Source organism: Binatus sp. (SeqCode) (assembly GCF_050013435.1).
GTDB lineage: Bacteria > Desulfobacterota > Binatia > Binatales > Binataceae > Binatus.
The window spans coordinates 1-49019 of sequence record NZ_JBEKFG010000016.1; the positions used below are offsets into that span (position 1 = coordinate 1).

The 49019-nt window shown below is 62.1% G+C and carries 50 protein-coding genes and 1 other RNA gene; 29 read left to right on the forward strand and 22 right to left on the reverse strand.

Annotated features, from left to right (window positions below):
• Positions 1 to 780, forward strand: a 780-nt coding sequence (locus tag ABSB13_RS05010; protein WP_428106025.1) for a Gfo/Idh/MocA family protein, incomplete at its 5' end; no start/stop codon positions are given.
• 79 nt (positions 781 to 859) lie between these two features.
• Positions 860 to 1204 (forward strand): hypothetical protein, encoded by a 345-nt coding sequence (locus ABSB13_RS05015; protein ID WP_428106028.1) that lies wholly within the window; start codon positions 860 to 862, stop codon positions 1202 to 1204.
• A gap of 98 nt (positions 1205 to 1302) precedes the next feature.
• Here the strand turns inward: ABSB13_RS05015 and ABSB13_RS05020 are convergent, their stop codons facing one another.
• Positions 1303 to 1800, reverse strand: coding sequence for a hypothetical protein (locus tag ABSB13_RS05020; protein WP_428106029.1), 498 nt, complete (start codon positions 1798 to 1800; stop codon positions 1303 to 1305).
• A gap of 315 nt (positions 1801 to 2115) precedes the next feature.
• Here ABSB13_RS05020 and ABSB13_RS05025 point away from each other — a divergent pair, with 315 nt between their 5' ends.
• From ABSB13_RS05025 to ABSB13_RS05035, 3 genes are all read left to right on the forward strand, one after another.
• On the forward strand, positions 2116 to 2967 hold the full coding sequence (locus tag ABSB13_RS05025; protein ID WP_428106031.1) for an NHL repeat-containing protein: 852 nt from the start codon (positions 2116 to 2118) through the stop codon (positions 2965 to 2967).
• A gap of 264 nt (positions 2968 to 3231) precedes the next feature.
• Positions 3232 to 4254, forward strand: coding sequence for an NHL repeat-containing protein (locus ABSB13_RS05030; RefSeq protein WP_428106033.1), 1023 nt, complete (start codon positions 3232 to 3234; stop codon positions 4252 to 4254).
• 168 nt (positions 4255 to 4422) lie between these two features.
• Positions 4423 to 5034: a TetR/AcrR family transcriptional regulator gene (locus ABSB13_RS05035; RefSeq protein WP_428106035.1), complete on the forward strand. Its 612-nt coding sequence runs from the start codon at positions 4423 to 4425 to the stop codon at positions 5032 to 5034.
• 27 nt (positions 5035 to 5061) lie between these two features.
• On the opposite strand, the gene ABSB13_RS05040 is transcribed toward ABSB13_RS05035, so the two are convergent.
• From ABSB13_RS05040 to ABSB13_RS05070, 7 genes are all read right to left on the reverse strand, one after another.
• Positions 5062 to 5679, reverse strand: a complete 618-nt coding sequence (locus ABSB13_RS05040; protein ID WP_428106038.1) for a hypothetical protein — start codon at positions 5677 to 5679, stop codon at positions 5062 to 5064.
• Positions 5666 to 5812 carry a hypothetical protein gene (locus tag ABSB13_RS05045; protein ID WP_428106039.1) on the reverse strand — a complete coding sequence of 49 codons (147 nt, stop codon included), beginning with the start codon at positions 5810 to 5812 and terminating at the stop codon, positions 5666 to 5668. The genes ABSB13_RS05040 and ABSB13_RS05045 overlap by 14 nt, the downstream gene beginning before the upstream one ends.
• Positions 5813 to 5819: 7 nt before the next feature.
• Positions 5820 to 7064, reverse strand: coding sequence for a glycosyltransferase family 87 protein (locus ABSB13_RS05050; RefSeq protein WP_428106040.1), 1245 nt, complete (start codon positions 7062 to 7064; stop codon positions 5820 to 5822).
• A 129-nt stretch (positions 7065 to 7193) separates the two neighbouring features.
• Complete coding sequence (locus ABSB13_RS05055) at positions 7194 to 8918, reverse strand: DUF4097 family beta strand repeat-containing protein (RefSeq protein WP_428106041.1); 1725 nt, start codon at positions 8916 to 8918, stop codon at positions 7194 to 7196.
• 47 nt (positions 8919 to 8965) lie between these two features.
• Positions 8966 to 9367, reverse strand: a complete 402-nt coding sequence (locus ABSB13_RS05060; RefSeq protein ID WP_428106043.1) for a DUF2089 domain-containing protein — start codon at positions 9365 to 9367, stop codon at positions 8966 to 8968.
• Between the two features lie 414 nt (positions 9368 to 9781).
• On the reverse strand, positions 9782 to 10882 hold the full coding sequence (locus ABSB13_RS05065; protein ID WP_428106045.1) for an agmatine deiminase family protein: 1101 nt from the start codon (positions 10880 to 10882) through the stop codon (positions 9782 to 9784).
• 2 nt (positions 10883 to 10884) lie between these two features.
• On the reverse strand, positions 10885 to 11760 hold the full coding sequence (locus tag ABSB13_RS05070) for a carbon-nitrogen hydrolase (protein ID WP_428106047.1): 876 nt from the start codon (positions 11758 to 11760) through the stop codon (positions 10885 to 10887).
• 214 nt (positions 11761 to 11974) lie between these two features.
• On the opposite strand from ABSB13_RS05070, the gene ffs reads away from it, so the two are divergent.
• The 8 genes from ffs to ABSB13_RS05110 all read left to right on the forward strand — a co-directional run bounded on the left by ffs (position 11975) and on the right by ABSB13_RS05110 (position 19029).
• Positions 11975 to 12073: signal recognition particle sRNA small type (ffs, locus tag ABSB13_RS05075), an RNA gene on the forward strand.
• Positions 12074 to 12109: 36 nt separating this feature from the next.
• Complete coding sequence (dnaX, locus tag ABSB13_RS05080) at positions 12110 to 14020, forward strand: DNA polymerase III subunit gamma/tau (protein WP_428106050.1); 1911 nt, start codon at positions 12110 to 12112, stop codon at positions 14018 to 14020.
• A 39-nt stretch (positions 14021 to 14059) separates the two neighbouring features.
• Positions 14060 to 14389, forward strand: coding sequence for a YbaB/EbfC family nucleoid-associated protein (locus ABSB13_RS05085; RefSeq protein ID WP_428106052.1), 330 nt, complete (start codon positions 14060 to 14062; stop codon positions 14387 to 14389).
• Between the two features lie 11 nt (positions 14390 to 14400).
• Positions 14401 to 15024 (forward strand): recombination mediator RecR, encoded by a 624-nt coding sequence (gene recR / locus ABSB13_RS05090; protein WP_428106053.1) that lies wholly within the window; start codon positions 14401 to 14403, stop codon positions 15022 to 15024.
• Between the two features lie 89 nt (positions 15025 to 15113).
• A complete protein-coding gene (locus ABSB13_RS05095) occupies positions 15114 to 15512 on the forward strand; it encodes a c-type cytochrome (protein ID WP_428106056.1) in 399 nt (132 codons plus the stop codon).
• 130 nt (positions 15513 to 15642) lie between these two features.
• Positions 15643 to 16224, forward strand: a complete 582-nt coding sequence (locus tag ABSB13_RS05100; RefSeq protein ID WP_428106058.1) for a superoxide dismutase — start codon at positions 15643 to 15645, stop codon at positions 16222 to 16224.
• A gap of 811 nt (positions 16225 to 17035) precedes the next feature.
• On the forward strand, positions 17036 to 18637 hold the full coding sequence (locus ABSB13_RS05105; RefSeq protein WP_428106061.1) for a wax ester/triacylglycerol synthase family O-acyltransferase: 1602 nt from the start codon (positions 17036 to 17038) through the stop codon (positions 18635 to 18637).
• Between the two features lie 101 nt (positions 18638 to 18738).
• Entirely contained in the window at positions 18739 to 19029 is a 291-nt protein-coding gene (locus ABSB13_RS05110; RefSeq protein ID WP_428106063.1) for a hypothetical protein, read from the forward strand.
• Positions 19030 to 19132: 103 nt separating this feature from the next.
• On the opposite strand, the gene ABSB13_RS05115 is transcribed toward ABSB13_RS05110, so the two are convergent.
• Entirely contained in the window at positions 19133 to 19957 is an 825-nt protein-coding gene (locus ABSB13_RS05115; protein WP_428106066.1) for an esterase/lipase family protein, read from the reverse strand.
• Between the two features lie 440 nt (positions 19958 to 20397).
• On the opposite strand from ABSB13_RS05115, the gene ABSB13_RS05120 reads away from it, so the two are divergent.
• The gene (locus tag ABSB13_RS05120) at positions 20398 to 21384 is read left to right on the forward strand and encodes an LLM class flavin-dependent oxidoreductase (RefSeq protein ID WP_428106067.1); all 987 of its coding nucleotides are present in this window, start codon (positions 20398 to 20400) and stop codon (positions 21382 to 21384) included.
• Between the two features lie 52 nt (positions 21385 to 21436).
• Positions 21437 to 23347, forward strand: coding sequence for a hypothetical protein (locus ABSB13_RS05125; protein WP_428106069.1), 1911 nt, complete (start codon positions 21437 to 21439; stop codon positions 23345 to 23347).
• A 60-nt stretch (positions 23348 to 23407) separates the two neighbouring features.
• Here ABSB13_RS05125 and ABSB13_RS05130 read toward each other — a convergent pair whose 3' ends face one another.
• Entirely contained in the window at positions 23408 to 23860 is a 453-nt protein-coding gene (locus ABSB13_RS05130; protein ID WP_428106072.1) for a hypothetical protein, read from the reverse strand.
• A 19-nt stretch (positions 23861 to 23879) separates the two neighbouring features.
• Positions 23880 to 24314, reverse strand: a complete 435-nt coding sequence (locus ABSB13_RS05135; protein ID WP_428106074.1) for an RrF2 family transcriptional regulator — start codon at positions 24312 to 24314, stop codon at positions 23880 to 23882.
• A 165-nt stretch (positions 24315 to 24479) separates the two neighbouring features.
• Here ABSB13_RS05135 and ABSB13_RS05140 point away from each other — a divergent pair, with 165 nt between their 5' ends.
• From ABSB13_RS05140 to ABSB13_RS05150, 3 genes are all read left to right on the forward strand, one after another.
• The gene (locus ABSB13_RS05140; RefSeq protein WP_428106129.1) at positions 24480 to 26072 is read left to right on the forward strand and encodes a nitrite/sulfite reductase; all 1593 of its coding nucleotides are present in this window, start codon (positions 24480 to 24482) and stop codon (positions 26070 to 26072) included.
• 85 nt (positions 26073 to 26157) lie between these two features.
• Positions 26158 to 26934 (forward strand): phosphoadenylyl-sulfate reductase, encoded by a 777-nt coding sequence (locus tag ABSB13_RS05145; RefSeq protein ID WP_428106076.1) that lies wholly within the window; start codon positions 26158 to 26160, stop codon positions 26932 to 26934.
• A gap of 6 nt (positions 26935 to 26940) precedes the next feature.
• Positions 26941 to 27435 carry a hypothetical protein gene (locus tag ABSB13_RS05150; RefSeq protein ID WP_428106078.1) on the forward strand — a complete coding sequence of 165 codons (495 nt, stop codon included), beginning with the start codon at positions 26941 to 26943 and terminating at the stop codon, positions 27433 to 27435.
• 226 nt (positions 27436 to 27661) lie between these two features.
• Here ABSB13_RS05150 and ABSB13_RS05155 read toward each other — a convergent pair whose 3' ends face one another.
• From ABSB13_RS05155 to asnS, 3 genes are all read right to left on the reverse strand, one after another.
• Complete coding sequence (locus ABSB13_RS05155; protein ID WP_428106080.1) at positions 27662 to 27973, reverse strand: type II toxin-antitoxin system RelE/ParE family toxin; 312 nt, start codon at positions 27971 to 27973, stop codon at positions 27662 to 27664.
• A gap of 3 nt (positions 27974 to 27976) precedes the next feature.
• Positions 27977 to 28210: an addiction module protein gene (locus ABSB13_RS05160; RefSeq protein WP_428106082.1), complete on the reverse strand. Its 234-nt coding sequence runs from the start codon at positions 28208 to 28210 to the stop codon at positions 27977 to 27979.
• Between the two features lie 92 nt (positions 28211 to 28302).
• Positions 28303 to 29601, reverse strand: a complete 1299-nt coding sequence (asnS, locus tag ABSB13_RS05165) for an asparagine--tRNA ligase (protein WP_428106085.1) — start codon at positions 29599 to 29601, stop codon at positions 28303 to 28305.
• Between the two features lie 97 nt (positions 29602 to 29698).
• Between asnS and ABSB13_RS05170 the strand changes: the two genes are divergently transcribed.
• Complete coding sequence (locus tag ABSB13_RS05170; RefSeq protein WP_428106086.1) at positions 29699 to 30295, forward strand: CvpA family protein; 597 nt, start codon at positions 29699 to 29701, stop codon at positions 30293 to 30295.
• Positions 30296 to 30324: 29 nt separating this feature from the next.
• On the opposite strand, the gene trxA is transcribed toward ABSB13_RS05170, so the two are convergent.
• Positions 30325 to 30657 carry a thioredoxin gene (trxA, locus tag ABSB13_RS05175; RefSeq protein WP_424673441.1) on the reverse strand — a complete coding sequence of 111 codons (333 nt, stop codon included), beginning with the start codon at positions 30655 to 30657 and terminating at the stop codon, positions 30325 to 30327.
• A gap of 190 nt (positions 30658 to 30847) precedes the next feature.
• On the opposite strand from trxA, the gene ABSB13_RS05180 reads away from it, so the two are divergent.
• Positions 30848 to 31168, forward strand: a complete 321-nt coding sequence (locus ABSB13_RS05180) for a hypothetical protein (protein ID WP_428106089.1) — start codon at positions 30848 to 30850, stop codon at positions 31166 to 31168.
• Positions 31169 to 31192: 24 nt separating this feature from the next.
• Here ABSB13_RS05180 and ABSB13_RS05185 read toward each other — a convergent pair whose 3' ends face one another.
• Positions 31193 to 32026: an alpha/beta hydrolase gene (locus ABSB13_RS05185; RefSeq protein ID WP_428106090.1), complete on the reverse strand. Its 834-nt coding sequence runs from the start codon at positions 32024 to 32026 to the stop codon at positions 31193 to 31195.
• A 32-nt stretch (positions 32027 to 32058) separates the two neighbouring features.
• Complete coding sequence (locus ABSB13_RS05190) at positions 32059 to 33975, reverse strand: SurA N-terminal domain-containing protein (RefSeq protein ID WP_428106093.1); 1917 nt, start codon at positions 33973 to 33975, stop codon at positions 32059 to 32061.
• A gap of 224 nt (positions 33976 to 34199) precedes the next feature.
• Here ABSB13_RS05190 and ABSB13_RS05195 point away from each other — a divergent pair, with 224 nt between their 5' ends.
• The 6 genes from ABSB13_RS05195 to ABSB13_RS05220 are packed head-to-tail and all read left to right on the forward strand — an operon-like array spanning position 34200 to position 39957.
• Complete coding sequence (locus ABSB13_RS05195) at positions 34200 to 35240, forward strand: rod shape-determining protein (RefSeq protein ID WP_428106095.1); 1041 nt, start codon at positions 34200 to 34202, stop codon at positions 35238 to 35240.
• Positions 35241 to 35294: 54 nt separating this feature from the next.
• A complete protein-coding gene (gene mreC, locus ABSB13_RS05200) occupies positions 35295 to 36143 on the forward strand; it encodes a rod shape-determining protein MreC (RefSeq protein ID WP_428106098.1) in 849 nt (282 codons plus the stop codon).
• A 5-nt stretch (positions 36144 to 36148) separates the two neighbouring features.
• Positions 36149 to 36655: a rod shape-determining protein MreD gene (gene mreD, locus ABSB13_RS05205; protein ID WP_428106101.1), complete on the forward strand. Its 507-nt coding sequence runs from the start codon at positions 36149 to 36151 to the stop codon at positions 36653 to 36655.
• A 23-nt stretch (positions 36656 to 36678) separates the two neighbouring features.
• Positions 36679 to 38565, forward strand: coding sequence for a penicillin-binding protein 2 (gene mrdA / locus ABSB13_RS05210; protein ID WP_428106103.1), 1887 nt, complete (start codon positions 36679 to 36681; stop codon positions 38563 to 38565).
• Between the two features lie 16 nt (positions 38566 to 38581).
• Complete coding sequence (rodA, locus tag ABSB13_RS05215; RefSeq protein ID WP_428106105.1) at positions 38582 to 39688, forward strand: rod shape-determining protein RodA; 1107 nt, start codon at positions 38582 to 38584, stop codon at positions 39686 to 39688.
• Between the two features lie 23 nt (positions 39689 to 39711).
• Positions 39712 to 39957: a hypothetical protein gene (locus ABSB13_RS05220; protein ID WP_428106107.1), complete on the forward strand. Its 246-nt coding sequence runs from the start codon at positions 39712 to 39714 to the stop codon at positions 39955 to 39957.
• 9 nt (positions 39958 to 39966) lie between these two features.
• Here the strand turns inward: ABSB13_RS05220 and ABSB13_RS05225 are convergent, their stop codons facing one another.
• A complete protein-coding gene (locus ABSB13_RS05225) occupies positions 39967 to 41307 on the reverse strand; it encodes an ammonium transporter (RefSeq protein ID WP_428106109.1) in 1341 nt (446 codons plus the stop codon).
• Between the two features lie 107 nt (positions 41308 to 41414).
• Here ABSB13_RS05225 and ABSB13_RS05230 point away from each other — a divergent pair, with 107 nt between their 5' ends.
• Both ABSB13_RS05230 and ABSB13_RS05235 read left to right on the forward strand, forming a co-directional pair.
• Complete coding sequence (locus ABSB13_RS05230) at positions 41415 to 41744, forward strand: DUF433 domain-containing protein (protein WP_428106112.1); 330 nt, start codon at positions 41415 to 41417, stop codon at positions 41742 to 41744.
• Entirely contained in the window at positions 41741 to 42133 is a 393-nt protein-coding gene (locus tag ABSB13_RS05235; RefSeq protein WP_428106113.1) for a DUF5615 family PIN-like protein, read from the forward strand. The genes ABSB13_RS05230 and ABSB13_RS05235 overlap by 4 nt, the downstream gene beginning before the upstream one ends.
• Before the next feature lie 327 nt (positions 42134 to 42460).
• Here ABSB13_RS05235 and ABSB13_RS05240 read toward each other — a convergent pair whose 3' ends face one another.
• From ABSB13_RS05240 to ABSB13_RS05255, 4 genes are all read right to left on the reverse strand, one after another.
• Positions 42461 to 43648, reverse strand: a complete 1188-nt coding sequence (locus tag ABSB13_RS05240) for an acyl-CoA dehydrogenase family protein (protein WP_428106116.1) — start codon at positions 43646 to 43648, stop codon at positions 42461 to 42463.
• A gap of 176 nt (positions 43649 to 43824) precedes the next feature.
• Entirely contained in the window at positions 43825 to 44625 is an 801-nt protein-coding gene (locus tag ABSB13_RS05245; RefSeq protein WP_428106119.1) for a nucleotidyltransferase family protein, read from the reverse strand.
• A 15-nt stretch (positions 44626 to 44640) separates the two neighbouring features.
• Positions 44641 to 45720 (reverse strand): phosphotransferase, encoded by a 1080-nt coding sequence (locus ABSB13_RS05250; RefSeq protein ID WP_428106121.1) that lies wholly within the window; start codon positions 45718 to 45720, stop codon positions 44641 to 44643.
• Between the two features lie 158 nt (positions 45721 to 45878).
• Positions 45879 to 47201: a DUF1329 domain-containing protein gene (locus ABSB13_RS05255; RefSeq protein WP_428106124.1), complete on the reverse strand. Its 1323-nt coding sequence runs from the start codon at positions 47199 to 47201 to the stop codon at positions 45879 to 45881.
• A gap of 554 nt (positions 47202 to 47755) precedes the next feature.
• On the opposite strand from ABSB13_RS05255, the gene bamA reads away from it, so the two are divergent.
• Positions 47756 to 49019: outer membrane protein assembly factor BamA (bamA, locus tag ABSB13_RS05260; RefSeq protein ID WP_428106126.1), on the forward strand; the 1264-nt coding region annotated here is incomplete at its 3' end.

Sequence of the window (49019 nt, forward strand, 5' to 3'; positions counted from 1 at the left end):
GTGAATGAAGCGGCGAAAGCTGCGGGACGCCGGCTGCGGGTCTTCGAGAACTTCATGTACTATCCGCCGCACGTCAAGGCGCGCGCGCTGGTCAAGGAAGGCGCAATCGGTGAGCCCATCTCGGTGCGTATCAAGACGGCGGCCGGACGTTTCGATGACGGCTGGCGGGTGCCGGCCACGTCGCTGGCCTGGCGCATGAATCCGGAAACCTGCGGTGGCGGCCCGACCTGCTTCGACCACGGCTACCATTGCTACAACATGGCGCGCTTCTTCATCACCGAGCCGGTCGAACGCGTGCACGCGTGGATTCACGTCAACCGGTTTGGGTCCGACGCCTTCTACGACGGGCCGGCTTTGATCAGTTGGAAGTACGCCGGGGTACCCAAGTTCGGTAGCTGGGAAGTCATCGCGTCGGTGGGCATGCGGGTACGCTCGAAGTACTACGCCAGTGACGACCGCATCGAAATCCACGGGACCGAGGGCATCATCTGGATCAACCGCTGTTCCGGTTCGCTTCTCGACGAGCCTGCGCTGGTCCTGTATCGGGACGGCGAGACGCGCGCCTGGCACGACATCCCAACCGACTGGTCGGAAAGTTTTCGACTCGGCGTGCACGATTTCATCGACGCGTTGATTGAAGGCCGCCAACCTCCACAGGATGCCGACGATGCAGCGGCAACGCTCCGCTTCGCCATAGCAGCCCACGTCTCGGCCTGCGAGCACCGCGAAGTGCGTCTCGACGAGATCGGGCCGGACACCAGAGCACGACTCCCGATCTGACTTGGCTCTCCGTCCCGAGAACTCGTGAAGGTGCGCTGCGCCATTTTTCACTAGGGTGAAAGTTTGCTAAATCACGGGTATGAATCTGCGCCATACCGTCGCGATTGCGCTTGTGGGCTGGTATCTGATGGTGCCGCCGAACCTTGCGAAAACCTCCTGCAGCTGTGCTGGAGGTTTTGAGGGCCGGATATTCGACGCATGGATTGGATCCAACAAGCGTATGGATAACTGCAACAAGTGGGGCAAGGTCGCCGACTTCGACACGCCGTTTTCACAGTGGTCGGGGATTGGCGTTTTCGATACCTATCCTGAGTGTGAAGCTCAGCGCGGCAAAAATCTTTTACAGGAAGATAACCCTATATTCCCCGGTCCGCCGTCGATGCAGCAACGATGCGTCGCGGCCGCCGATCTCAAGGTGAATTAGGCGATACGCAAGACGCGCGGAAGCGGCGATGCGACGGCTCCGGCGTGCCAGGGCGTGCTGCGAGGCGCGCGAGGCAGGGTTAGTCAGAGAAATTCCGGCTAATCTTCCTCGAACTCCCGACCTTTAACGAAGATTGCCGACTGGTCGCCAAAGTAGCCCAGCCGCTCCTCCTGCCAGAAGCGAAACTCGAAGCGCAGCACAACCCGCTTCGGCCCTTCGCGGACCTTGGTCTCTTTGGAATGGAGCCGCAGCGGCGGTCCAATGGTTACCAGACTTCGGAAATCAGCACGATGGATGCGGTTGCCGAACCCGACCCATCCCTCCTCCCATCGACAGCCGTGCAGGAAGTAGGCGTGAAGGCATCCGAGGTTGCCGGTCAGCAGTATAAGGTCGGGCCCCGATACGTGGCGAGGATGGACGGCTGGATCGCCCACTTGATACCGCCCGACGGGCAGCGGGCGCGTAGTGTCCATACGCGCTTCGATCTCTCGATCCGCGGGGTCGACAGACATTACCTCGTCGACCAGGAATGCCTCGCTCGAATATGGAAACGTCGAGACGAAGCGCTCGAGCTCAAGCTTTGAAGGTGCGCTCACGGCGGCAGATCATCCCAAGCGTGATGAGAAATGACAAGCGGCGGACCAGTCTGAATACTGAGTGCAGGGGTCACCCCCTAGCCGTTGGCACGGCTGGCCAGTACTATGACGCGTTGCCACCGGAGGCCCGAGAGGGGAATCGTCCAAATGCAATACTCGAGAAAATCTGAATCGGTAAGGGCGCGCGCGCTTCGGCGCGCGTTAGGGGCGCTGCTGATCTGTTCGGCGCTGGTGTGCGTCGCCGCGCCCGCAGCACGGGCCGGGTCCGACGCTTTATGGATCGGAGCCTCGGGCGACTCCCGGGTTGACGAGTACTTGCCCAGTCAGCTTAAGAGCAGCGGCACGCCAACCCCGCTCACTATTTCAGTTGGCACATACGCTTATGGGGCTTGCTTCGACAAGTCGAAAAATCTCTGGGTCACGGATGACGATGAAGAGATTCTCGAATTTACCGCCTCGGAGCTTAAGAAGCTCCCAACCGTTCCCAGTCCCGCCGTAACGATCAGCAGCTCGTCGTTCGCGGTCGTAACTAGCTGCGCCTTTGACAAGCACGGCAATCTCTGGGTGGGAGACTACGATAATAACAGTCTGGATGAGATCTCTGCGGCGCAACTGAAAGCCGGCAGCGGCCCGATCACTCCGGCCGTCATAATTACGGGCTCTTTCGCGGAGCCGGCCTTCGTCACGTTCGACAAATCCGGAAATCTCTGGACCGACGGAGAAGCTAACGACGAACTCTTCGAATTCTCGGCTTCTCAGCTCACCTCCGGCGGCAGCAAGACCGCGAAAGTCGTCCTGGAGGGCGGCGGGAGTTTGAGCGATCCGGGTCAGATCGGATTCGACGGCAAGGGCAATCTCTGGGTGACAAATTACGGGAGTGGTACTGGTGATACTGTCGTGAGGTTCTCGAAGAGCCAGCTCATCAGCTCGAACGACGACCCGCCGACTGTCACGATCAGCAGCTCAAGCCTGGTTGGACCATGGGGCCTCGCTTTTGATTCCGGCGACTTGTGGGTGTTGAACTATGGCGATTATGACGCTTTAGAGTTTTCGCCTGGTCAGCTGAAAAGCAGTGGCACGGTCACTCCGAAAGTTGTCCTGACGGGTGCCACTACCCGGTTTAATTGGCAAATCACCTTCGGTCCCGCGTTCGGGAAGCTGCCCTAGCGAACCCGGTTGATTCTTCGGGTGGAGCGACGCGGGCGGCCTTAGCATTGGGTGCAGGGGTCACCCCCTGCCGCCGATTTGACGCTCGAGCGGCTATCGGGTAAAACGGCGTGTCTGCAAAATCAAAAGCGGAAATTCCGGCTTAGGCCCTTTTGCGTCTGTCACCCGATCGGTGGGCGCGCGCCTGAGCCGCGTGAGGTTAACCCAAAGATAGTTTGCCCGAACCAAATTACGGCTGGAAGGCCCGAGAGGGGAATCGTTCAAATGCAATACTCGAGAAAATCTGAATCGGTAAGGGCGCGCGCGCCTCGGCGCGCGTTAGGGGCGCTGCTGATCTGCTCGGCACTGGTCTGTGTCGCCGCGCCGGCCGCACGGGCTGCGTCAGGCGCTCTATGGATCGTCGACGAGGACAATGACCGGGTTGACGAGTACTTGCCCAGTCAGCTTAAGAGCAGCCACACGCCAACTCCACTCACGATTTCGATTGGCGCTGCGCCTTATGGGGCGTGCTTCGACAAATCGAAGAATCTCTGGGTCACGGATGACGATGAAGAGATCCTCGGCTTTACCGCCTCGGAGCTTAAGAAACTCCCAACCGCTCCCAGCGCCGCAGTAACGATCACCAGTTCGTCGTTCTCCGGCATCGAGGGCTGCACCTTTGACAAGCACGGCAATCTCTGGCTGATGGACCGCGGCAATGACAGTCTGGATGAAATCTCTGCGGCGCAACTGAAAGCCGGCAGCGGCCCGATCACTCCGGCCGTCATAATTACGGATTCTACGCAGATGTCGTCGGCTGCTCCGGGCTTCGTTACGTTCGACAAATCGGGAAATCTGTGGACGGACGGCCGAGAAGTCGATGAGCTCTTCGAATTCTCAGCTTCTCAGCTCACCACCACCGGCGACAAGACCGCGGCAGTCGTCCTGGGGGGCGGCGGGAGTTTGAACGATCCGGGTCAGATCGGATTCGACGGCCATGGCAATCTCTGGGTGGGGAGTTACAGCGATGATACCGTCGTGGAATTCCCGAAGGGCCAACTCAGCACCTCGAACAACGACGCGCCGGCTGTAACGATTAGCAGCTCAAGTCTGGACGGACCATGGGGCCTCGCTTTTCACGGCAGCGACTTGTGGGTGATGGACTACGCTGATGTCAACGCACAGGAGTTTACTCCCGGTCAGATTAAGGCGACTGGGTCGCCTGCTCCGAAGGTTCTCTTGACCGGTGCTGCAGCCAAATATTCGTGGGGAATTACGTTCGGTCCCGCGTTCGGCAAGCTGCCCTAGCGAACCCGGTTGATTCTTCGGGTGGAGCGACGCGGGCGAACTCACGCAGATGGACCTGGCAAAATCGCGGGCGGACAGGTTTTGCCGGGTAAACATCTTGACGATTCGGTTCGATTCGGACCGAGCTTCCTTGATCGCGATTGCGGGTCTGCTACGATTGTCGCCGCGATGGGCGCCTCATCACCAACCGGAAGCAGTTTCAGGCCGCGACTGACGCAGGACGAGAAAACCGCGGAAACGCGGCGCCGCCTGCTCGACGCGGCGATTGTGTGCCTGATCGATCGCGGCTACGCGAACACGACGACTTCCGAAATTGCCGAGCGCGCCGGCCTTTCCCGCGGCGCGCAACTCTACCATTATCCCAAGAAAGAGGAATTGCTCACCAGCGCGATCGAGCACCTGTTCGAGTTGATGTTCGGCGAGATGAAGGAGAAGGTCAGCCGGCTGACCAATGAGAACGATCGGCGGGCCATGGCGATCGATTTGCTGTGGGAGATTGCCAACGGCCGGCTGGCGACCGCGTGGCTCGAACTGGTGGTCGCGAGCCGCACCGATTCGTACCTGCGCGAGTCGGTGAGCGCGGTGAACAATCGGATGTCGGAATTTATCGGTCAATCCTTCAAGGAACTCTTCCCGCGTCCCGACGCGGCCGGCGCGGACTACGAGCTGATCCCGCAAATCGTGTGCCTGATCCTCGAAGCGATGACGCTCAAGGGTCAGACGATGAGCCCGAAGCTGACGGCAAGAATCCTGGACGCGCTCAAAACTGTGAAGCTGTAGCCGCGCCGCCCGGGCGCCGGAACTCCCTTACCCGGGAAGCGCCGGGCTTGCGCCGGCGCCGAGGTCACCGGCTCGCGCCAGGTAGCGCGCGGGGAACCGGCTGTTGAAGACGAACCCGGAAATCAGCAATGCCGTCGGCAGCGCAAATCCCAGTCCCAGCTTGCCCAGGTTGCCGCCGATGATGACGCCGGTCTCAGCCAGGCCGGCGTTGACGGTCATCAGTCCGCACCAGACAAGAGTCATCACCAGGTTAAGCCGGATGAAGACCGGATGATCCCAGAGCTCCCGCGGCGCGTTTTCCCGCCCGTAGGCAGTGGTGAACGGATGGCCAATCGCGATCGAACCCCACGCCGCGGCCGCGAAGCATGACCAGATTACGACCGTGCTGTAGGTCGGGAATACGGCCGATTGCAGGCCGATCGTGAGGATCGAAGCGATCGCGAAGAAGGCGAGCCCGGTCCAGTCCATCAGTCTGATCGCGACGCCGCGGCGCGACCGCGCGGCCATAAATACCAGACAGAGGATTAACCCGCCGCCGGCCGCCACGCGCCAGTAATTGGCGCCGGAAGCGAAGCCGTACAGGACCCATGGCCCGAACGTCAGCAGGCCGATTGCAACGCCCGAAAGTTTTTTATCCTCCGCCACGCACGCGCCCTCCTTCACTGGCAATCGCGCCAATCAGCGCCCAGCCGATGATCGGAATCCCGGCAGGATTAAGGATAGAGGAACGGCGCTTCGCCGCCAAAGGACCTTGATGACCCGCGATGTCCAGGCTCAACGACACTCTACCCCCGGGCGGGGGCGGGCAGCTGCGCGCGCCGTGCGATGTCGGCCATCAGCAACAGCATCGCGAGCGGTGCGATTGGAATCATCGCTCGACCGGCCAGTGAGCGCGCGAACAGCGGCAGCAGCCATACGAATGCGAGCAGCGATTTTTCCCACGGGAGGAAACCCGAGCGCCGCCCTTCCATCGCAACCCATGCGATGGGCAACGCAAGCACGACCAGGTCGTAGTCCATCATGTAGGGCGTCGCCAGCAATATGCCGGTTGCGAGCGCGGCGGCGCGAAGCTCAAATTTGGCGGTTCGCCGGCATATCCAGATGAGAGCGGACACGGTTACCAAGCTTACCGCGAATTGGAATGAGTAAGCGGTCGCGACGCTGAATCCCCACAGGCGCGCGGCCGCAAACGCGCTCTGCAGTTTCTCGAATCCACTGCCGCCCTGCTCGAGCACGACATGGCGGGTGAAGCTGACGCTGGTAAAAAAAGCCCGCCAGCTTTGCTCGCCGAATATCGCCAGCGACAGAGCCGCGAACAATACCACCGTGACCGATGCCGATCCGATCGCGCGCCAGCGGCCGTGGTCGATGGTCCTGGGCGGAGATTCAAGCGAGGCAGAGGTGGAGATTAAAAATATCGGCACGAGCACGCCGTACTGCGGCTTGTAACTCATCAGCCCGAACATCACGCCGGCGAGAATCGGGCGGCGCTCAAGCGTCAGCAGGGCGGCTCCGAGCAAGCCGAGAGTGATAAATCCATTCTGCCCGTTGGTCAGATTGACCATCGCGCCGGGAAAAGCGATCGCCAGCCAAAGCGCATCGCGCTCGGGATCGATCTTCCACATGACCCCGAGATAAACGGCGAAGGTTGCCGCGGTCCATGCGAGCAAAGACCAGACGTACGGCGCAAGTGCGAGTGGCAAGATTGCCAGCAGATACATCGGCGGGTAGTGGAAGCCGGCGAAGCCAACCGCCGGGTCGGCGACCGCCCAGCGTTCTACGGACCACAGGCGTGCGACGTCGTAAACGGCGGCCGGAGCGCCGTGGAGCGTCAGCCAGGAGGCAGACCACGGGTCGATAAAGTCGGCGCCGATGGGATGCCCGGCGGGATCGACGAGACCCTTGCTCGACATCAGCCAGGCGATGGCGCTTACGAGGTAAACCGCGAGGAACAGTTTCGGATATACGATGAGGCGCCGGCGCGTGAGCCACGGCGCTCGTCTGAAGAAGTCGAGTATCGAACTACCCACTAAGCTGCGCGCGAGTCTCTCCCACAACTGCAATCGACGGGGATCGGCTCCGCTGCGGGCAATCTAGCGCAAGACGCATCCCTTCCAAAGCGCCACGAGGGGAGCCTGCACCGGCGCGGCTGGAGCAAGTCAGCGGCGGGCGTCGGCGTCGCGCGAAACCTCCATCCAGGCGTTGATGAGATCGTCGGCCTCGTCGGGCTCGAGGCGGCCATCTTTCACGGCGGCGAGGATTTCAAGGATCGCGTCGTCGCGACTGAGTTTTTCAGTTGCGCCCGGCGTGAACCGCGACGACTGACTATCAGGGGCCGGCTTTTCAGCGGTGGACTGAGTAGTTGATTGAGTAGTGGACTGAGTAGCGCCGCCGGATCGATCATGCGAACGGTTGCGCACGTTGCGCGCGGCTTCGCGGATCTTGTCGCGCATCTCGCGCGCGGCCTGGCGCACCCGCTCGCGCATCTCATGGCGCGCCTCGCGCGAACCGCCGCGCACGGCGTCGGCGACCAGGTCGCCGACCTCCTTGCCAAGCTTCGAGAGCCGCTCGCCGACATCGCCGGGAACCGACTCCTGGATTTCGGAGACCGCACGCTCGACTTCGCGGAGTCCTTCGCTGACGCTGCGTTTCACGTCGCGGGTAACTCCGCGCACGATGGTGCTGGACATCCCGCCGCTCTCGGCAACGAACTGGCCGGCGGCGTCGAGTACGCTGCGCACAAAGGCGGGAATCTCGCCGCCAAGCTCGTCGGCGAGATCCTCGAACGGGGCGGAGAATCCGCCGCCCATGCGCGAGCGGTAGCCGCGGCCGGAGAAATCGCGCTCGCGCGCGTCGGCGCTGGCGACGATCACGTCGGCGCCGCGCGTCTCGACGGCAAGTTTCAGGCGCGCGCCCAAGGCCGGGTCGGGACCGATCGGACCGCGAACGTGATTGCGGCCGAGGCGCTCAAGCCCCGCGGCGTCGACGCCGTAGGTGCGGATTCGGCCCCATCCCGCGGCGGCGTCGAGCTCGAGCGAAGCGTTGGCGTCCACCTCGACGTTGACCCGTCCACGGCTTCTAACGCTCCAGGTTTTATCGGCCGGAAACGGACCGGCGAGATAGACCGCGCCGCCCACATCCTCAAGATTGAGCGCGCCGCCGAGGCGGGCGATACGCACGCTGCCGTCGACAAAGCCCACTGCGATTTCGCCGGCGACGCTGTCGGCCGCGAGTTTGCCGCCTATTTTGCCGATCCGGACTGCGCCGGACAGGTTCGCGGCGCGCACTTTGCCGCCGACGACGCCGGCTTCGACGTGGGCGGCGTCTTCGATTTCGAGATGTCCACCGACGACGCGGGCGATGAACGGCGCGTGCAGGCCACGCAGCCGCGCACCGCCGGCGATTTTTTCGATCGCGACTTCGCCATCGATGGCGCGGCAATCGAATTCGCCGGCGACCAGGCTGAAGGTGATCGCGCGGGCGGATTCGACCGAGAGCGCGCCGCGGACTTTGAGGCCTTCAACCGAACCGGCTTCCTTGATGGAGACGTTGCCGCTGACGGTGTCGCCAATGGAGATGGCGCCGAGGCGGCGCGCGTGGAGATTGCCGCGGACGCGCTTGACGACGAAGGGGGTGGCGAGATCGGAGACGTCGAGGTTGCCGGCGAGATCTTCGATTTCGACCGCGACGCCGGCGGGGACCGTGACGGCGGCGTTGTCGCGCAGTGTCACTTCGGCGACGCCGGCGTCGCGAGTTATTTCGGGCGCGATGCCCGTATCGATTTCAACTAACGAAGGTTGGAGACCGGCGCCAGAAACTTTCAGATTTCCGGCTGCGCGCAGGATGCGGATTGATTCAACTCCTTCAAGCGTCGAGATAGCCATGGCGGATTTCCTCCGTTTTTTTCAGTTTTTTCAGTTGCCTGATTGTTCTAATCGTCTTTGGTGCGGGGTCCGTTGAGCGCGGCGAGCGCTTCCTCGGGGCTGAGCTTGCCGCCCTTCAGATCGGCCAGGACCGAGCGGCGCCGCGAGCCGTCGTCGCCGGAAGGCGCGGCCTCGGGAGCGGATTTGACGGAGTAGCCGAGCGCGGTGATGACTTCGTCGAGTCGGGCGCGCACGGTCGGGTAGGAGACGCCGAGTTCGCGCTCGACTTCGCGGATTACGCCGCGGTTCTTGATGAAGACCTCGACGAAATCGATTTGCGCACCGCTGAGCTTGAGCAGGGCGGGCGGGGCGAATTCGCCGTCGATGGAGATCGAGCAATCAGGGCATCGCAGGCGCGCGACTGTCAGATTTCCATCGCATGATGGGCATTTAAGAATTATTGGCCGCATGGGGGAGAATATTGACCTAAATATTGATTTTGTCAAGTTCAGATTAAGATTCTTAATTTTTCAGCGAAACCACAGATAGCAAGTGGGCTTGCATGAATCGCAGGCAACAGACATCCGATGCGCGCCGTAAGTCGCCTTTTTCACATATTGATTTCAAGGTAAAACGAGCAATTCATACCACCCCTTGTGGTTCTTGGACGGCCAGGCTCTATCGGTAGTTTCGTTCCGTCAAAATTAATTTTCACTGGACACCGGGGTCGTGGCGAACGGACGGGTGGTCCGCTTTGGGGCGAGGCGTGGGGTATCGTGACTTCGTGCATACCGTACGCGTAGCACACTAAATCCGCCGGGGGCAGGCTGAACAGATCATCCCTAGACGCGGAACTCCTACTCCCCTGACGTTTTCCCGATTCTCTAAGCAGCAGGCGCGGGGTGCTGCTGGCTCAGGCAATGAACGGAGCCGAGGCCCCAGACCAGGTCCGCCGACGGGACGCCGACGACGCGGCGGCCGGGGATGAGTCGGGAGAGCGTCGAGGCCGCGACGGAATCGGTGGCGGCGTCGAAGGTCGGCATCAGGACTGCGCGGTTGGCTATATAGAAGTTCGCGTAGGAGGCGGGCAGGCGCGTGCCGTCGTAGATGACGGCCGGGGGCATCGGTAGAGTTTCGATTTTGAAGGGACGGCCGTCCTGATCGCGCATCGCGCGCAGTCGCTCGAGGTTGTCGCGCAGGACCGGGTAGTTCACGTCGGCGGGATCGTCCTCGAGGACGGTGACGATAGTGTCGCGGGCGACGAAGCGCGCGAGGTCGTCGATATGGCCGTCGGTGTCGTCGCCGGCGATCCCATCGCCGAGCCATAGCACGTTGGTCCCGCCGAGATACGTGCGCAGGTAATCCTCGATGCCGGCGCGGTTGAGGGCGGGATTTCGATTGGGGTTGAGCAGGCATGACTCGGTGGTGAGGACCGAGCCGGCGCCGTTGACGTCGATCGAGCCGCCCTCGAGCACGATGCCCGGCTCGATCACATCGAAGCCGTAGCGGCGCCCAAGTTTTTGCGGGACGACGTCGTCGAGATCGAAGGCGCCGTACTTCTGGCCCCACGAGTTGAAGCGCCAGTCGAGCGCGATCTGATTTGGGCCGGCGGACGAATCGGTTGCGAGGCGGTTGACGAAAACCGGGCCGTGGTCGCGCACCCATGCGTCGTTGGTGGGCAGATAAAATATATCGACAGCCCGATTCGCGGCGTCATCGCTATCGCCCCGGCGGCGGGCGGCGTCGCGAATCATCGCACGCACTTCATCGATCTGCGTTTCGTTGTTGACCATCAGTCGGACGGGCTCGAATCGCGCGATGGCCGCGACCATCTCCGCATAGATCGGCGGGATGACGTCGAACTTGCCGGGCCAGGTGTCGAGATTGTGCGGCCATGCGAGGTAACAGGCGAGATGCGGCGCCCATTCGGGGGGCATCCGGTAGGCCGAGAGCAGGCGGCGATGCTCAGGTGAAATGGGATTCACGACTACGATCGAAAGCGGCGCGTCAGGTCCGTGTAGGCGTCGATTCGGCGATCGCGCAGGAAGGGCCAGTTGCGGCGGACTTCCTCGATGCTGGCGAGGTCGCATTCGACGACCAGGGTTTCCTCGGCGCTGGTGCTGGCGCGCGCGATTACTTCGCCAAACGGATCGGCGACAAAAGAATCGCCCCAGAACTCGAGTTCACCCTCGACGCCGACGCGATTGACGGCCGCGACGAAGACGCCGTTGGCGATGGCGTGGCTGCGCTGGATCGTCTCCCAGGCGTTTTGCTGTTTGGGGCGGACTTTTTCCGGCTCGCCATGCCACCATCCGATCGCGGTGGGATAGAACAGGATCTGCGCGCCAGCCATCGCAGTGAGCCGTGCGGCTTCGGGGAACCATTGATCCCAGCACACGAGCACGCCGAGCGGGCCGCGCGAGGTGGGGTGGGCGACGAAATCGAGATCGCCGGGGGTGAAATAATATTTTTCGTAATAGCGGGGATCGTCGGGGATATGCATCTTGCGGTAGCGGCCGACGATTTTCCCGGCCTCGTCGATGACGGCGGCAGCGTTGTAATAGACGCCCGCCGCGCGACGCTCGAAGATCGACGCGACGATGATAATTTTCCGCGCCTTCGCCACGGCGCCGAGCGCGTCGGTGGTGGGGCCGGGAATCGGCTCGGCGAGATCGAAAAATTTCGGGTCCTCGGTCTGGCACGGGTAGTGCGCGCCGAACAGCTCCTGGGTGCAGACGATTTGCGCGCCGCGCAGTGCGGCCTCCTCGATTTTGGCGATTGCCTTGTCGAGATTGAGGCGTGGCTCGGGCGCGCAGCTCATCTGGATGAGGCCAATGGCGACCTTGTCGGCTTGCGATCCCATGACGATATTGTGATAGCAACCGGGCGCGGCGCGCGCCATCACCCTTAGCCTCTTGCGACACACGGAGACTCGCGTCGTTGCAGTGCAATCGAGTTACATGGGGCACGAAACATTTTCTTAATCAGCAGTTGCATGAGCAGCGCCGTGATATTCTAATAGAGCGCGCAATAGGAACGCGCGCTGGAGCAATATATCGGGACTGCCCGCCGCTGATAGCCGGGTCCTGCGCAAGGGAAGGCCGCGAACCCCGCCAGGTCCGGAAGGAAGCAACGGTACCGGCTGCCACCCTGTGCCGCAGGGGTGCCTGGCTATCATTCGACGGGCAGTTCCGTTGCGAAAAGATATCGCGATGGCCGAATCCCAGACGACACATCTCGTACTTGCGCGCAAATGGCGCCCGGAGCGCTTCTCGGAGCTGGTGGGCCAGGAGCACGTGACGCGCACGCTCGGCGAAGCGCTGAAGCGGGGCCGAATAGCGCACGCGTTTCTGTTCACCGGGATTCGCGGCGTCGGCAAGACCACGGCGGCGAGAATTCTCGCGCGATGCCTCAATTGCGAGCAAGGACCGACCGCGGAGCCGTGCGGCGAATGCGCGGCGTGCGTGGAGATTCGCGGCGGCCGCTCGCTCGACGTCAGCGAGATCGACGGCGCCACCTACCGCAAGATCGAGGACGCGCGCGCGATCATCGAAAATCTGAGCTACCGCCCGGCGCGCGACCGTTTCAAGATTTACATTATCGACGAGGCGCATCAGCTGACCGATTCGGCCTTCAACGCGCTGCTCAAGACGCTCGAGGAGCCGCCGCCGCACGTCAAGTTTATCCTCGCGACGACCGAGCCGCAGAAGATGCCGGAGACGATCCTGTCGCGCCTGCAGCGCTACGACTTTCGGCGCATCCCGTACCTGACGATTCTCGAACGGCTGAAGGATCTTGCACGGCGCGAAGGGCTCGAGGCCGAGGAGGGCGCGCTGCGGCTGCTCGCGCGCGAGGCCGGCGGCAGCATGCGCGATGCGGAGCGGATGCTCGAGACCGCGATGGCAACGACGTCGGACAAGGTGACGGAGGCCGCGGTGGCGTCGTCGCTCGGGGTCGCGAGCCGGACTACGGTTTTGAAACTGGCCGGCGCGATTTTGGAGAAGAACGCAGCCGCAGCACTGGCGCACGTGCGCGAGCTCAAGAGCCGCGGCGCAAACCTTGAATCGCTGGGGCGCGATTTGCTCGAAACGTTCAGAAATCTCGCGGTCGCGAAACTTCCCGCCAGCGACGCGGATAGCCCGCTCGACGATATTCCCGATCACGAAGTGACGGAGCTCAAGCGGCTGGCCGCGGGCGCGAGCTCACGCGACATCATGCGGCTGTTTCGTCTGATGGCCGATTCGCAGGAACAGATTTTGCGCTCGCCGTACCCGGACCTGCTGCTCGAAATGGCGGTGGTGCGGATGGCGTCGCTGGCGGCGGTGATCGACGCCGACGAATTGCTGCGTGCGATCGGCTCGGACAAGACTGTGGCGCCGCCAGCCTCGGGGACTCCACCCGCGCCGTCCGGCGGCGGCGCGAGCAGCCGGGGCGCGGCGAAGCCGGAGGCCTCATCGAAGGAACAACCCAGCGGTGCGCGGCGGCTGCGCGTCGAGGGCGAGGTCAAGGCCGATGCGCCGCTGCGCCATGAGGTTCAAGGCGACAGCCCGCGCGAACTTCCCGAACTGCGCGATTTCATCCGGGGCCGGCGCGCCGCGCTGGCCGGTTTCATGGAGCAGGGCGCGGGACTTGCGCTCGACGGCGACCTGCTGACGGTCACGGCGCGAAACGATATTTACGTCCGCTATCTGAACGACAACAAGCTGGTGATTGCGGAGCTTGCGAGCGAGCATCTTGGCCGCGCGATTCGAGTCGAGCTTGCGGCCAACGGAGCGGCGAAGCTTGCCGATGCCGGCCGCGTTACGATCCCGCTCGGCGGCAATGGCCGGACGCGGGAATTGCCGTCTGCGGCGGCGGACACAACTAATAAGGCAGCCATCGAGAGCGCGCAAAAGGCGATGGCGCCATCGAAGCCGGTTGAATCAACCAGAGAAACCGCGCCGACACCGCCGGCGATGAATGCTGCGTTGCGCGCAGCGACACCCGAGGAACGGCAAGCGGTGCTTGCGGATCCCGCGGTCCGAAGAGTGTTCGATACGCTGGACGCGCGGCTGGTGGAACTCAGGATACCGAATCTCGCGCCGGCTTCGACGAAGGAAGGCGGCGGCCCGGAACCGAAGTAGTACGCTGCGCAGGGGAGCCAGCGGCAAGGAGCAATCAGAGTGGCAGAAATAGATTTGTCGGCATTGATGCAACAGGCGCAAGAGCTGCAGTTGCGAATGAAGGAGATGCAGGAAACGGCGTCGGCCAGAACCGTTGAGGCTCAATCGGGCGGCGGGATGGTGCGGGTGGTCGTGGACGGCTCGCTGCGCGTGCGCAAAATAGAAATCGACGCCGCGATCGTCGCGGCCAACGACAAGTCGATGCTCGAAGACCTGATCCTGGTCGCCGTCAACGACGGTCTGGCTCGCGCGCAGAGGATGCTCGCCGACGAGATGGGCAAGCTCGGTCCGCTCCAGGGTCTGCAGATTCCCGGCTTTGGCGCCGAATGACGGAGCGCGGAATGCCGGAAAACCTGAAGCGTCAGGACGGACTGCCGCCTGCGATGACGCGGCTTGTCAAAGAACTGTCGCGGCTGCCCGGAATCGGCGAGAAGACCGCGTCGCGGCTGGTGTTCAATCTGCTCAATCGGCCGCGCGACCAGGTAATCGCGCTGGCCGAAGCGCTGCTCGAAATGAAAGAGCGTGTCGGTCTGTGCTCGGGATGCTTCGGGCTGTCGGACCATCCACGCTGTGAGATTTGCGACGACGAGAGGCGGGAACGCGACGTGATTTGCGTAGTGGAGGGGCCGGCGGACTTGATGGCCATCGAGCGGGCGCGTATTTTTAGCGGCGTGTATCACGTACTTAATGGGGCGCTGGCGCCGCTGGATGGTATCGGCCCTGACGACATCAAGATGAAGGAACTAATTACGCGCGTGAGTCCGCCCGCGGTCGTTCGCGAGGTGATAATCGCCACCAATGCGACGGTCGAGGGCGAGGCGACCGCGCTTTACATCGCGCGCGCACTGAAACCGCTCGGCGTGAAGACGACGCGGCTGGCGCGCGGACTGCCGGCTGGCGGCGACCTCGAATACAGCGATTCCGCGACTCTGACCAGTGCGCTTAGCGGCCGCCGCGAACTCTAGCTCAAGTGCAAACCATCTTTGGCCGCTCCATCAGCTCAGGAACCGCGGCGCGGGCACGACGGCGCTCGTGGCTCGGCGCAGGTGCGACGATGTTCGCGATAGCAGTGTCGGCGTGCGGTCCGTCGAAGCCGTTGACGCCGGTACAGAGGGGGCGAATCGCGTACGTGACCACCTGCATGGCTTGCCATAATCGCGATCCCAACCTGGCCGGCAGCAAGGGACCGCCGATCGCGGGTTCGTCGCGCGAGTTGGTTGAGGATCGCATTCTGTATCTCAAGTATCCGGCCGGGTACAAACCCAAGCGCACGACGCATAACATGCGTGCGCAGCCTCAGCTTAAGAGTAAGATCGACGACCTGGTGGCTTTTCTGGCCGAGGCGGCGAAGACGACTGAGGCGGCGAAGAACCAGCCGGTGAAGACCGAGGCAGCGAAGACCGAGGCGGCAAAGAGCGACGCAGCGAAGACCGAGGCGGCGAAGAAGAAGTGAAGCAGCCACGGTTGGCGCTAATTCCGAATTCTGCGTAAGATTATTAATCCAATCTCGGGATCGATCTTTCACCCGCAACCGGGCGGCGGCGCATCGCATTTCGCGTCCGCACCCGAAAGGATATTTCGCCATGGCTTTTGAACTTCCAAACCTCCCGTACAGTTTGGACGCGCTGAAACCCCATATCTCCGCCGAGACGCTCGAGTATCACCACGGCAAGCATCACAAGGCCTACGTCACCAAGCTCAACGAACTGATCGTGGGCAGCAAATTCGCGAGCGCTTCGCTCGAAGAGATTGTGAAGACGGCAGAACCGGGGCCGCTGTTCAACAGCGCGGGGCAACATTGGAATCATTCCTTTTACTGGAAATCCTTGAGTCCGAAGGGCGGCGGCGAAGCGAAGGGACCAGTCGCCGACGCGATCAAGAAAGACTTCGGCAGTTTTGATGCGTTCAAGAAAAAATTCAGCGAGCTTGCCGCCGGTCACTTCGGCAGCGGATGGGCGTGGCTGGTGCGCGCGAAGGACGGCGCGTTGCAAGTGATCGCGACCCATGACGCGGGATGTCCGATACGCGAGGGCCAGACGCCGATACTCACCTGCGACGTTTGGGAGCATGCGTACTACATTGACTATCGCAACGCGCGCCCCAAATACGTCGAAGCGTGGTGGGAGCTGGCCAACTGGGATTTCGCGAACGCCAATTTCAAGTAGTCAGCAGCCGCGTACCGCAACGCCCAAGGCGAAGCGCGAAAATTGGGCCAAGCTGGCGGATATCGCCGAACGATCGCTTATCTCTGCCGGGACGATTGCCGCGTCACGCCGGGCTGGGTCCAGCTAAGGCGCAAGGAATGCGAAGCCGCGAGTCGACCTAATCTTTGCGCGCGAACAGGATCTCGTTCCTTAATCTCGATAGTTCGCGTGATCCCGACCGTGCGTGGAACCAACGTTAGAATGGTGCCGCGTAGAACTGTCTGATTCCGATGGCGTCACTGTCACCAAATTGATTGGCGCAACCGGACACACCCTTAACTCGCTGCTGCGAGGAGGGCGATTTATCTTCGGCAGCCGCTCGCGAATTTCGTGCGGTGTCGGGAGGTTCGTCGCATTAGCAGTGGCTCGATCTATGCGTGTCAATCATTAGAAAGACGAATGAATAAAGGCGTCGCACCGGCTGCGACGCGCCGTGAGTGAGGGATTCACTGATATGTCGACTCCCTTTACCACTTCTGTCCGAGCGATCGCTCCTCCGTGCCCCTCCATCGCCCTGGCCGTCGAGGTTTACACCCGGTTTCGTGAACCAAAGCAGGTGACTTGCCCAGAAACAGGCGAGCCTGCGGCGGTTCAGGTGGACGCCAAGATGGCCGCGGCAGCCGCTGCAGTCGGAGTGCCCGCGCTTCGAATCATTCGCTGCACGCAGTGGCCTTGCGCCTGTGGGCGAGGCTGCCTGGGCGAACTGAGCAATCACGGCCCCGCGCGGCGATCGGCCAAGTAACTTTGCGAGCGCTTTGGAGGCGTGAGAGCAATGCCTGAAAAATCTATTCCAACTAAAAAGCTGAGCCATCGGCTCACTGGTCAGGACTCCTCATTTATTTACGGCGAGTCGCGCAACGGGCCGCTGCACATCGGCTCGCTCTCGTTCTTCGAGGACCAGATCACGTATCCGGAGTTGATTCGGCATTTCGAGAGCAAGCTGCATCTGCTTCCGCGTTACCGTCAGCGCCTGGTCCAGGTACCTTTCAATTTTAATCACGCGACGTTCGAGGACGACCCCGATTTCAGGATCGAGAATCACATCAAGCTTCATCAATTGGCGGCGGATACTTCCGAAGCACAGCTAATCGACGCAGCCATGGCGGTCTTCCGCAAACCGCTGGATCTCAACCGGCCACTGTGGGAGGCGCACCTGTTCAACGGCTTCAAAGGCAATCGCTCCGTCATCATGTGGCCGGTTCACCATTGCCTGGTCGATGGCGTGTCAGGAATGGAGCTGTTGAACGTGGTCCTGGATTTCCGGCCGAACCCACCGGCGACAGAATCGAAGCTTGAGCCATGGTCTCCAAAACCTCTTCCGGGGCCGCTGCGACAGGTGATCGATGCCACGCTCGACCGCGCCCAGGCGCAGTTGGACTCGATGCGCCGGTTGAGTCAAATGGCTTTGAACTTTCGATCGTCAGTCAAGGATCTCGGTTCGGATGCCGGCACGCTCGCCAGGTTGGCCCGCCAGCTGATGCGACCGATCGCGGCTGCGCCATGGAACGCCGGCCTGGTAAGCCAGGAGCGGACGATGGCCTGGCTGCGCACGTCGTTTGCAGATGTCCGGGCAATTCGCGCCGCCTTCGGCGGTACCATCAACGATGTCGTGCTGACGATGCTCAGCGAGGGAGCCGCCCGCTACCTCCGCTATCATGGCGGGCAGCCCGGCGCGCCGCTGCGAATCGGATGCCCGGTCAATGTGAGACGTGACGACGAAAGCGGGTCGCTGGGGAATCGGGTTTCGATGATGCTCCCCGAACTGCCAGCAGAACCGATGGATCCGGTGGCCAGGCTGAAACTCGTCGCTGCGGAGACCCAAAGGATCAAAGAAGCCGGGGAGCCGCAGGCGCTCGAAAGATTGATGAGTAATGGCGATGGCGTCTCGCCGGCACTTGTCGCGATGCTCGCCGGAATTGTGACCGCGGCCATGGACACCGCAGTGTCGCTGCAGCGAATCTTCCCATCATGGGCCAAACGCGCGGCACAGCCACTGGGAATAAGCTTTGTCGCCACCAATGTTCCCGGCTCACAGGTGCCGCTCTATCTCGCTGGCCATCGGATGGCCGACTACGTCGGCCTGCTTCCGCTGGGCGGTAATCTCGGATTCGGCGTGACGATTGTCAGCTATAACCAGGATCTCTATTTCACGGTGATGGCTGCGCCCAATCTGATGCCCGATCCCGATCGCATGAAGTCACTGGTCGAGGAGGTCTTCAAGGAACTCAAGCAGGCCGCCGTTGCCAAGAGCGTGCCTGCCGCAGTGCAGCCATCTCGTGTGCAGATACCGATATACACCGGCATGCAGCCCGCGGGCGCAATTGAACCTCCACATCCAGCACATCCAGGGGTCGCAGCATTGAGGGCTCACTGATCGGTGCCGCGTTTGCCGGAGGTCGGGGATTGCTCGAAGCAATGACAGGGAGTCGCGTTAAAGTATCAAGCGCCAGAGTTGGAGACTGTTAGGAGCCAGCCATGAAGCAGTTCACTGTCGGTCATCGCTGCAACTTTTGTGGGCAGGAGATAGTGTCTCTGTTGCCCGACTCGCCCACAGAGGGGTTCGGCGTGCTTTTTCAGGACCGCACCTTTCTTGAGCTGCGCTCGGCCGAGATTCGCGATCCGTCGCGGCAGGTCGCGGAGTACTGGTACTGCTCCGATTATTGCGCGCGTGACGATCTCGACGTACGCATCAGTCAGCGAGAGGAACAAATGCAGCAGAGTTGTAACGCCGATAAGTTACGTTTCGGAGTTCGTTTCGTGGCCTGATCCGGAAAAAACGCGTCTGGTAATCAACCGGCGCATATCGCCCAAGCCTGGGCACGAAAATTGACTTCCGGTTTACGGACGCGCGTGAGCGCTCGCGCCGGATTCAACTCCGCGCGGCCTGCGCGGCTGCGGCGTGCGAATCCACCAAATGGAGCCGCGATCTATGCGGCATCGCCAGCCGATCCGCGATCACGCGATACACGTCGGCGTTCAATCCCATCCCGACGTGACTGCCCGTCACCTCGACGTTTTCCACCGTCGGCGCGCCGCTCAAATCGATACAGCTTTGCCAGTGCACGACACCGTCGGTACGCGAGTACACGTGGGTGGCCGGAACGTGCGCGGGCGATTCGTCGCTCAATATAAGTCCGCACTTGCACGACTCGCTGAGGCATCCGTCAGCCTTGCCGCGAAGTGCGGCGATCGATCGCGCAACCGCCTGCACGGCAAGGTTGGCCGCGTGGCGTGGTTGTCTCAGCGGCGATCCAAGCGAGATCACGCGCTCGACCATTTCGGGCTGCTCGCGGGCAATCTCGCGCGCGTAAACGCCGCCGAGACTCTGGCCGATCACAACGATCGGCTGGTCGAATTTCTCATGGGTGAGCGCAATCCGTGCGTTCAATTTCTGCATCGTTTCGCGCGGGCACTCGGAGTTCGACCAGATTCCCGCGTGGACTGCGCGATGGCCGAGCCATCGGCAAAAATTCGCCAACGGCGCAAGCGTGACGTCGCCAGCCATGAAGCCCGGAATAAGCATGACGACTTTGCTGTTGAGCGGTTGTACGTGTGGCCAGGGATGGGTGAGTGCGCCGAGCCAATAAATGGAGGCCTCGAGCGGAACTCGGAACTCGCCAAGGGAGTCGAGCAGCGAGGGCCGTTGTGGTTGTGGGGCGATTCGCGAAGAAATCTGCGCGCTACCTGGAGTCATTTGTCTCCTTTTTTGGCAGTTCGCGCAGGCAGCGTCTCAAATGGCAGGCGCATGCATGGCGAAACCGCAACCTCGTCATCCCATTCATCCTGTGATGCAACATAACAATATTAAACCGGCTCCGCAATCATTTCTAATGCAAATTTTGATGATTTCGTAATCATCGGCAGCTTTTGACACCCAACGGCTTGCATACTCATGCAGCAAGCGTCCGCGAAGAGGTAAAAAGCCAACAAAACTCGCGAAAGCGCTGTTCTAAATTCCGGCAGCGCCGACGTGCGGCCTCGCCGTGCACGAGAGCATGTGCCGCGATTTTCACCAGGGAAACGTTGCGTCGTGCGTTGGAGAGAGCTCAACGCTTCGGGCCCAATTGGATGTTCTTTGGGCAGGCCGGTTTGCTAACCTAGCCGACTCCAATCCCGGTATTTTGCGAGGTACAAATGGAGTTTGGAATTCAGCTTGGCAACATGGAGCCGGCCCAGTATCGGGCCAACGCGCAAGCCGCGGAGGCGCTCGGCTACGACCTGATCGTCTTTCCCGACCATCTGGTTAACGAAGGTCCGGAGCGGCAATACGATCCGAAGTCGCTGGCGTATGACCATATCGTGATGGCTGCCGCAGTTATCGAAGCCACCAAAAAGATCCGCGTCGGCCATCTCGTGCTGTGCAATTTGTTTCGTCATCCTGCAATCACGGCGCAGAGCCTGATGACGCTGGACCGGCTGAGCGGTGGCCGGCTGGTGGCGGGACTCGGCACCGGATGGACCGAGACGGAATTCAAGATGAGCGGGATTGCGTTCCCGCCAATCACCGAGCGTCTGCGGATGCTCGACGAAGCGATGACCTGCATCCTGTCGCTGTGGAAGAACGAACGCACGACTTTCGACGGTGAGTTCTACCATTTCAAAGATGCGATCATGTGGCCCAAGCCGATACAGCAGCCGCATCCGCCGATAATCCTTGGTGGCGGTGGGAAGGGTCTGCTGCGGCTGGCGGCCAAGTACGCGGACTACATCAACATCATTCCGGATGCGGGCAAGCGCGGCCACATCTCGATGGAGGTCGTGAAGCGCACCACCGACGACTCGTTCCGCGAGAAGGTGCGCTTCGTCCGCGAGGAAGCCAAGCGGCTGGGCCGCAAACCCGACGCCATCCGCGTCAGCAACTTCATTTTCTCGACGATTATTTCGGACTCGCGCGAAGCTACCCGCAAGACCGCCGAGATGATGGCGCCGATGTTCGGCCAGACCGCCGATGATCTGCTGGCGTCGCCGATGATGCTGATCGGAACGGCGCAGGAATTGATCGTCGAGTTGAAGCGGCGCGCGAAGGACTGGGGCACGTCGCAGGTTATCTTTACCGGCGACGTCGCGCAGAACGAAAAGCTGATGCGCAAGCTGCACGAAGAGGTCCTCGCGCACGTGTGAGCGATCGCGCATGTGTCGATAGCCTTGCGCGCTCGGCTCAAGGGGAAGCCGCGTGAATGCGGTCGAAGCAAAGACGCGATGGTATCGCATGTTGCGCCGGTGGCCGCCGCAGGCGGTCCTGCTGGTCACATTCGCGAGCTTCTATTTTGCGATCGGACCCGGCAACTACTTCGCGGTCGACGAGGCGATGGAGCAGGAGACCGCGCAGGCGCTGATCCTCAGACGCACGATTGACATCCCGGTTATGCCCGATGCACGGTTCGGCCGCGGGCAAACCTTCTACACGGTAAAGGGACCGGGTCTTCCGTTGGTCTCACTTCCGTTCGTATATCTCGGGCTGAAACTCGACGACGCGATTGGCTCGATGAACGGTGGTCAGCTTGCGGGGCCTCCGATCGGGGTGGCGGAGCATCCGCTACGCTGGGGCGGACGGCTGGCAATCTCGGCTTCACTGATTGTCAACGCGCTGGTCGGCGGCGCGATTGTCGCCGTCCTGTTCATGGTCGGGACGCAACTCTCGCCCAAGCCGCGGGCCGTACTGTTGATGGCAATAGCGGCCGGGCTTGCGACCCTGGTCATGTCGGAGGCGACCCACTTCTATCAGCACGCGCTGGACGCGCTGATGGTAATCCTGGCGTTTTGGTTCTTTTCAGTGAAAAACCCCGGTGAGCTCTCGAGCAGCGCTATTTTCGGGGGCTTGAGCCTTGGGGTGGCTATCCTGGCGCGTCCGGACGCCGTCCCCGCCGCGGTCGTCTTATGGCTGTACGGCGCGGCGGTGGCATGGAAGCTGGTTCGGACTTTGGATGATCGATGGTCGCGAATGATACGCCGCGCGGGGCTCGCGACGATCGGCCCGGTGGGCGCAGTGGCCGGCTCCATGTATTTCAACTACCTGAGATTTGGGAGCGCGATTCAGTTCGGATATACCGAGGACCGAGCGCGTTTCGTGCTCGACGTGGGCCAGATTGCAAAGGCGATCGGCGGTTACCTTGTCAGCCCCGCGCTAAGCATCTTTGTGTTCGCTCCACCGCTGATTCTTGCACTCGCGCTAGGCCGTCGCGCCTACCGCCGATGGCCGCTGGAGACCGTGGCCCTCCTGTCGGCGGCGACGGCGCATCTATTGATGATTTCGTCCAACAAGACCTGGGGCGGCGATTTGTCGTACGGACCCAGGTACATGCTGGAGGCGATCGTGTTGCTGATGCCGCTGACGCTGCCTGCCTTCGAGATGGCCGCCGATTTCGCATCGCGCCGAGCGGCAATCGCGGTAGCCGCAGTGGTGTTCCTGGGATTCGTGGTGCAACTAATCGGCGTCGCCGTGTACGTTACCGTCAACGAGTGGGATCGTACCGCCGCAGGAATCGTGGCCAACAACGCATGGGTCTTTGTTCCGAGCGCCTCGCCGATTGTTTACGATCTTAGAGAACTCGTCGCCGGCAGGAATCTGAGTCCCTGGGCAATCCGGGCGTTGTCACTTCCCGATGCGGCGCTGTTTCTATTGATAATCCTGGTTGTGATTGTGTGGCTCGGCAGTCGGCGGATACTCCAGTACTGGCGGGCGCCGGAAGCGCAACTTGCCAGCCGCAGCTCGCGCGCACTTCCAATCGCAATCGTGTCGGCCACCGTGATGCCGATTTTGCTCGGGTTCGCGATGGCCCGCCCGGTCATCGAAGCTCCCGGCATCCACGCGTCCAAATTGCTCAATGCCGGGCTCGCGGAGCAGCGGGCGGGACACGCGGTGGCTGCGGAGGAATCTTATGCCCTGGTGCTCTCGCTCTATCCGTCGAATGAATTTGCCCGCTATGACCTCGGCGTCCTGGACCAGGAGGCGGGTCGCACGAACGAAGCGATGGCGCTCTATGCGGGAGTGCTGCGGCAGGATCCAAACTTCACACCCGCCAAGCAGAACATGGAATATCTCCTGCAGGCGCGCTTTGGATTTACAAATCTGCATCGGCGTTGAGGACTTCGATCGCGACAGCGCATCGCGCCCGACCGAACACGATATTTTTATTCGCGAACGTCAAAGCGCCGCGCTTAGCTGGAGGCCGAGCACAACGGCAATGGCCGCGAGGCAGTAGAGATGATCCCGATAGATCGCACGGGCGAGACGGGTTTGCATGTGGAGTGATTCCGCTGCCGCTCCCAGCCGCACGGCGTTTGGAAGGGTGCGCGCCCGGGCCAGTCCGATCGCGCTTGCGGCAGCGGCCAGCGAGATCCATCCGATCCACCAATGATCCGCGTTGTGCACAATTTCAGTCACGATCGCCAACAGGGTCAGCCCCATCACCACCGCGATCAGCCGGTTCATCGGCCATGCTTCGATAGTGACGCGCCGATAGTAGGCCGAGATTGACGCCAACGCCTCGGTTGGAAGCGTGTCGCCGGCGTGCTTTCGCGTCTGCACATCGAACATAAGGTCGAACCACAATACCGCGATCAGAAATCCGGCCCCGGCCGCGGCGCATGCATGCATGGCGCAAAGACCTCTCGTGCTAGATGCTGTAGTTGGTTGCGAGCTTGTGCTTTTCCGATAGCGCTTGCAGCGTCACTCGGCGCAGGATGCCGTTGACGGAGTCGCGGAGCTCGCACCATACGTCGCGCATCGCGCACGGCTGTCCGCGCGGGCACATCGACGAGCTTTCCTCCAGGCATTCAACCGGGGTGTAGTCGCCCTCGATTATTTCCACCACGTCCGCCATCGTGATTCGCGCCGGCGGCTTGGCCAACATGTATCCGCCGCTGGGCCCTTTCTGGCTGGCGACCAGACCGCCGCGCTTGAGTTCGATCAGGAGCCGGCGCAGGTAGTTTTCCGGGATGCCCTGGGCCTGGGCTATTTCCTCGACTCGAATGGGCAAAGTGGTAGGATAACGCTCTGCCAGTAACAGAAGGGCCTTCAAGGAGTAGTCAACGCCGACGCCGAACTTCATTTTTTCCGCAGCTCCCCGCTGATTGTTATTAGCATAAAGGGCCAGTAGATGGAATAGGCTACCAGCTTAGTCATCTACTTAATTGACTAAGTCAGTAACCTAAGTTATCTTTTGTCTCCGCAGGAGATTCGATCAGTGCCGAAGAGAGAGCCGCCGGCTTGGGAAATGGTCTTGAAGCGCAATTCAGTCGAGCGCCTCAAGCGGGAGTTGTTTCCGACTGAACTGGCGGGTCAATGGGACCGGCTGGCGCAGACCTCGTATGAAAAGCTTCCCGAAGAAGATATCGTGCGGCTCCAGTGGTTCGGCATGTACCACGACAAGCCGAAGATCGGAACGTTCATGATGCGGGTGAAAATCCCCAGCGGCATCCTCAGCGCCGAGGGGCTGCGGGTAATCGGTGAAATCTCCGAGACCTACGGGCGCGACCAGGGCGAGCTGACCACGCGCCAGAATTTCCAGCTTCATTACATCACGCTCGACAAGTTCCCCGAGATTCTGGAGAAGCTCAAGAGCGCCGGGCTGACGACGATGGGCGGATGCGGCGACGTGGTGCGCAACATCACGGGATGCCCGGTGGCGGGCGTGGATCGGGACGAAGTTTTCGACGTGACGCCGCTGGTCGCCGAGGCCGCGGGATTTTTCTTCGGCAATCGCGAGTACTCGGACCTGCCGCGCAAGCACAAGATATCGATCGCCGCATGCCAGCATCAGTGCAACGCTCCCGAGATCAACTGCGTCGCGCTGGTCGGGATGGTCAACGACGGACGCGAGGGCTTTGCGGTGCGCGTCGGCGGTGGACAGTCGTCCACGCCGCGCCTGTCGCGGCATCTGGGCGTGTTCATCACGCGCGAGCAGGCGATGCCGGTGATGCGCGCGATCATCGACGTGTGGCAGGGGACGACCGAGTACCGAATCTCGCGGGTCAAGGCGCGGCTCAAGTTCATGATCGACGATTACGGGCCGGAGGAATTTCGCCGGCTGGTCGAAGCGCGGCTCGGCTTCGCGCTCGAGAATCTTGCCGCGATGCCGCTCCCTGAGACCGAGAGCGATCACATGGGCATCCGCGAGCAAAGACAGCCGGGGCTCAACTATGTTGGCTTTCCGGTTTACCTGGGCCTGATGAGCGGGCGGCAGATGCGCGAGATTGCGGCGCTCACGGCCTCATTCGGCGGCGACATCCGCCTCACGCGCCGCCAGAATTTCATCATCACCGGGATTCCGACCGCGCAGCTCGACGACGTGATCGCACAAGTTGGCGCGATCGGTTTCCCGCTGAATGCGAACGGCCTCTACGCGTCGTCGATCGGATGCATCGGCGATCCGCATTGCAACTACGCCGTCACTCCGACCAAGACCAAGCTCGCGACAATCATCGAGCGGCTGGTGGATCAGTTCGGCGAGCAGGTCGGCGGTCTCAAGCTGAATCTCGATGGATGCCCCCATGCGTGCGCGCAGCACTGGACCGGCGATATCGGGTTGCAGGGCACGACCGGGCGCGGACCGGCGGGCGAGCCGCTGGAGGCTTTCGACATTATATTGCGCGGCGGGCTGGGCAAGGACGCGGCGATCGGCAAGCCGCTTATACGGCGCGTGCCGTCCGCGATGGTCGAAGACTACGTGTCGCGGCTGTTCGGGACTTACCTCGAGCGGCGCAACAGCAACGAGAGCTTCACGCACTTTTGCGTGCGCACTTCCGACGCTGACCTGATTTCAATCGCAAGTGGAGACGCAACCGGCGCCGATGTCGCCGCCGCCTGAACCGGGTAATCGCCCCAAGGACTCCGTTATGGCCGCAGGACCCCAATTTAACCAACCGCTTGAAAACCCCGAGCAGAGTCTTATGATGGATGAACTCGAAGCGGGTGAAGCGGCAGTGGCGCTCGACGACAAGGAACCTCAGGAAGTTCTGGCCTGGGCCATCGATCGGTTCGGCAAGGAGCTGGCGATATGCTGCAGCTTCCAGGCCGAAGGCTGCGCGCTGATCGACATGGCGCACAAGATCGATCCCAACATCCGCGTCTTTACTGTCGATACCGGCCGGATGCCGCAGGAGACCTACGACCTGATCGACAAGTATCGCCAGCGCTACGGAATCAAGGTTGAAGTCTTCATGCCCGATACCGCGGTCGTGCAGCAGATGGTCACCAAGCACGGCAACAATCTTTTCTACAACGACGTCAACCTGCGCCTGCTATGCTGCCAGGTGCGCAAGGTGCTGCCGCTGCGCCGCGCGCTCATGAATTACGGCGCGTGGGTGACGGGGCTGCGCCGCGATCAGTGGGCGACGCGCTCGAACATCCGCAAAGTTGAAATCGATCACGACCACGGCGGTATCGTCAAGCTCGCGCCTTTGGCCGACTGGACTGAAGCCGAGGTCTGGGGTTACATCCGCGCCAACGACGTGCCGTACAACGCGCTCTATGACAAGGGCTACAAGTCGATCGGATGCGCGCCATGCACGCGCCCGGTCGGCGAGGGCCAGGATGCTCGCGCGGGCAGGTGGTGGTGGGAAACAGGCGCGCCGAAAGAATGCGGGATGCATTGCTCGATCGAGACGGGCGGCTTCGAGCACGAGTTGGCGGCGCTGCTCGGTCAAGGCGACGGCGGACACAAACCGTAGGCGGTGATGGCGAGCGACGACCAGCCCCAAGCGGGCGAATCGATAACGCTCGATAGTCTCCAGCGCGACATCCTCATTGCGCAAATTCAGGCGTTCCTCGACGCGACGATCGATCCGCAGGCGCGCGAGGTCTATCTCGCGCTCAAGTCGGCGATCGAGTCGCTCGAAGTGCCGGCCGATCTCCAGCTTCGTCTCGGCGCGATCGTCGAGGTCGCGCTGACCAGCGGCCGCGTCAGGCGGCTGTTCGGTCCCGGCGCGGAATTGTCGCTCAACGCACTGTTCATGAAAACCCCGCGCGGCCGCGAAGTAGCCCAGTCGCTTGCCGAACTGAACAAGGCGCTGGCAACGCTCAAAGGCCAAACCGTCGAGCAGATTACGTCCACGCAGCGGAGTCCCGGTGCGTACGCGCTCACGCTCAAGACCAGCGGATGCCAGATAGTGATTCGCTTCGAGCAAGCCGGCGTCCGCGTCGAAAGCCTGGACGTAGACCTCGGCCACTAGCTGCCAGTCCGCATAAGTAGCGCCAGACTCAGGAGCGTCTGTCGAGATTCTTCGCTACAGCAACTTTCGCTCAGAATGACACGAGCTGTCGCTTGTTTTTGTCTCGTCCCGAGCGGAGTCTCTCTTTCCGTCGTCCTGAGCTATGCGAAGGATCTCGCGCGCAGGCGCGCCCCAATCCCCAACTCACGCTACGGTCAAGGTGACGCCCCGCGTCGGCAGTACTCGGCTACTGCGTGGCTCTCGCAAGCCAGTAGCCCGGCCGCCGGCGTCCGTGAGCGACCGCCAGAATCAGTACGCGCTGACGCTGTGCAATATAAGCGATCGAGAAGGGAAAGCGCTGGAGGACGAAGCGGCGAACCTGCGTGCGCGAGCGCCATCCCGGCCAAACTGGCCACATTCGAGGGTTTTCGGCAATGACCTCGAAGGCGCGCGAAACTTCACGCAGGAAGGCTGCACCTAGACTTGCTCGCTCTGCTTCGTACCAGTCTACCGCGTCGTCCAGGTCGCGGATCGCCCCTGCGTGGAGCTCGATTCTCAAGCCCTAACGCGCCCGCAATCGAAGCTCGATTCTTCGGCGCACTTCCGTCCAGTCTTCCAGCTTTGCGGTTCCGCTGACCACCTCGCGCGCGCGCCGATCAAGCTCTTCCAGCCATGCCGCGGCCGCATCGGGGTCTTCGGATTCATCGAGGCTTTGAACCAGTTCCGTCGCTAGCCGCGCGCGTTCGTGAGCGGGTAGTTTCAAAAGCTCGGGAAGAATTTCGCGACGCTCAGCCATCGGAGAAGATGGTAGCGCAGTTGCTGCCGTGGCGCGATATCTTGGCGCCCGTCGGCATCGATGCTGATCCCGATCTTCATCCGCACCTAGCGCTACGGTTCCAGGCGCTCCATCAGGCGCGGGAACGGCACCGTCTCGCGGATATGATGAATCCCGCACAGCCATCCCGTCATGCGCTCGATGCCCATCCCGAAGCCCGCGTGCGGCACCGAGCCGTAGCGGCGCAGGTCGAGGTACCATTCGAAGGGCGCCAGCGGCAGCCCGTGCGACGTGATCTTGGCGCGCAGCGTTTCGTAGTCATCCTCGCGCTGCCCGCCGCCGATTATCTCGCCGTGACCCTCCGGCGCGAGCATATCGACGCATAGTGCGACGTCGGGACGCGCGGGATCCTGCTTCATGTAGAACGCCTTGCACGCGGTCGGGTAGCGATGCACCATCACGGGGCGATCGAATTCCTCGGACAGCGCGGTTTCCTCGTCGCCGCCGAAGTCGTCGCCCCAGTTGACCGCGACGCCTTTGTTCTTCAGCCGCTCGATCGCTTCGTCGTAGCTGATGCGCGGATAGGGAAGCTGCGCCGCGGACTGCAGCCTGGTCGTATCGCGCTCGAGGGTCTTGAGCTCGGCGCCACGGCGCTGGAGCACGCGGCCGACGATGTAGGACACGAACTGCTCGGCCAGTTCCATGTCGCCCTCGAGGTCGCAGTACGCCACTTCGGGCTCGACCATCCAGAATTCCGTCAGATGACGCCGCGTTTTGGATTTCTCGGCGCGAAACGTCGGGCCGAAGCAGTATACCTTGCCGAATGCGAGCGCGCCCGCTTCCGCGTAGAGCTGTCCGCTCTGCGTCAGGTACGCCTTGCGCTCGCCGAAGTAGTCGAGCTCGAACAGGTTGGTGGTCCCCTCGCATGAAGTCGGAGTCAGGATCGGCGCGTCGAACAGGACGAAGCCGCGCTCGTGGAAAAAATCGCGGCACGCCGATTCCACTTCGCTGCGGATGCGCAAGATGGCGTGCTGGCGCGAGGAGCGGATCCACAGATGGCGGTTGTCGAGCAAAAACGCCACGCCGTGATCCTTGGGCGTGATCGGATAGTCGGTCGCCGGCGACACGATCTCGATTGACTTCAACGTGAGTTCGAATCCGCCCGGCGCGCGCTTGTCCTCGCGCACGATCCCGGTCACTTCGAGCGAGGTTTCCTGGCCCATGTGATCGGCCGCCGCGAAAAGGTCCGCGCCGAGATCGGCGAGCGACGCCACGCACTGGCATACCCCGGTGCCGTCGCGCACCTGGAGAAAATGTATCTTGCCGCTCGAGCGCTTGCCCGCAAGCCAGCCCTTGAGCGTGACCCGGTTTCCCGCATGATGCGACAGTTCTTCGATATAAACTCGCGCCATGCGCCCATTTAAGCATATCGCCGCACAAGTACAGGAGTCCGGATGCGTCGCGCGCTTAGCGCTCATCAGCTAGGCTCGATAACGGGAGAGGAGGCGGATGAACGGGCTGAACGGACTCGACTACGTTGGGATCGTGCTGTTCGCGGTCGGAGCGATCTTCGGACTGCAAAGGGGCGCACTCAGGATGGTGACGTCGGTGGTGTCGCTGGCGGCAGGCGTCTATTTCGCGTCGCTCTATTACGCCAGGGCCGGATCGTTCGCCGAGACGCAGTTCGGATCCTCGCACTCGGTCGGCGCGGTGATCGGCTACGTCGCGATCTTCGCTTTGATCTTCACGGCCGTGGAGATAATCGGCACGTCGGCGATCCGGCTGATGCAGATCGTTCACCTGAGCCCGCTGGATCGCCTGGCCGGCGGCCTGCTCGGCGCGGGAATCGCGGCCTTCTTTGCGGGTCTGGCCGTGATGTTGATGGCAGCCGTGATGCCGCCCGACGCGGCGATCCTGCGCAACTCGCAGCTGGTGCCGATGCTGCTGGCCTACAACGAGATGCTGGTGGGATACATCCCCGGTGACGCGCGACTCGCCTACGAGCGCAATCGCGATGACCTGATGAGATACTGGGTCCAGAATGCGATGAAGGGCGCGAACTCCGCGCCGTCGCCGGCTGCGTCGTCCTCGCCCTCCACGAAGTGATCGGGGAATTTCGTTTTCGCGGTTCGCGCTTACGCGATAGCGCTGTCCACGGCCTGGACCAGTCTGCCCTTGGGGACCGCGCCGATGATCTGTTCCTTGACCTGGCCGCCCTTGATGATCAGCAGGTTGGGGATGCCCCTGACGCCGTAACGTCCCGGCGTCTGCGGATTGTCGTCAACGTTGATCTTCACGATTTTGAGGCGCCCTGAGTACTCGCCCGCAAGATCGTCGAGTATCGGCGCAATCGTGCGGCATGGTCCGCACCACGGCGCCCAGAAATCGATCAAAACAGGAGTGGACGATTTCAGAACTTCCTCGTCGAAGCTCGCGTCGGTAACATGAACAATTTTGTCGCTGGACATCGGGGCTTATCTCCTGCTGCGCTCGTCGTTCTTTGAAGATAAGTACGGTGGGCTACCTAGTCAAGGCAACTAAGCTGCCGCCGCGTGACAGTGGCCGCGCGCGACAACGGAGCGCGATCTTAATGGTGGGTGCAGGGGTCACCCCTGCCACTTGGAATCCGCGCGCCGAATCCATTACCCTTGGAAAGCCATGGCTGCACCGATGATGAACGACGTATTGCCCGACCTGCTCGAGGAGATAGTTTATCTGCTCAAGCAGCAGGGTGCCGATCCGCTGGAGCCCAAGCTGCGCGCGCTGCGAATCGAGTCGGTCTGCGACTGTGGCGACGAGAATTGTGCGAGCTTCGCGACCGCCGCCGAAGTCAAGGTCGCCAACTATGTCGAGCTGCAATCGATCGAAGGACAGGTCATCATCGATCTGAACGCCGACGACGAGATCTGCTTCATCGAGGTGCTTGGCCGTCCCGACGTGAAGTACCTGCTCGAAGAATTTTACGACGCGCAGAGCTGAGCCGGCGCGCGCAGCCGCGAGACGCTAGCCCGCCGCGCGCTTTTGCGGCGCGACGCGAAACCGCTCGACGAATTCGATCACCTCGCCGGCGACGCGCGCTTTCTCGCTGTCCACGGTAATCACGTGGTAGCTCTCCTCGAGCTCGACCGCGCGTTTCTCGGGACCGCCGAGATGTTTCATCACGTAGTCGACATTTTTGCGCATCGGGCACGTGTGATCGCCCCTGGCGTGCATCACCAGCGCCGGCTGCGTGATACGCGTCAGCATCGGCTTCACCATCGCGCTTAAATCGAGCAGCTTCAGCGGCGCCGACAACGGCATCAGACGGCAGGTGGGATGCACCGATCGCGCCGCCGCATCGTGGATATCCGACCCGCCTGGATTGAACAGGTAAATCCTGTCCACCAACGAGCCGAGTATCCCGCGCGCGCCCCGCAGCATGATGGTCATTGAGGCCGGCAGAAAAAACCCCGGCGCAAGCATCACGAGTCCCGCGACCGCCTCGCCCTGATCGGCGGCCAGCCGCGCCGCCAGCACAGCTCCCATCGACAGTCCCACCACCACGTTCGGCTCGCCGAACTGCCGCAGCTCTTCCAGGCCGTTGACGACGCTTTCGTACCAGTTGTCGTAGCCCGCCGCTCCCAACTCCTCGGGCGTTCCCGCGTGACCCGCCAGCTTGACGCCTCGCACGCGTACGCCGCGCGCCGCCAGCCGCTCGCCGAGGTAGCGCATCTCGTATGGAGTTCCGGTCAGACCGTGAATCAACAGCGCGCTCACACCCGCGCCGGGAAGGAAAAACTCGTGCGTATCGACGCCCGCTGAGTTGCGCGATGCAGCCTCGTCGGAATCGGAGCTCATCCCGGTTATTGCCGCGCCCCCGGCGCGCTCCTTCAGCTTGACGACCCGGCGGCTGCGAGCTGGTCGGAGTCGACTTGTATCCTCGCCTGGTCTTTGAGTCCATCGAGGAAGCGCGTCCATGCCTCCGCGCGGCGCTGCTCGACGTATTCCTGCATGAACGATTTCTGCGCGCTCTTCCATTCGTCGTCGGCCGGCTCGGCGCGCGAGGCGACTTCGAGCAGGTACGAATTGCCGCCATTCTCCATCACGTGATCGATCACGCCCGGAATTGCCGGCACCACCGCGGCGGCGTCGGTCACCTCGGGAAATTCGCCGATACCGGGGACTTGGTGGTCGGCGCGCAGAAACGGATCGACATTTTTAATCGTGAGCTTGTTGACGGCTGCCGCCTTGTCAAAGTCGGCCGGGCTCTTGATCGTGGCGAGTATTTTTTCCGCCTGCTGGCTCGCGTCGGTTTCGGCCGTCGAGCGAATCAGCGCCTCACGCACCTGCGGCTCGATCTCCTTGAGCGCGGGAATTCGCGACGGCTGCTTCACCAGCAGCTTGATCACGTATGGCGCGCCCTTCTCCGGCACGATCGCCACCTGTCCCGCTTCGAGTTTGAACGCCGCCGCCATCAGTTCCCGGTCCCGCTCGGCGCCGCCTGCCGGTTCACCTTGCGCGAACAGCGGCGTCTCGACCGCGTCGATCCCCCGCTTCTTCGCAAGCTCCTGCAAACTGCCGCCCGCGAGCGCTGCCGTCAGATCCTCCTGCGCCGCCGCGCGCCCGAGCTTCGCTCCGGCCTGTGTGCGCAGCTCGTCAATTATCTTTGGCTTCGCCTCGGCAATCGTGTCGGCATGCGCGGACTTGAACTCCGCGAGCTTGACGACATGAAAGCCGAAGCGCGTCTCGACCATCGTGATCTGTCCCGGCTTCATCGCGAACACCGCGTCTTCGAACGGCTTGACCATCTGGCCGCGGCCAAACGTCCCGAGGTCGCCGCCTTCGAGCTTGTTGGATGGATCGTCGGAATACTTCGCCGCCAGCTTTGCGAAGTCGCTCCCCGATTGCGCCTGCTTGAGCACGTCGAGCGCCTTGGTCTTTGCCGCGGCCTTCTCCTTGTCGGTCGCACCCGCCGGCACCGCGATCAGAATGTGCTGCGCGTGAGCCTGGTCGGGATGCGTGAAGCGGGTCTTGGCGTTGCGCTTGTAGTAGCTCTCGATTTCCTTGTCGGGCGGCGTGTACTTGGCGGCCAGCACCAGCGGCTCGTAATGGACATAGAGCAGCTTGACGCGCTCGGGCTCGCGGAATTGCTCTGCGTTCTTTTTGTAGTAGTCGGCGATTTGACTTTCGGCAGGTGAGATCTGTGCGGTGAAATCGCTGTAGGGTATCTCGGCGTAGCGCACTCCGATCCGTTCGTTGCGGAGATTGTAGGCGTGGCGCGCCTCGTCGTCGCTCACCTGCACGCCGGTGTCGATCATGTTGCGCAGCGTGTCGGCGAGCATCCGGTCGCGTTCACCGTTTTCGTACTCACTGGGCTGCAGATTGTTGTTGCGCAGCACGTCCTGGTAAGTATCGAAGTCGAACTGGCCGTCGCGCTGAAAAGCGGGCTCCTTGGCGATTTTATCCTGCAGCGCCTCGTCGCTGATGCTGATGCCGAGATGGCGCGCCTCCTCGCCGATCAGTTGTTGCTCGATCAACCTGTCCATCGCTTCCTGGCGAATGTTGATGCTCTTGAGCACGACTTGCGCGTTGGCGCCGTATATCTGTTGCACGGCCTGGCGGATTTGCGTGGCTTCGCGGTCGACCTGGTCGCCAAGTATCTGCCGGCCATTAACGGTCGCGATGGGATGGACGGTGTTGAATAATCCACCGCCACCGAAACCCCAAAACGCCATGATGAGCGCCAGGAAGGCGAACGTGACTTGCACTTGCCACGAGTACTGGTAACGGCGGATTCCTTCTAACATTGCCGCGATATCATACTTGACCGCCTTTTCGATGCGCAATTGCACCCGGTTACTTGCCTGGGCCGCCTGTCCTCTGTTAGCGTGTCGCGCAGCGGTAGTGCGACGGACCCAAACGTCTCCGCCAGAGAATTCTTCAACATTTGGGCCGCGTCTTGGGGTGGTATTCGGGCCGGGTCCGGGTTGCGGCATCTGAACCGCAACCGGGCAGGCAAGGGGCAAAATTCGTGGTCCTCAATTCGATTTTCGGCTGGTTCTCCAACGATCTCGCGATCGATCTTGGCACCGCCAACACGCTCATCTATGTCAAGGGCGAAGGCATCGTTTGCAACGAGCCCTCGGTCGTCGCGGTGCAGAAAGATTCGCGCGGCTCGCGGCGCGTGCTGGCTATCGGCTCCGAGGCGAAAAAAATGCTCGGCCGCACGCCGGGCTCGATCGTCGCCATCCGGCCTCTCAAAGACGGCGTGATTGCCGACTTCGAGATCACCGAGAACATGCTGCGCTACTTCATCCAGAAGATTCACTCGGGCAAGACGCTGGTGCGTCCGCGCCCGCGCATCGTCATCTGCGTGCCCTTCGGTATCACCGCGGTCGAGAAACGCGCGGTGCGCGAATCGGCCGAGTCGGCCGGCGCGCGCGAGGTCTATCTGATCGAGGAGCCGATGGCGGCTGCGATTGGCGCCGGCCTTCCCATCACCGAGCCGACCGGCAACATGATCGTCGACATCGGCGGCGGCACCACCGAGGTCGCCGTGATCTCGCTGGCCGGCGTGGTCTTCTCGCGTTCGGTGCGGGTGGCGGGCGACAAGATGGACGAGGCGATCATCCAGCACATCAAGCGCAAGTACAATTTGTTGATTGGCGAGCGCACCGCCGAGCTGATCAAGATAACCATCGGTTCGGCCTACCCCGGCAACGAGATTCAGACCATGGAAATCAAGGGCCGCGACCTGGTCGCCGGCGTGCCCAAGATTATCGAGATCACCGACGAGGAGATTCGCGAGGCGCTGATGGAACCGGTGCGCCAGGTCGTCGAGTCGGTGCGCATCGCGCTCGAGCGCACGCCGCCGGAACTCGCCTCCGACATCGTTGACAAGGGAATAGTGCTGGCCGGCGGAGGCGCGCTGCTGCGCAACCTCGACGTATTGCTGCGCGAGGAGACCGGACTTCCAGTGACGCTGGCCGACGATCCGCTGACCGCGGTCGTGATGGGTGCGGGCAAGGTGTTGGATGAACTGTCGCTGCTGCGCGACGTGACCGTTGACTGATCGGCCCGCCGGATATCTCTCGAAACTTGAGCCGGCGCGTCGGGCCCTATTGACGTGAGAGGCAGCTTTCTCTGGCGCAATCGCGTGCTGCTGACCAGCGGCGCGCTGCTCATTGTATCGCTTCATCTGATCTCGACCGGAGTCCATCCCGGCGATCTCGCGGCGCGTCCGGAGTCCGCATTTCTGGAAATCATCAGTCCCGTTGACGCTGCGTTTACCCGCCTCAGCGACGGCGTTTCATCGATCGCCACCGGCTACCTCGACTTGGTTCACGTGCGCGAGGAAAACGCCCGCCTGCGTATCGAGCTGGCGCGGGTCAACAGCGATCGCGCGCGCCTGACCGAGCTCGAAGTCGAAAATCGCCACCTCGGCGAACTGCTCGAACTCAAGGACGTGCTCGGCGCCAAAGCGGTTGCCGCCAACGTGATCGGCAGCGACGCCACCGGCCTTTCACGCACCCTGATGCTCGCCTCGGGTTCCAGCGACGGACTTCGTCCCGGCATGGCCGTGCTCGCCAACCAGGGCGTGGTCGGCAAGATCATCGCCATCAGTCCGCACGCTTCGCGCGTGCTGTTGATCGACGACCACAACTCCGCGCTCGACGGCTTCGATCAACGCTCGCGCGCGCGCGGAATCGTCGCCGGGCTGGTCGATGGTGGATTGATACTGAAGTACGCCGATCGCTCGCAGGACATCCGCATCGGCGACACTATCGTGACCTCGGGCCTCGATGGAATTTTCCCGCGTGGCCTGCTGGTCGGAACGATCCAAAGCGTGCACCGCGGAGCGCCGGGCTTGTTCCTTGGCGTCAGGATCGAGCCGGCGGTTGATTTTCGCGAACTCGAACAGGTGCTGATCGTCACCCAACCGCCGCCCCACCTCGACGACCCGGCCAAGGACTGACGGATTTGCGCCTCACCCTGCTGTTCGCGGCGTTCGTGGTGCTGGGATTGGCGTTTGAATCGGCGGTCCCGCACCTGGTTTCGTTTCGCGCGCTGATTCCCAACCTCATTATCATACTGGTTGTCGATCTCGGCCTGCGCCATCACGGCGTCGTGCCCGCGATGCTGGCGTTCGCGATAGGCTACGCGACCGACGCACTCGCCGGCTCGCATCCCGGTCTCAACGCCTTCATGATGACGATGGTCTTCATGGTGAGCTACGAAATTTCGACCCGGCTGATGGTGACCAACGCGTTGGTCGGCGCGACCGTGGTGTTCTTCGGTGTGATCGCGACCGCGCTGGCCACCGTTGCCTTTGCCGACGGGTTCAACGCGCTTTCCGACACCGGCTCGATGCTGCCGGGACTGACGCTCCAGGCCGCCATCTCCGCGATCGTCGCCCCGTTCATCTTTTCGATGCTGGCCGCAAGCAAGCGGATGACGGGATTGCCTGTGAGAGCTAAGCGCGAATAGATTGTAAGCACGGGAACGCATCAGTGGCGAAGTTCCACATCCCTAAAAGCAATCGGCCTGTTCCGCTTCTGGAACCGCGAATCGCGGCGTTGACCGCCGTGATGTTTGTGGTGCTCGGCCTGGTCTCCGTGCGCCTGTACTACCTGCAGGTTCTGCATCATCAGGAAAATATCGAGCTGGCCGATCGCAACCGGATTCGCATCCAACGCGTGCCCGCGCCGCGCGGGCTGGTTTTCGATCGCAATCACCGTCCGCTGGTCGATACGAAGCCGTCGTTCGACGCGCAGCTCGTGCCCGAGGATTCCGACAATCTTTCGCTCACCATCGAAAGGCTCGAGCGCTACACCGGCGCAGATCAAATCGCCGGCAAAATTTCCGACGCCGACGAGGAAGGCCGCCCGCCCTACGAGCCCGTCACCGTCGCCGAGCGTCTTGGATGGCAACAGGTGGTGGCGCTCGAGGCGCATCAGCTCGAGCTGCCCGGCGTCAGCCTCCAAATCACCCCCGCGCGTCATTACCTGTACGGCCAGCTCGCCGCGCATCTGCTCGGCTACGTCGGCGAGGTCACCAAGAACGATCTGATCCAGAAGCCCGACTACCACATGGGCGACGAGATCGGAAAATTCGGCCTCGAGCGCGTGTGGGAGAGTTATCTGCGCGGCGACGCCGGCGGACAGGAGATCGAAGTTGATTCCGTCGGGCGCCGTCTGCGCGTGCTCAAGGAAATTCCCGACAAGCCCGGCGAAAGCATCGTCATGACCATCGATCTCAATCTCCAGCAGGCCGCCGAGCAGGCGATGGCCGGGAAGAACGGCGCCTTCGTCGCGCTCGATCCGAGAAACGGCGACGTGCTCGCGATGGTCTCGCATCCGGCCTTCGACCCCGACATCTTTGGCGGCGGCGTGAAGGCGTCGGCGTGGCGCGAACTGACGACCGACCCGAACCATCCACTGCAAAATCGCGTCATCCAGGGAATTTATCCGCCCGGCTCGACTTTCAAAATCGTCGATACGATCGCCGGTCTTCAGGAAGGCACGCTCAATCCTGAAACCGCCTACAATTGCCCCGGCGGGATGTGGTTCGGCGGGCGCGAGTATCATTGCTGGCGCCATCAGGGCCACGGCACCATCGAGCTGCACGATGCGATCGTGCGCTCGTGCGACGTTTATTTTTACAACGTCGGAGCAAAGCTCGGCGTCGATCGGATTGCGAAATGGTCCAATCAGCTCGGACTCGGAATTAAGAGCGGCATCGATCTCGATCACGAGAATCCCGGCACCATCCCGTCGTCGGCGTGGAAGCAGAAGCGCTTCCACGAGCGATGGTATCCCGCGGAAACGCTCTCGGTTGCCATCGGCCAGGGTTACGTCGCGACCACGCCGCTCCAGATGGCGCAGGTCGCCGCGCAGGTCGCCAACGGCGGCATCCGCTATCGGCCGCAATTCGTCAAGTACGTCGAGGGACTCGACGGCAATGTCGCCAAGTCATATCCGCCGGTGATCGAAAACCGAATCAAGATCGATCCCGATTCCCTCGAAGTCGTCAAGGACGCGATGGCCGATGTCGTCAACGGCGCCGGCGGTACCGCGCACAAAGCCCATCTCGACAACGTCGTCGTGTGCGGCAAAACCGGCACGGCTCAGGTCGTCGGCAACAATGCTCCGGTCGGCGAGAGCGAGGAAGAGGACAAGACGCCCGATCAGTTCAAGGACCATGCGTGGTTCATCGCGTTCGCGCCCAAGGATCATCCGACCATCGCCGCAGCCTGCATCATCGAGCACGGCGGTCATGGCGGCAGCGCGTCGGCGCCCGTGATCCACGACGTCTTCCAGCGCTACTTCCAGCTCAATCCTCCCCCGCCCAAACCTGAAATAGCGCGCGTGCTCGAAGACGCCTCGCCATCTCAATGACGGGAGTGCGGCCCTGATGGCGGGCGGCGATCGCAGGTTCATACTTCATTTCGACTGGACGCTGTTCCTCGTGGTCCTCGCGTTGGCCGGAATCGGGCTGGTCAGCGTCATCAGCGCGTCGTACACGAGTGCGCATCGGACCCTGGACCCACTGGTAATTCGCCAGTTGATTTGGATTGGGGCCGGAACAGTCGCGATGCTCATCGCGGTCCTTGTCGACTATCGAGCTCTGCAGGCCTACGCCTATCCATTTTATGTGCTGGTGATCGGACTCCTGATCGCCGTGATGATCTCCGGCCACGCCACCGGCGGATCGCGCCGCTGGATCAATCTGGGCGCCTTCCATCTCGAACCCTCCGAGCTGGCCAAGCTCGCCGTCGTGCTCGTGATGGTGCGTTATCTGCGTGAGGAACCGCCGAAAGGCGGATGGGGCCTGCGCCATTTGATCATCCCGTTCCTCCTGCTCGGCATCCCCGCGGCGCTCGTGCTCAAGCAACCCGACCTCGGCACGGGACTGATCCTCGTGTTGATCACCCTTACGTTGATTTTCGTGAGCGGCCTGAATTTGCGCACGATGCTGGTGCTGGCGATGGCCGCGATGCTCGCGGCTCCGCTGAGCTGGCACTATCTCAAGCCTTATCAGCGCCAGCGCCTGGTCAGCTTCATCAACCCGCAGGCCGACCCGCTCGGCTCCGGCTACCACATCATCCAGTCTGAAATCGCGATCGGCGCCGGCGGTCCCTTCGGCAAGGGATTTCTGAAAGGCACGCAGGCGCGGCTGAATTTTCTGCCCGAGCAGAGCACCGATTTTATTTTCGCGGTTTTTGCCGAGGAGTTCGGTTTGGCAGGCGCGCTCGTTTTGTTGACATTGTATGCGGGCGTGATTGCGCGTGGCGCATGGATCGCCAGGCACGCGCGCGACCGCTTCGGCGCGTTGCTCGCGATCGGATTGACGGCGATCGTCTTCTGGCAGGTGGCGGTCAACATCGGGATGGCGACCGGGATGCTGCCGGTGGTGGGAATCACGTTGCCGTTGGTGAGTTATGGCGGTTCGTCGCTGATCGCGATGATGGCGGCGATGGGCATTCTCATCAGCATCAACACCCGCCGCTACCTGTTCTGAGTTTTTTCGATGAGGTAAAGCACGTGGCTCACAAAAAAAAGTTCACCGATCCGACCGACATCGAAATTACCGAAATTCATGTCCGCTTCGTCGAGGTGATGGAGACGGTCAGACTCGAAACGATCAGCCCCGAGATGAAGCAGCGCTACCTGGCGATCATGAAATCGCTGACGGAAAAACTCGCCATGCCGAGCAAGCCGCTGCACGAAGTTCTGGGCGAGATGATGGCCGAGACCGGCCCGCTCATCTTCCAGGCGATGCAGCGCTAGCGAGTGCGGTTACGCTTCGAAGGCGTAGGCCGCCTCCTCATGCTCGCTGAGATCGAGTCCGACCTGCTCGCCTTCGGGCGCCACGCGAATCCCGACCAGCGCATCCGTCACCTTGAGCAGAATCATGCTGCCGATGAACGAAAACGCCATGGTCGCGACGACGGCTGTCGCCTGCACGAATAGCTGGCGCGGATTTCCATAGAACAGACCGTCGGCGCCTGCCGCGTTGACCAACACGCTGGCAAACAGCCCGGTCGCAAGCGCGCCCCATATTCCGCCGACCGCATGCACGCCGACCACGTCGAGCGCGTCGTCGTACCCGAACCGCGACTTCATCCGGACCGCGCTGTAACAGAGCACGCCTGCGACCGCGCCGATGATTATCGCCGGGATGGGGCCGACGTATCCCGACGCCGGAGTTATTGCGACCAGGCCCGCCACCGCGCCGCTCGCCGCGCCCAGCACAGTCGGCTTGCCGCCGATCCACCATTCCGCCAACACCCACGTCAGCGCCGCGGCCGACGCGCCAAGATGGGTCGCGACGAATGCGGACACCGCCAGGCCGTTGGCTGCCAGCGAACTCCCCGCGTTGAACCCGAACCATCCGACCCATAGCAGTCCCGCGCCGGTGACGGTCATCGTCAGGTTATGCGGCTGCATCGGCTCGTGCGGGTAGCCGCGGCGCTTGCCTACCATCAGCGCGCCGGCCAGTGCGGCGACGCCCGAAGAGATATGAACGACAGTGCCGCCGGCAAAATCGAGCGCGCCCATCTGGTGAATCCATCCGTCGACGCCCCATACCCAGTGCGCCAGCGGATCGTAAATCAAAGTGATCCAGAGGATGCTGAAAACCAGGAACCCCTTGAATGACATTCGCTCCGCGATCGCGCCGGTGATCAGTGCGGGCGTGATCACGGCAAACATGCACTGGTAAATCATGTACGCCTGATGCGGCACGGTCGCCGAATAGGCGGCATACGGCTGCGAGGCGCTGACGCCGCTCAGTCCTGCCCACGAAAGTGCGCCGACTAACGCGCTGCCGGGCGCGAATGCGAGGCTGTAGCCGAACAGCACCCATTGGATCGACACGATTGCGACCAGGATGAAGCTCTGCATCAACGTCGAGAGCACGTTCTTGCGCCGCACCATCCCGCCGTAAAAGAGCGCGAGTCCCGGAATCGTCATCATCAGAACCAGCGCGGAGCAGAGCAGCAGCCATGCGGTGTCGGCGCCGTCGAATTTTGGCGCGCCGGAGGTTTCGGCGGCGGCGGGAGACGCGAACGCCAGACACAATGCCACGCTCAGCACGATCGGGTTGCGCGCGAGCGAGCGAATCGATTTCGGGGCCATGTTTGAAGCCTCCAAGCTTGCGAGAGCCTTGGCGATCGGCCTTCGCAGATCTCAATTGCGAGTGAACCTGCCTGAGTTTTCCGAAAAAAACAACATTTCATTTTGCAATGTGGATTGCGCGCAAAGAAAAAGAGGCGGATGGGGATGGTACCGGCATAGCCCGTGCGGGTTGCTTGGCCAGTGATGTGATAAAAAACGGCTTACCGATGAAGTTCAGCCGCATCACAGTCGATCCGCGCCAAATGGATGGCATTCCATGCATCCGGGGCATCCGGATTCCCGTCGCGACCGTGGTTGGCATGGTGGCGGACGGCATGACTCGCGGGGAGATTCTCAAAGCCTATCCCGATCTAAAGGCCAAGGACCTCGAAGAGGCTCTGCGCTACGCTGCAGAGGCTGTCCGCGAACGCGAATTGCCGCTGCGCTCCGCGTCTTGAGATTTCTCGTCGATAATTCTCATTCGCCACTTGTCGCCGACGGCCTGCGAAAGGCCGGACATGACGCCTCTCACATACGCGAATACGGGATGCAGACGGCTGATGACGCGCGGATTTTCGAGCGCGCCAAGCGCGAACGCAGGATCATAGTCGCAGCTGACACCGACTTCGGCACGCTCCTGGCGCTACGCGAAACGCGAGAGCCGTCGGTGATCCTCTTCCGCCGCGCCTCGCAGCGTCGTCCGGAAAAGCAGGTGCGTCTGTTACTCGCGAATCTTGGCGATGTCGAGGAAGCCCTGGGCGAAGGGAGCGCGGTTGTATTCGAGGAATCGCGCGTGCGGGTTCGGCGCCTGCCAATCAAAAGGGTAGCCCGACGGCATAAGCCATAGTTGAGTGCGAATCGATCTCGCTGACTATTGGCGGATACGCGCTTCCGACGATCGACGGCTCAAGCATCGTGATAGCTACATCTATGCACCGGCCCCATTCCCGCCGCGCTACATGAGTGCTCGTGTCATTCTGAGCGAAGGCTGCTGAGATTGAGCCGAAGCCCTGAGTGCTGCCGAAGGGGAAGAATCCCGGATCCGGGTTCCTTCGGCTGCGCTCAGGATGACACAAAAAAAGAGCGCGCCAGCATATGTAGCTCCAGCCCCGACGCCCAGTTATGCAAAGGTCTCCTTATAGGCAGAGGAAATAAAGAAGATGATGGATGATCCTCAGCCCTTGGGGAGGAGCAGGATGCGCTCGCCGATCATGTTCTTCTGCACCGGCGAGGTGCCGCCCGCGATCGTCAGCGACTCCGAGTACAGTATCCGGCGCATCCAGTCGCCCTCGGGCGCGAACGGCGTATGGCCCTCGAGCAGCGCGTACTCGCCGAGCAGGCGGGTGATGAACTTGGTCATCCGCTGGCCCAGGTCGGTCGAGAGCAGCTTGGAAATCGACGCTTCGGGGCCGGGTTGCTGACCCTTGAGGCGCTTGGAGAGGCTGCGCAAGCCGTTGTACTTCTTGGCGGTCGTTTCGATGGCGAACTGGGCCATTTGCTGGCGGATGTCGTTGTCCTCGATTGCCGGCCGGCCATTTAGCTGCACGGCTTTGGCGACCTGGACGAGTATATGGAGCAACTGTTCGGTGCCGCCGAGCGTCTCGCCGATGCCGAACCGCTCGTGCATCAGGGTCGCGACCAGCACCTGCCATCCCATGTTGAGCGGGCCGAGCAGGTTTTCCTTGGGCACGCGCACGTCCTCGAAAAAGATTTCGTTGAACTCGCTGTCGCCGGTGATCTGCTTGAGCGGACGGACGCTCACGCCGGGCGATTTCATATCGACCAGCAACGCGCTCATCCCCTTGTGCTTGGGCAGGTCGGGATCGGTCCGCACGAAGAGCTGCACGAAGTCCGAGCGTTGCGCCATCGTGGTCCAGACCTTCTGGCCGTTGACGATAAACTCGTCACCCTTGAGCTCGGCGCGGCACTGGATCGACGCGAGGTCCGAGCCCGCGCCCGGCTCCGACAACCCCTCGCACCAAATCTCGTCGCCGGTGAGGATCGGATTGAGGTAGCGTTTTTTTTGCTCGTCGGTCCCCCATTGCATCAGGGCCGGCCCGGTCATGATCACGCCGAGCACGTTGCATCCCATCGGCAGGTTGAGGCGGCCGAGTTCCTGCTGAAAGATGACCTGCTCGATGAAGGTGGCGCCGCGGCCGCCGTATTCCTTGGGCCAGGTCAGGCCGGCCCATCCCGCGGCGTAAAGTTTTTTGTGCCAGGTCTTGAGACGCTGCCATATTGCGTCGCCGCCGCCGGTTTCGAGGTCGGCGGCACTGCCCAAAGATTGAGGGCGATTCTCTTCGAGCCATCGCCGCACTTCCATCCGATACGCGTCCTGTTCGGGCGTCCAGGTAAAATCCATTTGGTTCGAAAATCTCCTCTTTCAGTACTCGGAGCCGAAGCGCCCCACCAGGCCAATGTGGCGGGATACTCGAGTATCTCTTGAGTAGCGCCCATGCGGACCGCGGAGCAAGAGGCGCGCGGCGCGGGGGCGGGGGTGTCCATATATCACACAAAAAGATGACGGAGAGAGAGGACTTAGAGAATTGGCGGGGGAGGCGAGGCGGCGAACTCGGCTTTGAGCGCGTCGTAACTCTTGAGATCGTCGATCGTGCGGAAGTAGCCGCGATGGACATAGCCGAACACCGGCATTTCTTTTGCCACCATCGGCGCGAACAGGCCGGCCATCAGGCTCCAGGGCGGCGCCGGCGGCATCAGGTCGAACACCGCGCGATCCGCGACGATCACGCCGCAATACATGAACGGCGATAGCCATGCGGCAAGGTTGTCATCGAGGGCGGCCGGGTAATCGTCGTATTGAAGCGGGTCGCGGCGCGCCAGCAGACGCATCCGGCGGAGTTTTTTGCAGGCGTCGATTTCGAGACGGCTGTAGTAATCGAGATTGGCGGGGTGGAACAGCGCGATGGTGGCGATGGCGGCGCGCTCGCGATGCATCGCGAGCATCGCGCGCAGGTCGAGATCGAGGATCGTGTCGCTGTTGGCGATTACGAAGGTATTTTCATTTTCGATTTTTTTTTCGTTGTTGCCGCCCAAAAACTCCCGCAGCCCATTGAGCGGGCCGCCGGTGCCGAGCAAAACCGGCTCGGGCGCATACGTGATGCGCAGTCCGAGCCGCGATCCGTCGCCGAGTCCGCGCGAAACGGCGGAGGCCAGATGATGGACGTTGATCACGACCTCGGTGACGCCGCCGCGCCGCAGCATCGCAAGCGGATAATGGATCAACGGCCGTCCGCCGAGTTCGAGCATCGGTTTCGGCGTCACGTCAGTCAGCGGGCGAAGCCGCTCGCCCATCCCGGCGGCCAGTACCAATGCCTTCATTGAATCAACACCCTGCTAGGCGCCGAGCGCCGCGCAAAGTTCAGGAAACTCCTGCCCCATCTGCGCAAGCATCCGGCGCGCCTGTGCGAGCGCATGCGGGATGTAGGGACGGTATCCGCGCTTGCCGCCGCGCTCGAACATCTCGAAGCGTCCGATCATCTTGAGCGCGTGCTGCAAAACGCACAGGCGGTAGCTGCCGATGAATTCCGCCGGCTCGAGCGTGGCGGGGACGCCGCGGCGCGAGATTCCCGCGCAGTAGAAGTCTAGGATGCGTTGCTCGATCTTCGGCGTAACGAATTCATCGGTGTCGCGGGTGGTCAGGAGCACGGCGAGATCCTGCGCGGCCGGCGCCATGAGCGCATCCTGAAAATCGATGATTCGAATTCGCGGACCGTCCTGGATGAACAGGTTGTGGCCGTGGTAGTCGCGATGCGAGAACACGCGCGGGAAACGATCGAGCCGCGCGGCCATCCGCGTCAGCTCGGGTGCGATGCGTGAATAATCGGCGCCCGACGCGACGGCGGCGAGGCCAACTTCCGCAAATTCCTTCATCTCCCATTCGAACAGCCGGCCGCTGTAGGCGATCTCCCGCGCGACACATCGGCGGTCGATTTGACCGGTGCCGTCAACGTGCAGGCGGATCAGTTCGGAGGCGGCAAGCCGGAACAGGTCCGCGGCGTCGGCGCCGGGGCGGCGGACGGCGTCGAGCAGGGAGAGCTCGCCGACATCTTCGACCATCAACGCGCGCCGGGCGAGGTCCGCATCGTAGAGCGCGGGAACCGGAGCGCCGATCGACTCGAGGGCGCGATGCACGTCGATCCACGGCGGGTCGGCGCGGCGCCGCGGGACAAGATTCAGGGCGCGAACGTAGCCGGGGAAGTCGTCGGGGCCGAGATCGACGAGGATCGCGGTGTCAGGCGCGCCGGTTTCGCCGCGCGGGGCGATGTTTGGTTTTTGCTGCGCAATCGATACGCGCCAGAAACGACGCGTCGAGAGATCGCCGCGCAGAGCGGCGATTTTGTCGACGCGCGCGCGCGGCCATCGCCGCGCGACCACCTTTGCCGCCCATGTTTCGAACGCGTCGTCGTGTTGCACGTGATGGATTGTAGCGGCGCAATAGCGGTTGCGCGAGTATCAGGAGCGCCGGTGACAAGTGAAAAGCGACAAGTGAAAAACCGGCGCGGCCGTTGGTGGCCGCGCCGGTTTATTTCTCAATCAGTCGCGCGACTTTCTTCACGCGATCACGCCAGGCATCAGTCGCCCGCTATCCCGTGTCCGCCCTCGGCCGCGCGCGCCATCGCCTCGGGAGTGAACCACTCGCGATCCACGGCGCCCATGTTGATGAACCAACTCTCGGGTGACGGAGCGTTCATCGACGGGTGATAGCAAACGCTGGCAAAGCCACTTTGCACGTTGACCGTCGAGGATCCGACGCCGAACTCGCGCTTGAAGGGATAAATCGCGATGCGGGAGTCGGGGCGCGCCCGGTCGGCATAGTTCATCCACGAGACGTAGCTGTTGAGCAACTCGCCGCGTCGGTCATACATGTCGACGAACATCGGGAAGTCGGCCTCTGAGTCGATGTAGATAATTTCGCGGCTGAAAAGCGGGCTGGCGTACCGTCCCGGCCGTGCCTTGGCCTCAAGCATGTAGATATGCCTGAGCTGCCAGGGGTCGGGGCAATGGCTGGCGCCGCCGTCGGTTGGACAGCGGACATCGACGCCGTGATGGACGTCGATCGCGGCGAGCATCGTCTTCTCGCCCAGGAACTTGAAGTCGTAGTCCTCGGGCTTGCCGCTCCATCCGAAGTAATGGTTGGGATCGTAAGACTGCGCGCCGGTCGCGGAGTCACTGAGCGTATAGCTCAGACGGCGGATGCGGCGCGAACCAGGCTCCCAGGTCCAACTGTCGTCATCGTGTCTCGGATCGGCGTAGCGGAACTTGAGGATCCCGTTGCCGCGGGAGGTAGCCGGAGCCAGAACCGGATAGAGCAGCGCCTCGTAAAAGCGTCCAGTTACATTGAAATCAGGATCGATCGGCAGCGGTTCGACTTCGGTGCGCCCGACTTCGTTGTAGCCCGCATAGTGGCCGATCTCGATATCAATGATCTGGAAAAGCGGTTTGTTGATGCCCCAGTACTCGCTGTCGCAATCGAACCAGCGCAGATCGTAGTCGTCGGTGGATATTGGCCGGAACACTTCGTTCCAAATGACCTTCTGGGCCGCCTGCGGATCGTTAGCGTCGATGATCGGAAACGGCTGACCGGCGACGTAGCCAATCAGGCTGCGCTTGTCAGGGGTCAGCCTGGTCTGGCTCGAGTACTTTTCGGTCGCCTCGGTGTAGGGCTGCGGCCAGTCGATGCGCTCGGTCGGCTCGACCTTCATCGACATGCCGTGCTGGACGCGCATGAACGCGCCCGGTGGAAGCAGGTCTTTGACCTTGTACGCGGTGTCCGGGGTGATGAAATCCCCGGGTTTCACCTGAGCCGATGCCGGCGCGCTGGTAATCGCGACCACCAGCGTCAAAGCAGTCAGAACTCCGCCGCACCAGACTCCCCATCCGATTGCGCGTTTCATGTTGGCTCCCCTTCGGCAAGCGGTTGCCGGCGTTTGGAATTTGTCCCCGCAACAATCTCCTAACATCGTACGCAGGTAATTAGTCCTGCGGCTCGAAGTCGTCAATAGCACTAATGATCACAAAAGCATCAATGATCACAAAATGGTTGGGTATGCTTCAGCACAAGCAAAATGACGCCTGCGCACCAGCGTCAACGACGCGATGAGCCGTCGGCGACCGCGACCGGCCGGAGACATGGGTAACGCTTCTTCGTATTGGAACGCGCAGGAGAGCGAGGGCGGCTGCCTCCTTCGCCGCTCCAGGGGCCCGCAGCCCGGATGATGGCCAACGAGTTTGAGGATGACGCCATCGACGATTCCCAGGGGCGCCGGAACAATCGAGTTTTGGCGCTTCGGGGCGTTCGGTTTACATGCGGGGAGCGATTGGCTAGTTTGGTCGGCGTTTTTGGTGTGTTTGAGTGACATCCGGAAAATTCAATGCGCGCGCGCCGCGCGCGCCGTCAGCTTTCGGGCTTCATCGCCCGCGCCGCGGGTTATCGCCGGCCGGTCGCGCAATGCGGACGCCGGGCGGCGTGCTAATAGCGCTGGTGCTGGCGGCGTTCTCGTTTTCGCTGTTGGCCGCCGCCGTCGCGCGTGCGCAGGGCCCGGCTCCGATAATCTCCAAGATTGAGATCACCGGCAATCAACGCGTCGACCGGGACGCGATTCTGATCCACATCACGCAGCAGCCGAACCAGCCGCTCGATCAGACGGCGGTCGATGCGGACATCAAGTCGATTTACCGGATGGGGTTTTTCGAATCGGTGACCGCCCGCGTGGAGCAGCAGGGCGGCCGCAGCGTGCTGGTCTACCGGGTGAGGGAGCGCCCGCAAATTACCGACGTCAAGTTCTACGGGATGAAGGCGGTTCGGTCCAACGACGACAAGATAGTCGCGGCGGTGAAGGTGCATCCGGGGTCGATCCTCGATCCGGTCGCGGTAAAGGAGACTATCGCCGGCGTGACGCAGGTTTACGCGAACGAGGGCTACACGGACGCCAAAGTAGTCTTCAAGCCGATACCGCAGCCCGACAACACGGCGTTTGGCGAATTCGACGTGACCGAGGGGGTGAAGGTCAGGATCACCAAGATCGTGTTCGAGGGCAACACGGCATTTTCAGCGTCCGTCTTGAAAGGCCAGATGGAGACGGCGACCTACAGCAAATTGCTGAGCTGGCTGACCGGATGGGGCGCGCTCGATCAGAAGAAAATGCAGGAGGACGTCGATCGGCTGACGGCGTTTTACTACGACAACGGCTACCTGAACGTGCAGGTCGCGCAGCCGCAGGTGGTGCGCAACGGCACGGAGATTACGATCCTGATAAGGATCGACGAAGGCATTCCGTACCGCGTCGGCCGAATCAACATCGAAGGCAACCTGAAGTTTCCGCGCCGCGAACTGCGCCGGCTGCTGACGATGAAGAGCGGACAACTGTTCCGCGGCTCGGCGTTGCAGCGCCAAGTGCTCGCACTGTCGGATTTCTACTCGAACCGGGGCTATGCGTACGTCAACATCGATCCGCGCACGCAACTGGTCCACACCAGCAAGCGAGTCAACGTGGTGTTCGTGATCAATCCGGGTCACGAAGTGATAATCGACCGGGTCAATATCAGCGGCAACACCAAGACCTCGGACAAGGTAATCCGCCGCGAGATCCAGGTCCAGGAGCAGGAGCCGTACAGCGCCGAAGAGATTCGGGATTCGAAGGTGCGGCTGGACCGGCTGGGATTCTTCACCGACACGCGCATCACGACCTCGCTGGCGGCGCAGCCCGACAAGA

Bases quoted from the DNA above. Each gene is read 5' to 3' on its own strand.
- ABSB13_RS05015 (WP_428106028.1), top strand. From the start codon at position 860: ATGAATCTGCGCCATACCGTCGCGATTGCGCTTGTGGGCTGGTATCTG.
- ABSB13_RS05030 (WP_428106033.1), top strand. From the start codon at position 3,232: ATGCAATACTCGAGAAAATCTGAATCGGTAAGGGCGCGCGCGCCTCGG.
- ABSB13_RS05035 (WP_428106035.1), top strand. From the start codon at position 4,423: ATGGGCGCCTCATCACCAACCGGAAGCAGTTTCAGGCCGCGACTGACG.
- ABSB13_RS05055 (WP_428106041.1), bottom strand. From the start codon at position 8,918: ATGGCTATCTCGACGCTTGAAGGAGTTGAATCAATCCGCATCCTGCGC.
- ABSB13_RS05060 (WP_428106043.1), bottom strand. From the start codon at position 9,367: ATGCGGCCAATAATTCTTAAATGCCCATCATGCGATGGAAATCTGACA.
- ABSB13_RS05070 (WP_428106047.1), bottom strand. From the start codon at position 11,760: ATGGGATCGCAAGCCGACAAGGTCGCCATTGGCCTCATCCAGATGAGC.
- dnaX (WP_428106050.1), top strand. From the start codon at position 12,110: ATGGCCGAATCCCAGACGACACATCTCGTACTTGCGCGCAAATGGCGC.
- recR (WP_428106053.1), top strand. From the start codon at position 14,401: ATGCCGGAAAACCTGAAGCGTCAGGACGGACTGCCGCCTGCGATGACG.
- ABSB13_RS05095 (WP_428106056.1), top strand. From the start codon at position 15,114: ATGTTCGCGATAGCAGTGTCGGCGTGCGGTCCGTCGAAGCCGTTGACG.
- ABSB13_RS05100 (WP_428106058.1), top strand. From the start codon at position 15,643: ATGGCTTTTGAACTTCCAAACCTCCCGTACAGTTTGGACGCGCTGAAA.
- ABSB13_RS05105 (WP_428106061.1), top strand. From the start codon at position 17,036: ATGCCTGAAAAATCTATTCCAACTAAAAAGCTGAGCCATCGGCTCACT.
- ABSB13_RS05110 (WP_428106063.1), top strand. From the start codon at position 18,739: ATGAAGCAGTTCACTGTCGGTCATCGCTGCAACTTTTGTGGGCAGGAG.
- ABSB13_RS05115 (WP_428106066.1), bottom strand. From the start codon at position 19,957: ATGACTCCAGGTAGCGCGCAGATTTCTTCGCGAATCGCCCCACAACCA.
- ABSB13_RS05120 (WP_428106067.1), top strand. From the start codon at position 20,398: ATGGAGTTTGGAATTCAGCTTGGCAACATGGAGCCGGCCCAGTATCGG.
- ABSB13_RS05130 (WP_428106072.1), bottom strand. From the start codon at position 23,860: ATGCATGCATGCGCCGCGGCCGGGGCCGGATTTCTGATCGCGGTATTG.
- ABSB13_RS05135 (WP_428106074.1), bottom strand. From the start codon at position 24,314: ATGAAGTTCGGCGTCGGCGTTGACTACTCCTTGAAGGCCCTTCTGTTA.
- ABSB13_RS05140 (WP_428106129.1), top strand. From the start codon at position 24,480: ATGGTCTTGAAGCGCAATTCAGTCGAGCGCCTCAAGCGGGAGTTGTTT.
- ABSB13_RS05145 (WP_428106076.1), top strand. From the start codon at position 26,158: ATGGATGAACTCGAAGCGGGTGAAGCGGCAGTGGCGCTCGACGACAAG.
- ABSB13_RS05150 (WP_428106078.1), top strand. From the start codon at position 26,941: ATGGCGAGCGACGACCAGCCCCAAGCGGGCGAATCGATAACGCTCGAT.
- ABSB13_RS05160 (WP_428106082.1), bottom strand. From the start codon at position 28,210: ATGGCTGAGCGTCGCGAAATTCTTCCCGAGCTTTTGAAACTACCCGCT.
- asnS (WP_428106085.1), bottom strand. From the start codon at position 29,601: ATGGCGCGAGTTTATATCGAAGAACTGTCGCATCATGCGGGAAACCGG.
- ABSB13_RS05170 (WP_428106086.1), top strand. From the start codon at position 29,699: ATGAACGGGCTGAACGGACTCGACTACGTTGGGATCGTGCTGTTCGCG.
- trxA (WP_424673441.1), bottom strand. From the start codon at position 30,657: ATGTCCAGCGACAAAATTGTTCATGTTACCGACGCGAGCTTCGACGAG.
- ABSB13_RS05180 (WP_428106089.1), top strand. From the start codon at position 30,848: ATGGCTGCACCGATGATGAACGACGTATTGCCCGACCTGCTCGAGGAG.
- ABSB13_RS05185 (WP_428106090.1), bottom strand. From the start codon at position 32,026: ATGAGCTCCGATTCCGACGAGGCTGCATCGCGCAACTCAGCGGGCGTC.
- ABSB13_RS05190 (WP_428106093.1), bottom strand. From the start codon at position 33,975: ATGTTAGAAGGAATCCGCCGTTACCAGTACTCGTGGCAAGTGCAAGTC.
- rodA (WP_428106105.1), top strand. From the start codon at position 38,582: ATGGCGGGCGGCGATCGCAGGTTCATACTTCATTTCGACTGGACGCTG.
- ABSB13_RS05225 (WP_428106109.1), bottom strand. From the start codon at position 41,307: ATGGCCCCGAAATCGATTCGCTCGCTCGCGCGCAACCCGATCGTGCTG.
- ABSB13_RS05230 (WP_428106112.1), top strand. From the start codon at position 41,415: ATGTGGATTGCGCGCAAAGAAAAAGAGGCGGATGGGGATGGTACCGGC.
- ABSB13_RS05240 (WP_428106116.1), bottom strand. From the start codon at position 43,648: ATGGATTTTACCTGGACGCCCGAACAGGACGCGTATCGGATGGAAGTG.
- ABSB13_RS05245 (WP_428106119.1), bottom strand. From the start codon at position 44,625: ATGAAGGCATTGGTACTGGCCGCCGGGATGGGCGAGCGGCTTCGCCCG.
- ABSB13_RS05255 (WP_428106124.1), bottom strand. From the start codon at position 47,201: ATGAAACGCGCAATCGGATGGGGAGTCTGGTGCGGCGGAGTTCTGACT.